47 protein-coding genes (2 of these 47 running past the window's edge) are annotated in these 57,219 nt (G+C 74.4%); 25 read left to right on the forward strand and 22 right to left on the reverse strand.

Annotated elements, in window-relative coordinates; all coding sequences use genetic code 11:
- From ACBR40_RS00660 to ACBR40_RS00675, 4 genes are all read right to left on the reverse strand, one after another.
- Nucleotides 1–87: the 5' end (the start) of a protein kinase gene (locus ACBR40_RS00660; RefSeq protein ID WP_371246989.1), read on the reverse strand. The gene continues 2,577 nt to the left of window position 1, outside the view; only the first 87 of its 2,664 coding nucleotides appear in the window; the start codon lies at nucleotides 85–87; the stop codon falls past the left edge of the window.
- A gap of 82 nt (nucleotides 88–169) precedes the next feature.
- Entirely contained in the window at nucleotides 170–340 is a 171-nt protein-coding gene (locus ACBR40_RS00665) for an MbtH family NRPS accessory protein (protein ID WP_329575292.1), read from the reverse strand.
- Nucleotides 319–5,952, reverse strand: coding sequence for an amino acid adenylation domain-containing protein (locus ACBR40_RS00670; protein ID WP_371246990.1), 5,634 nt, complete (start codon nucleotides 5,950–5,952; stop codon nucleotides 319–321). The genes ACBR40_RS00665 and ACBR40_RS00670 overlap by 22 nt, the downstream gene beginning before the upstream one ends.
- A complete protein-coding gene (locus ACBR40_RS00675; RefSeq protein WP_371246991.1) occupies nucleotides 5,949–12,257 on the reverse strand; it encodes an amino acid adenylation domain-containing protein in 6,309 nt (2,102 codons plus the stop codon). Before ACBR40_RS00675 ends, ACBR40_RS00670 begins: the two co-directional genes overlap by 4 nt.
- A 336-nt stretch (nucleotides 12,258–12,593) precedes the next feature.
- Here ACBR40_RS00675 and ACBR40_RS00680 point away from each other — a divergent pair, with 336 nt between their 5' ends.
- From ACBR40_RS00680 to ACBR40_RS00730, 11 genes are all read left to right on the forward strand, one after another.
- Nucleotides 12,594–12,914, forward strand: coding sequence for a phosphopantetheine-binding protein (locus ACBR40_RS00680; protein WP_177240931.1), 321 nt, complete (start codon nucleotides 12,594–12,596; stop codon nucleotides 12,912–12,914).
- A complete protein-coding gene (locus ACBR40_RS00685; RefSeq protein WP_371246992.1) occupies nucleotides 12,911–14,260 on the forward strand; it encodes a glycosyltransferase in 1,350 nt (449 codons plus the stop codon). The genes ACBR40_RS00680 and ACBR40_RS00685 overlap by 4 nt, the downstream gene beginning before the upstream one ends.
- Nucleotides 14,257–15,723 (forward strand): glycosyltransferase, encoded by a 1,467-nt coding sequence (locus tag ACBR40_RS00690; RefSeq protein WP_371246993.1) that lies wholly within the window; start codon nucleotides 14,257–14,259, stop codon nucleotides 15,721–15,723. Before ACBR40_RS00685 ends, ACBR40_RS00690 begins: the two co-directional genes overlap by 4 nt.
- The gene (locus ACBR40_RS00695) at nucleotides 15,720–16,655 is read left to right on the forward strand and encodes a thiamine pyrophosphate-dependent dehydrogenase E1 component subunit alpha (protein ID WP_344215625.1); all 936 of its coding nucleotides are present in this window, start codon (nucleotides 15,720–15,722) and stop codon (nucleotides 16,653–16,655) included. Before ACBR40_RS00690 ends, ACBR40_RS00695 begins: the two co-directional genes overlap by 4 nt.
- Entirely contained in the window at nucleotides 16,652–17,656 is a 1,005-nt protein-coding gene (locus tag ACBR40_RS00700; protein WP_371246994.1) for an alpha-ketoacid dehydrogenase subunit beta, read from the forward strand. Before ACBR40_RS00695 ends, ACBR40_RS00700 begins: the two co-directional genes overlap by 4 nt.
- Entirely contained in the window at nucleotides 17,653–18,801 is a 1,149-nt protein-coding gene (locus ACBR40_RS00705) for a 2-oxo acid dehydrogenase subunit E2 (protein ID WP_371246995.1), read from the forward strand. Before ACBR40_RS00700 ends, ACBR40_RS00705 begins: the two co-directional genes overlap by 4 nt.
- On the forward strand, nucleotides 18,798–20,177 hold the full coding sequence (locus ACBR40_RS00710) for a condensation domain-containing protein (protein ID WP_371246996.1): 1,380 nt from the start codon (nucleotides 18,798–18,800) through the stop codon (nucleotides 20,175–20,177). Before ACBR40_RS00705 ends, ACBR40_RS00710 begins: the two co-directional genes overlap by 4 nt.
- Nucleotides 20,178–20,304: 127 nt before the next feature.
- A complete protein-coding gene (locus tag ACBR40_RS00715) occupies nucleotides 20,305–21,927 on the forward strand; it encodes a SpoIIE family protein phosphatase (protein WP_371246997.1) in 1,623 nt (540 codons plus the stop codon).
- Nucleotides 21,924–23,021: a B12-binding domain-containing protein gene (locus ACBR40_RS00720; protein WP_371246999.1), complete on the forward strand. Its 1,098-nt coding sequence runs from the start codon at nucleotides 21,924–21,926 to the stop codon at nucleotides 23,019–23,021. The genes ACBR40_RS00715 and ACBR40_RS00720 overlap by 4 nt, the downstream gene beginning before the upstream one ends.
- Nucleotides 23,018–23,395, forward strand: coding sequence for an STAS domain-containing protein (locus ACBR40_RS00725; RefSeq protein WP_344215613.1), 378 nt, complete (start codon nucleotides 23,018–23,020; stop codon nucleotides 23,393–23,395). The genes ACBR40_RS00720 and ACBR40_RS00725 overlap by 4 nt, the downstream gene beginning before the upstream one ends.
- A gap of 48 nt (nucleotides 23,396–23,443) precedes the next feature.
- Nucleotides 23,444–24,445 (forward strand): lytic murein transglycosylase, encoded by a 1,002-nt coding sequence (locus ACBR40_RS00730; protein WP_344215611.1) that lies wholly within the window; start codon nucleotides 23,444–23,446, stop codon nucleotides 24,443–24,445.
- Nucleotides 24,446–24,450: 5 nt separating this feature from the next.
- Here the strand turns inward: ACBR40_RS00730 and ACBR40_RS00735 are convergent, their stop codons facing one another.
- Nucleotides 24,451–26,238 (reverse strand): glycoside hydrolase family 15 protein, encoded by a 1,788-nt coding sequence (locus tag ACBR40_RS00735; protein WP_344215609.1) that lies wholly within the window; start codon nucleotides 26,236–26,238, stop codon nucleotides 24,451–24,453.
- A 9-nt stretch (nucleotides 26,239–26,247) separates the two neighbouring features.
- Entirely contained in the window at nucleotides 26,248–26,880 is a 633-nt protein-coding gene (locus ACBR40_RS00740) for a YitT family protein (protein WP_371247000.1), read from the reverse strand.
- A gap of 62 nt (nucleotides 26,881–26,942) precedes the next feature.
- Between ACBR40_RS00740 and ACBR40_RS00745 the strand changes: the two genes are divergently transcribed.
- Nucleotides 26,943–28,373: a PLP-dependent aminotransferase family protein gene (locus ACBR40_RS00745; protein WP_371247001.1), complete on the forward strand. Its 1,431-nt coding sequence runs from the start codon at nucleotides 26,943–26,945 to the stop codon at nucleotides 28,371–28,373.
- A gap of 9 nt (nucleotides 28,374–28,382) precedes the next feature.
- On the opposite strand, the gene ACBR40_RS00750 is transcribed toward ACBR40_RS00745, so the two are convergent.
- Nucleotides 28,383–28,991, reverse strand: a complete 609-nt coding sequence (locus tag ACBR40_RS00750) for a trimeric intracellular cation channel family protein (RefSeq protein WP_344215603.1) — start codon at nucleotides 28,989–28,991, stop codon at nucleotides 28,383–28,385.
- A gap of 9 nt (nucleotides 28,992–29,000) precedes the next feature.
- Entirely contained in the window at nucleotides 29,001–30,494 is a 1,494-nt protein-coding gene (locus ACBR40_RS00755; RefSeq protein ID WP_344215601.1) for an oligopeptide:H+ symporter, read from the reverse strand.
- Nucleotides 30,495–30,667: 173 nt separating this feature from the next.
- Between ACBR40_RS00755 and ACBR40_RS00760 the strand changes: the two genes are divergently transcribed.
- The 5 genes from ACBR40_RS00760 (at nucleotide 30,668) to ACBR40_RS00780 (ending at nucleotide 36,807) form a co-directional block, all read left to right on the forward strand.
- Nucleotides 30,668–32,518 (forward strand): long-chain fatty acid--CoA ligase, encoded by a 1,851-nt coding sequence (locus ACBR40_RS00760; RefSeq protein ID WP_371247002.1) that lies wholly within the window; start codon nucleotides 30,668–30,670, stop codon nucleotides 32,516–32,518.
- Between the two features lie 80 nt (nucleotides 32,519–32,598).
- Entirely contained in the window at nucleotides 32,599–34,104 is a 1,506-nt protein-coding gene (locus tag ACBR40_RS00765) for a hypothetical protein (protein WP_371247003.1), read from the forward strand.
- 114 nt (nucleotides 34,105–34,218) lie between these two features.
- Nucleotides 34,219–34,707, forward strand: coding sequence for a hypothetical protein (locus tag ACBR40_RS00770; protein ID WP_344215595.1), 489 nt, complete (start codon nucleotides 34,219–34,221; stop codon nucleotides 34,705–34,707).
- A gap of 134 nt (nucleotides 34,708–34,841) precedes the next feature.
- Complete coding sequence (moaA, locus tag ACBR40_RS00775) at nucleotides 34,842–35,831, forward strand: GTP 3',8-cyclase MoaA (RefSeq protein ID WP_371247004.1); 990 nt, start codon at nucleotides 34,842–34,844, stop codon at nucleotides 35,829–35,831.
- A 4-nt stretch (nucleotides 35,832–35,835) separates the two neighbouring features.
- Nucleotides 35,836–36,807, forward strand: a complete 972-nt coding sequence (locus ACBR40_RS00780) for an NTP transferase domain-containing protein (protein ID WP_371247005.1) — start codon at nucleotides 35,836–35,838, stop codon at nucleotides 36,805–36,807.
- Between the two features lie 316 nt (nucleotides 36,808–37,123).
- Here the strand turns inward: ACBR40_RS00780 and ACBR40_RS00785 are convergent, their stop codons facing one another.
- Complete coding sequence (locus tag ACBR40_RS00785; RefSeq protein ID WP_364452833.1) at nucleotides 37,124–37,438, reverse strand: DUF3099 domain-containing protein; 315 nt, start codon at nucleotides 37,436–37,438, stop codon at nucleotides 37,124–37,126.
- Between the two features lie 99 nt (nucleotides 37,439–37,537).
- Here ACBR40_RS00785 and ACBR40_RS00790 point away from each other — a divergent pair, with 99 nt between their 5' ends.
- Nucleotides 37,538–37,750, forward strand: a complete 213-nt coding sequence (locus ACBR40_RS00790) for a dodecin (RefSeq protein ID WP_020547544.1) — start codon at nucleotides 37,538–37,540, stop codon at nucleotides 37,748–37,750.
- Nucleotides 37,751–38,274: 524 nt separating this feature from the next.
- On the opposite strand, the gene ACBR40_RS00795 is transcribed toward ACBR40_RS00790, so the two are convergent.
- Nucleotides 38,275–39,657, reverse strand: a complete 1,383-nt coding sequence (locus ACBR40_RS00795; RefSeq protein ID WP_344215586.1) for a metallopeptidase TldD-related protein — start codon at nucleotides 39,655–39,657, stop codon at nucleotides 38,275–38,277.
- The gene (locus tag ACBR40_RS00800; protein ID WP_371247006.1) at nucleotides 39,654–41,147 is read right to left on the reverse strand and encodes a TldD/PmbA family protein; all 1,494 of its coding nucleotides are present in this window, start codon (nucleotides 41,145–41,147) and stop codon (nucleotides 39,654–39,656) included. The genes ACBR40_RS00795 and ACBR40_RS00800 overlap by 4 nt, the downstream gene beginning before the upstream one ends.
- Nucleotides 41,148–41,224: 77 nt before the next feature.
- On the opposite strand from ACBR40_RS00800, the gene ACBR40_RS00805 reads away from it, so the two are divergent.
- Together ACBR40_RS00805 and fabI are read left to right on the forward strand one after the other, a co-directional pair.
- Entirely contained in the window at nucleotides 41,225–41,920 is a 696-nt protein-coding gene (locus ACBR40_RS00805) for a beta-ketoacyl-ACP reductase (RefSeq protein ID WP_344215582.1), read from the forward strand.
- A 1-nt stretch (nucleotide 41,921) separates the two neighbouring features.
- Nucleotides 41,922–42,686: an enoyl-ACP reductase FabI gene (gene fabI / locus ACBR40_RS00810; protein ID WP_329575373.1), complete on the forward strand. Its 765-nt coding sequence runs from the start codon at nucleotides 41,922–41,924 to the stop codon at nucleotides 42,684–42,686.
- Nucleotides 42,687–42,835: 149 nt separating this feature from the next.
- On the opposite strand, the gene ACBR40_RS00815 is transcribed toward fabI, so the two are convergent.
- Nucleotides 42,836–43,702, reverse strand: a complete 867-nt coding sequence (locus tag ACBR40_RS00815; protein ID WP_371247007.1) for a hypothetical protein — start codon at nucleotides 43,700–43,702, stop codon at nucleotides 42,836–42,838.
- 125 nt (nucleotides 43,703–43,827) lie between these two features.
- Complete coding sequence (locus ACBR40_RS00820) at nucleotides 43,828–44,775, reverse strand: aldo/keto reductase (RefSeq protein WP_329575378.1); 948 nt, start codon at nucleotides 44,773–44,775, stop codon at nucleotides 43,828–43,830.
- Nucleotides 44,776–44,920: 145 nt separating this feature from the next.
- Between ACBR40_RS00820 and ACBR40_RS00825 the strand changes: the two genes are divergently transcribed.
- From ACBR40_RS00825 to mshC, 5 genes are read left to right on the forward strand one after another with little or no spacing between them, the layout of a single operon-like run.
- A complete protein-coding gene (locus ACBR40_RS00825; protein ID WP_344215576.1) occupies nucleotides 44,921–45,607 on the forward strand; it encodes a histidine phosphatase family protein in 687 nt (228 codons plus the stop codon).
- Nucleotides 45,608–45,616: 9 nt separating this feature from the next.
- The gene (locus tag ACBR40_RS00830; protein WP_344215574.1) at nucleotides 45,617–46,165 is read left to right on the forward strand and encodes a DUF3090 domain-containing protein; all 549 of its coding nucleotides are present in this window, start codon (nucleotides 45,617–45,619) and stop codon (nucleotides 46,163–46,165) included.
- Nucleotides 46,162–46,926, forward strand: coding sequence for an SCO1664 family protein (locus ACBR40_RS00835; protein ID WP_091087519.1), 765 nt, complete (start codon nucleotides 46,162–46,164; stop codon nucleotides 46,924–46,926). Before ACBR40_RS00830 ends, ACBR40_RS00835 begins: the two co-directional genes overlap by 4 nt.
- 31 nt (nucleotides 46,927–46,957) lie before the next feature.
- Entirely contained in the window at nucleotides 46,958–47,608 is a 651-nt protein-coding gene (locus tag ACBR40_RS00840; protein WP_371247008.1) for an NRDE family protein, read from the forward strand.
- Nucleotides 47,609–47,618: 10 nt separating this feature from the next.
- Complete coding sequence (gene mshC, locus ACBR40_RS00845; protein WP_344215569.1) at nucleotides 47,619–48,854, forward strand: cysteine--1-D-myo-inosityl 2-amino-2-deoxy-alpha-D-glucopyranoside ligase; 1,236 nt, start codon at nucleotides 47,619–47,621, stop codon at nucleotides 48,852–48,854.
- 113 nt (nucleotides 48,855–48,967) lie between these two features.
- Here the strand turns inward: mshC and ACBR40_RS00850 are convergent, their stop codons facing one another.
- The 9 genes in view from ACBR40_RS00850 to ACBR40_RS00890 are tightly spaced (at most 3 nt apart) and all read right to left on the reverse strand, a layout consistent with a single transcriptional unit that may run on beyond the window.
- On the reverse strand, nucleotides 48,968–49,927 hold the full coding sequence (locus ACBR40_RS00850) for a UDP-glucuronic acid decarboxylase family protein (protein WP_371247009.1): 960 nt from the start codon (nucleotides 49,925–49,927) through the stop codon (nucleotides 48,968–48,970).
- Entirely contained in the window at nucleotides 49,924–50,811 is an 888-nt protein-coding gene (locus ACBR40_RS00855) for a glycosyltransferase family 9 protein (RefSeq protein WP_371247010.1), read from the reverse strand. Before ACBR40_RS00855 ends, ACBR40_RS00850 begins: the two co-directional genes overlap by 4 nt.
- On the reverse strand, nucleotides 50,802–51,476 hold the full coding sequence (locus ACBR40_RS00860) for an SDR family oxidoreductase (RefSeq protein WP_344215563.1): 675 nt from the start codon (nucleotides 51,474–51,476) through the stop codon (nucleotides 50,802–50,804). The genes ACBR40_RS00855 and ACBR40_RS00860 overlap by 10 nt, the downstream gene beginning before the upstream one ends.
- On the reverse strand, nucleotides 51,473–52,804 hold the full coding sequence (locus ACBR40_RS00865; RefSeq protein ID WP_344215560.1) for a PfkB family carbohydrate kinase: 1,332 nt from the start codon (nucleotides 52,802–52,804) through the stop codon (nucleotides 51,473–51,475). Before ACBR40_RS00865 ends, ACBR40_RS00860 begins: the two co-directional genes overlap by 4 nt.
- Complete coding sequence (locus ACBR40_RS00870) at nucleotides 52,805–53,353, reverse strand: SIS domain-containing protein (protein ID WP_344215557.1); 549 nt, start codon at nucleotides 53,351–53,353, stop codon at nucleotides 52,805–52,807. It abuts the gene before it with no gap.
- A 3-nt stretch (nucleotides 53,354–53,356) separates the two neighbouring features.
- Nucleotides 53,357–54,544 (reverse strand): glycosyltransferase, encoded by a 1,188-nt coding sequence (locus ACBR40_RS00875; protein WP_344215555.1) that lies wholly within the window; start codon nucleotides 54,542–54,544, stop codon nucleotides 53,357–53,359.
- Complete coding sequence (locus tag ACBR40_RS00880) at nucleotides 54,541–55,611, reverse strand: glycosyltransferase family 9 protein (protein ID WP_344215552.1); 1,071 nt, start codon at nucleotides 55,609–55,611, stop codon at nucleotides 54,541–54,543. Before ACBR40_RS00880 ends, ACBR40_RS00875 begins: the two co-directional genes overlap by 4 nt.
- Entirely contained in the window at nucleotides 55,608–56,657 is a 1,050-nt protein-coding gene (locus ACBR40_RS00885; protein WP_371247011.1) for a glycosyltransferase family 2 protein, read from the reverse strand. Before ACBR40_RS00885 ends, ACBR40_RS00880 begins: the two co-directional genes overlap by 4 nt.
- On the reverse strand, nucleotides 56,654–57,219 hold the final stretch of the coding sequence (locus ACBR40_RS00890) for a carbamoyltransferase (RefSeq protein WP_371247012.1). Its footprint extends 1,066 nt past the window's final position; 566 of the gene's 1,632 nt are visible here — the last part of the coding sequence; its start codon lies beyond the right edge, outside the window — the gene reads right to left on this strand; the stop codon is at nucleotides 56,654–56,656. The genes ACBR40_RS00885 and ACBR40_RS00890 overlap by 4 nt, the downstream gene beginning before the upstream one ends.

Here is a 57,219-nt window from a genome sequence, read left to right on the forward strand (position 1 = left end):
CTGGCCGCCGGAGCCGAGCACGCCGACGAGCCGCCAGCCGGCCACCCGTTCGGGGTCGCCCGGCCGGAGCGGGCGGATCTGCGGCATCCCGCTCCTTCCGCGGACATCTGTGTGAGCGATCCACACGATAGCCAATATCCGCTCGGATGGGCCGATCGGGACGGATGGGTCAGCGGGCGCTGAGGGGGCGCATGTCGGTCCAGACCTCCTCGATGTACGCCAGGCAGTCGTCCTTGCCGCCGCGGAACCCGGCCGCCCGCCAGCCGGCCGGCACGTCCCGGTCCGCGGGCCACACCGAGTACTGCTCCTCGTGGTTGATCACGACCTGGTAGTCGTCCATGCGTCCTCCTTGACCGGCGCCCCGCGTTCGCGCAGGGCCTGGAAACCGATGAGGTCGTCGGGCAGCGCGTCGGGCACCAGCGCGTCGAAGTCCCACAGGACCCGCCGCCGCCTGGCGACCAGCACGCAGGCGGCGATGGCGGCGCCGAGCAGCACGTACAGCAGGCCGATGCCGCGGCCCTCGCCGGTGCCGATGACCCGGCCGACCGTGTCCGCGAGCGCGCCGCCGTCGGCGAGCAGCGGTTCGAGGAGGGACGTGCCGAGCGGCGCGACGACGGCGTACCCGATGGGCAGCGTCGAGAACGCCACGAGCTGGTTGAGCGCGAACACCCGCCCGTGGTAGCGCTGCGGGATCTTCACCTGCACGATCGTCGTGTAGACGCCGTTGAGCAGCGTCAGCGACAGGAACAGCCCGAACACCCCCGCCGTGACCACCACGAGGTCCGGCCGCGCGCCGATCACCACGGCCGAGAGCGCCAGCGTCAGGGTGAACATGAGCTGCCCGCGGAAACGCCGCACCCGCGGCCCGCCCCACACCGCCATGACGAGCCCGCCGACGAACACCCCGAGCCCGCCGGCGAACGACACCCGCCCCACGTCGGCGATCGTCCCCGACGACAGCACCAGCGGCGAGATCATCAGGAACAGCGCGGCCATGAACAGGTTGACCACGGCGAAGAACGTCACCATCCGCCGGAAGCCCTTGTTCCCCCACGAGTAGCGCAGCCCGTTAACCAGCTCGGCGGCCACCGTCTCGCGGCGGCGCAGCGCCATCGTGGCGGGGAAGCGGATGAGCAGCAGGCTGCCGATGGCGATCGCGTAGCTGATCACGTCGAGGGCCAGGATGCCCTCCAGGCCGATGAGCGACATCAGCCCGGCCGCGGCGAGCGGCACGACGAGCTGCGCGACGCCGTTGATCATGCCGACCACGCCGTTGGCGTGGCCGAGGAAACGTTTCGGCACGAGCTGCGGCACGGCCGACTGGTACGCCACCCGCTGGAACGCCAGCGCCACCGACAGGCCGACCAGCAGCGGGTAGATGTGCCACACCTGGAGGTTCCCGGTCCACAGCAGCAGGCCGAGCAGCAGCTGCGTGCCGAACGCGCCCGCGTCGCCGAGCAGCATCACGCGGCGGCGGTCGCTGCGGTCCACGATGGTCCCGGCGAGCGGCGCGACGATCATGCCGGGCACCAGCGCCAGCACCGAGAACAGGGCGAAGTCGACGAGGGAGTCCGTGGTCAGGTAGATCCAGAGGGGGACGGCGAACTCGGTCAGCGCCGAGCCGATGATCGACACCGCCTGCCCGGCCGCCACCGCGAAGAAGCGCCGCATGCTGGGCCGCGGCCCGGCCGCCTCGCGCCGGTCCGGCGTCCCGGGCGCTCCGCGCCGGGGCGGGATCCCGGCGGCCGCCCTCGCCTCGACCGCCGGGACGCCCGCGGTCCGCGACCCGGCACCGGAAAACGCCTCGGAGGGCGCGTCGGAAAACGTTTCGGAGGGCGCGTCGGAGAGCGTCTCGGAGGACACTCCGGTGGACTCCCCGGGAAGTGCCTCCGAGGTCTCGCGGGAGACCCCTTCCAGCCACCACGTCCGCCCGCCGTCGCCGCGCTCCAGCCCGGCCGTCTCCCCGGAGGCGAGCGCGGTGTGCGTCCGGGTCAGGATCTCGGCCAGCTCCCCGGCCCGGTACTTGACGAAGAAGTGCGCGGCCTCGTCCAGCACCGCGCACGCGGTCACCGGCGACAGCACGTGCCACTCGCGGAAGCGCTCCTGGTAGAACTCCATGATCGGGTCCCGCTCCCCGGCCACGGCGATGACGGGCGCGCCCAGCCGGCCGCCGTCCTCCTCGAACAGCCGCGTGAAGTAGCGTTCGGCGGCCCGCGTGCCCTCCCGCCGGTTGCGGACGATCAGCCGCAGCTCCTCGGGGCTCAGGTCCGACACGTCGAGGCCGGCCGCCGTGAGCGCGTTGATCCGCCCCTGGTCGCCGCGCAGGTCGTCCAGGCGATCCCGGAGCCGGGCCGTCCGCCCGCCCGGCCGGGCGAACGGGAAGATCCCGCCCAGGTAGACCGCCTCCACCTCGCGTCCCGAGTCCTGCAGCCGCCGCGCGATCTCGGCGGTGATCATCGCGCCGAGCCCGCAGTGCCCGTACAGCACGACCGGGCCCTCGATCCCGGTCAGGATCTCCTCGGCGCAGCGCCGCGCGACCTCCTCCGGCGGCATCGACTCCTCGCCGAGCTCGTGCCCGGGAACGGCGATCGAGTACAGCGCCCAGTCGCCGGGCAGCGCGTCGGCCAGCGGCTTGTAGATCACCGCGCTGCCGCCCCCGTACGGCGCGCACACCAGCGTGGCCGCCGTCGCGGCGCGCGCGGGCGTGAGCCGCCGCAGCAGCCCGTCGTCCCCTTCGCGGGCCCGCTCGTCCCCGGCGAGCAGCGCCGCCGTCTCCCTGACGGTGGTACGCGTGAACAGGTCCATGAGCGTGACCCGCCGCTCCGGCGCGATCCTGCGCAGCCGCGCCAGCACCCGCATGGCCAGCAGCGAGTGCCCGCCCAGCTCGAAGAAGTCGTCCAGCGCGCCCACCCGGGCGAGCCCGAGCACGTCGGCCCACACCGCCGCGACGGCCTCCTCGACCGGCCCGTCCGGCGGGACGAAGGCGGCGCCGTCGTCCGGGCGGTCGTCCTCGGGGTCGGGCAGCGCGGCGCGGTCGACCTTGCCGTGCGACTTCAGCGGCAGGTGGTCGAGCCAGACGTACCGGGCCGGGATCATGTAGTCGGGCAGCCGCTCGCGCAGCCAGGCGCGCACCTCGGCGGCCGGCGCCCGCGCGCCGCCCTCCACCGGCAGCAGGTAGCCGACCAGGCGGTCCCCGCGCAGCTCGGCCACCGCCTGCGCCACCCCGGGGAACTCGGCGAGCACGGTCTCGACCTCGCCCAGCTCGACCCGGTACCCGCGGATCTTGACCTGCAGGTCGCGGCGGCCCAGGAACTGGAGCGTGCCGTCCGGCAGCCACCGCCCGAGGTCGCCGGTCCGGTACAGGCGGGCGCCCGGCGGGCCGTCAGGGTCGGGCACGAACCGCTCGGCGGTGAGCGCGGGCCGGCCCAGGTAGCCGCGGGCCAGCCGGTCCCCGCCGAGGCAGAGCTCGCCGATCACTCCCACGGGCACCGGCCGCAGCCGCTCGTCGAGCACCCGTACCCGCGCGCCCGGCAGCGGCCGGCCGATCGGCAGCGTCGTCTCCCGCGCCGGGAGCTCCGGGTCCACGGCGAACGTGGTGATGCCGACCGTCGCCTCCGTCGGCCCGTAGTGGTTGACGACGGCGCAACGGCCGCGTCCTGGAGCCTCGTACGCCGCCAGCTCCCGCGCCCACGCCCACGAGGACGCCTCGCCGCCGAGGATCAGTAGCCGGCGCGGCAGCAGCTCGGCGGGCCCGGCCTCGGCGAGCAGCGCGGCCAGGTGCGACGGGGTGATCTTCAGGTAGTCGGCGGGGCTCGTCCGGAAGTGCTCGGCCAGCTCGCGCGCCGACGTACGGGACGGCAGCAGGTCGAGCCGGCCGCCGGTCATCAGCGCCAGGTAGAAGATCGTCACCCCGAAGTCGAAGGCCAGCGACTGCGGCAGCGCGAACGACGCCCCGGGCTCGACCCCGAATCGCTCGCGCACGCCCGCCAGGTATGTCACCACTTCCCGGTGCTGCACGGCGACCCCCTTGGGCCGCCCGGTGGTGCCGGAGGTGTAGATCACGTACGCGAGGTCCGGCGGCCCGATCCCGGCCCCGGCGGGCGGGTCCCCGTCCGGCACCCGGCCGGGGTCGATCTCGATCAGGCCGTCAGGCAGCGCCCCGCGCGCCCCCTCCGAGGTGATCGCCGTGCGCACCCCGGCGTCCTCGACCAGGTACGCGAGCCGCGCGGCCGGCTGCTCGGGATCGAGCGGCACGTACGCCGCCCCGGCCGCCAGCACGCCGAGCAGCGCCACCGCCGTCCCGGCCGACTGCTCCAGGCACACCGCCACCCGATCGCCCGGCCGCACCCCGCGGGCGCGCAGGTGGGCGGCCAGCCGTCGGGCCCGTCCGGCCAGCTCGCGGTAGGTCAGCCGGTCACCGCCGAAGGTCACGGCGGTCGCGTCCGGGGTCCGCCCGGCCTGCGCGAACACCAGCTCGTGCAGCAGCTCCGCCTCCGGAGGCGCGGGCGGCGCGGCGCTCTCCAGCGCGGCCAGCCGGGCCCGCGCGGCCTCCGGCAGGATCTCCAGGCCGGACACCGGCGTGCCCGGCGCGGCCACGGCCGAGCGCAGCAGCGACTCCAGCGACTCCGCCATCCGCTCGGCCGTCCCCGCCTCGAACAGCGCCGTGTTGTAGACGAACGTGCCGTCCAGCCCGCCCCCGGCCGCCTGGTGCAGATACAGGCTCAGGTCGAACCGGCTGGCCACGGTGTCGGCGTGGAACCACTCCAGCTCCAGCGGCCCCGCGTCCACCGGCCGGGCGGTGTAGTTCTGCAGCGCGAACATCACCTGGAACACCGCCGGCCGGCTGACGTCCCGCGTCACGTTCAGCTCGCCCACGAGCTGGTCGAACGGCAGCTCCTGGTGGGCGAACGCGTCCAGCGCCGTCTCCCGCACCCGCGACACCAGCCCGTCGAACGCCGGGTCGCCCGACAGGTCGGCCCGCAGCGCGAGGGTGTTGACGAACATGCCGACCAGGCCGTCCAGCTCCGGCAGCCCGCGCCCGCTCACCGGGCTGCCCACCGCGAACGAGCTCTGCCCCGACCACCGGCCGAGCAGCGCCTGGAACGCGGCGAGCAGCACCATGTACGGGGTCGCCCCGAGCGACTCGGCCAGCGCCCGCACCGCCCCGGCCAGCTCCGCGTCCAGCTTGAACCCGTGGGCCGCCCCCGCGAACGTCTGCTCGGCCGGGCGCGGCAGGTCCGTCGGCAGCTCCAGCGCCGGCACCCCGGCGAGCTGCGCCCGCCAGTAGTCCACGTCCGCCCGGTACGCGGCCGAGCCGGTCCGCTCGCGCTGCCAGAGCGCGTAGTCGCCGTACTGGACGGGCAGCGGCTCCGGCTCGCGGCCGGCCAGCAGCGTGAACAGCTCGCCGAGCACCACGTCCCAGCTCCACCCGTCGGCCACCGCGTGATGGGCCGCGAGCATGAGCACGTGGTCGTCACCGGCGTCCGAAGGGAGCCGGATCAGCAGGACCCGCAGCAGCGGGCCCGTCGCCAGGTCGAACGGCCGGGCCAGCTCCGCCGACACCAGCGTCCGCGCCTCCTCCGGCGTCCCGGCCGCCGCGACCAGGAACTCGGGCGTGGGCTCGGCGTCGATCACCAACTGCGGCGTGCCGTCCTCGGCGGTCGTGAACCGGCTGCGCAGGCTCTCGTGCCGGGCCGCCACCTCGCGCACCGCGCGGCGCAGCGCCTCTTCGTCCAGCTCGCCGGTCACCCGCGCCGTGCAGGAGACGGTGTAGGCGGCGGTGCCGGGCGCGTACTGCTCCAGGAACCACAGCCGCTCCTGCGCGTGCGACAGCGGCGGCGCCGTGCCGGGCGGGCGCGGCGGGACCGTGGTCGCGGCGGCCCGCCGCCGCAGGCGCTGGGCCAGCAGCGCCTGCTTGGCGGGCGACAGGCCGCCGGGGGAGAGCGTGGTCACAGTGCCTCCGTGGGGTCGAGCAGGCGCAGCGCCTCCTCCTCGGACAGGCCCTCCAGCTCGGCCAGCAGGATCTCCTCCGTCGCCGCCGCGAACCCGGCCAGCGTGCGATGCGTGAAGAACGTCCTGATCGGCACGTCCACCTCGACGGTGGCGCGCAGCCGGGCGGCGGCCCGTACGGCCAGCAGGGAGTGGCCGCCGAGCCGGAAGAAGTCGTCGTCCACGCCGACCCGCGCGACGCCGAGCAGCTCGCCCCAGACCTCGGCGACCAGCGCCTCGGCGTCGGTGCGCGGCGCGACGTAGGCGGGCCGCGCGCCGGCCCCGGCGGTGCCGACGGTCGGCGTGGCGGGCAGGCGTTCCAGCCGCCCGTCCGGGTGCCGCCTGACCCGCTCACCGGTACGGACCCCGCCCCGCCACAGCTCCCCGATCGCGTCCGCCGGCACGGGACGACCCCACGGATCCAGCACCCGCTCGCCCGCTTCCGCCGGCCCGCGTGGTCCGTCAGGGGCGGGCAGTTCGGACAAGCGCAGGGAGGGGTCCTTCGCCACGGCTTCGAGCAGCGCCAGGAACCGGCCGGCCAGCCGTGCCGCGGTGGCCGCCGTCAGCACCGCCGCGTCGTGGTGGAAGGCCAGGACCAGGCCGTCGCCGTCCGGCCGGGCCTCCAGCGCCAGGTCGTAGGCGAGGTCGGCGCGGCGCGGCGCGAACGGCTCGCCGAAGGCGGCCTCCGGCGGGGCCTGCTCGCGCACCGTGAGCGTGGTCTGGAACAGCGGCTCGCGGCCGGGGTCCCGCTCCACGCCGAGCGCGGTGACGAGCCGTTCGGGGGAGAGGTCGGCGTGCTCGTCCGCCTCCCGCTCGGCCTCCCGCGTACGCCGCAGCAGCTCGGTGAAGCCGGGGTCGCCGGACAGGTCGCCGCGCAGCACCAGGTGCCGGGTGAGGTGCCCGGCGACCCGGGAGAGCTCGGGCCGCTCCCGTCCCGGCACCGGACGGCCGATCATGAACCCGGTCTGCCCGGCCTGCCGGGCCAGCAGCACCTGGTACGCGGCCAGCAGCACCGTGGAGAGCCCGCCCCCGGCGTCCGCGCCGAGCCGGCGCAGCTCCCCGGTCAGGCCGCCGCCCAGCCGCACCTCGTGGCATGCGGCGGTCCGGGAGGTGACGGCGGGCCGGGGCCGGTCCAGTGGCAGGTCGAGGACCGGGGCCCCGGCCAGCCGGGCGCACCACTGCTCCAGCGCCGGCTCGGCCAGCCGCTCGCGGCGCGCCCGCCAGAGCGTGACGTCGCCCGTCTGCACGGGCGGCGGGGGGAGCTCCCGGCCCTCGTACAGCGCGGCCAGGTCGGCCAGCAGCATCGGCAGTGTCCATTCGTCGGCCGCGATCGGGTGCGCGGCCAGGCACAGCACGTGGTCGTCGGCGGCCAGCCGGATCAGCGCCGCCCGCACCGGCGGGGCCGCCCCCAGGTCGAACGGCTCATCGGCGATCCCCGCCACCAGCTCCTCGGCGGTTCCTGGCCGCGCGGTCAGGTCGTGGCGGGTGAGCGGCAGGGCGTGCCCGTCCTGGACGACGGCGCGCGGCCGGCCCTCGGCGTCGGCCTCGTAGCGGGTGCGCAGGGCCTCGTGCCGGGCGGGCAGCGCCGCGACGGCGGCGGCCAGCGCGTCCTCGTCCAGCGGGCCGCGCAGCCGGCGCGCCTGGCTCAGGTGGCCGGAGGTGTCCCCCTCGAAATACGAGTGCAGGAACCAGAGCCGTTCCTGCGCGGGCGACAGCGGCGGTGCCGTCCCGGCCTCGCGGGGCCGCGGCGGGACGTCCTCGCCCGCCCGCGTCCCCGGCACGGGCAGCGCCGCGCGGTCGATCTTGCCGTTGGGGGTGAGGGGCAGCGCCTCCATGGGGACGACGAGCGAGGGGATCGTGGCGGCGGGGAGCCGTTCGGCGAGGCGTTCCCGCACGTCGGCGGGGGCGTCGCCGGCGACGTAGGCGATGAGGGTGTCCTGGTGGACGGCGGCGACGGCCTGCCGGACGCCGGGCAGGTCCTCCAGCGCCGACTCGATCTCGCCCAGCTCGATGCGGTGCCCGCGGAGCTTGACCTGATTGTCGGTGCGGCCCACGTACTGGAGGGCGCCGTCGGTGCGCAGCCGTACGACGTCGCCGGTCCGGTAGAGCCGCCCGCCCGCCGCTCCGAACGGGTCGGGGACGAACCGTTCGGCGGTGAGGCCGGGCCGGCGGTGGTAGCCGAGCGCCAGGCCGTGCCCGCCGAGGTGCAGCTCGCCGGTGTGCGCCGGCTCGCCGTGCTCGTCCAGCACGTAGACCTGGGTGTTGCCGATCGGCCGGCCGATGAGGACGTGCATGGCGTCCGGCGGCACCTCCCACGCGGTGGACCAGATCGTGGTCTCGGTGGGGCCGTACACGTTGAACAGCCGTCCCGTACGCGCCCGCAGCTCGCGGGCCAGCGGCTCGCTCAGCGCCTCCCCGCCCGCCAGCGCGGTGACCTCCGGGGCGGTGAAGCCCCCGGCGAGCAGCACCCGCCATCCGGAGGGCGTGGCCTGCACGTGCGTGACGCCCTCGGCGCGGACCAGCCCGGCCAGCAGCGCCCCGTCCAGGGCCGCCTCCGGTCCGGCGATCACCGTACGGCCGCCGGTGACCAGCGGCAGATACAGCTCCAGCCCCGAGATGTCGAACGACAGCGACGTGAGCGCCAGCCAGGCGTCGTCCTCGCCGGAGCCCAGGAGGTCGCGCATGGCGACGAGGAGGTTCAGCAGCGCCCGGTGCGGGACCACGACGCCCTTCGGGCGGCCGGTGGAACCGGAGGTGTAGAGCAGGTAGGCGGGATCGTCCGGCTTGATGGTCACATCCGGCTTTGCCGCGCTGTATGCGGATAAATCAGCATCAAGGGAGAGTGCGACGGCGGCGTCGACGGCGGGAAGGCGTTCCCGCAGCTCGTCAGGGACGAGGACCGCCCGCGCGCCGGAGTCCTCCAGCACGAACCGCACCCGCGCGTCGGGATAGTCCGGGTCGAGAGGGAGATAGGCGGCTCCGGCCTTGAGCACGGCGAGCATGGCGGCCAGGGTGCGGGCCGAGCGGCCGGCGTACAGGGCGACCACGTCCCCGCGTCCGACGCCGGCCTCGCCCAGGCGGCGGGCCAGGCGGTTGGCGGTGGCGTCCAGCTCGCCGTAGGTCCAGCGGGCCGCGCCGTCCACCACGGCCACCCGATCCCGGTCCCGCGCCTCGATCAGCGGCAGGAGGCCGGGCACGGCGGGCAGCGGCATCGCGGTGTCGTTCGGGCCGCGTACCAGCCGCTCCCGCTCCTCGCCCGTCACCCTGGTCAACCGCGACAGGCGCGCCTCCGGGTCGGCCACGGCGGCGGCCAGCAGCGCGGCGAAGCGGCGGGCCAGGCCCTCGACGGTCGCCGCGTCGAACAGCGCGGCCTCGTACCCGAAGACCAGGTCCAGCGCGCCCCCGGCGGGCCAGGCGTCGAGCGTCAGGTCGAAGCGCGCCGGCGCGTACGCGGCGTGGAACACCTCGGCCGTGGCCTCGCCCAGTTGCACCGGCGCGCCGTCGTCCTGCGTGTGCAGGATCATCAAGGTCCCGAACAGCTTCCGGCCGTCGCCCACGCCCAGCCGCTCCATCGGCACGTCCCTGTGCGTGAGCGCGCCGAGCACCGACTCCCTGGTCCGCGCCAGCAACTCGGTGAACGCCGGGTCGCCCGACAGGTCGGCGCGCAGCGCCAGCGTGTCGGCCAGGAAGCCGACCAGCGGCTCCAGCTCCACCCGGTCCCGCCCGGCGACCGCCGTGCCGACCGTCAGGTCGTCCTGCCCGGCGTGCCGGCCCAGCAGCGCCTGGTACGCCGCGAGCAGCACCATGAACAGCGTCGTCCCCGTACGCCGGCCGAGCTCCTCCAGCGCCGCGACCGTCTCGCGCGGCAGCCGCGCCCGGTGGAAGGCGCCCCGCCGGACCAGGCCGGGGGAGCGGGGCCGGTCGGCGGGCAGCTCCAGCGGCGGCGCGCCCGCCAGCCGCTCGCGCCAGTACGCCAGCGCGGCCTCGCCCGCGCCGGCCGCCTCCCGCTCGCGCCGCCAGTGGACGACGTCCCCGTAGCCGACCGCCAGGGCGGGCAGCTCGCGGCCGGCGTAGCAGGCGGCCAGGTCGGACAGCAGCACGTTCTGCGACCAGCCGTCGCCGATCATGTGGCTGATCACGACGCACAGCACGTGCTCCGCCGCCGAGAGCCGGATCAGCGTGGCCCGGATCGGGGGCGCGGCGGCCAGGTCCAGGGGCGTGTTCACCCGCTCGGTCACCAGCCGCCGGGCCTCGGCCTCCCGCTCGTCCTCCGGCAGCGCCGACAGGTCCAGCCGCTCGACCGGCACCGGCCCCGGCGGCTCGACCACCGCGACCGGCATGCCGTCCACCTCGGGGAAGCGGGTGCGCAGCGGCTCGTGCCTGGCCGCGACGAGGGTCAGCGCGTCCGTCAGGCGGCCGGCGTCGAGCGGGCCGCGCAGCCGCCGCGCCAGATAGATGTTGTAGGAGGCGTCGCCGGGGTCGAGCCGGTACATGAACCACTGCCGCTCCTGGCTCGGCGACAGCGGCGGCGCGGTGCCCTCGGGGCGCGGCCGGAGCGGCACCGACGGGGCCGCCCGCTCCTCCAGCGCCCGCGCGAACCCCGCCACCGTCGGATGCTCGAACAGCGCCGCCACCGGCGCCTCGACGCCGAGCCGCCGGGTGATCCGCGCCGCCGCCCTGGCGGCCAGCAAGGAGTGCCCGCCCAGCAGGAAGAAGTCGTCCTCCACCCCCAGCTCCGGGGGCAGGCCGAGGACCTCGGCGAAGACCTCCGCCACCGCCCGCTCGGCCGCCGTCCCCGGCGCGGCCCCCGCGCCCGCCTCCGGCGCGGCGGGCTCCGGCAGGGCCTTGCGGTCCACCTTCCCGTTGGGGGTGAGGGGCAGCGCCTCCATCGGTACGACGAGCGACGGGATCATGGCGGCGGGGAGCCGTTCGGCGAGGCGTTCGCGCACGCCGGCGGGGGCGTCGCCGACGAGGTAGGCGACGAGGGTGTCCCGGTGGACGGCGGCGACGGCCTGCTTGACGCCGGGCAGGTCCTCCAGCGCCGACTCCACCTCGCCCAGCTCGATGCGGTGCCCGCGCAGCTTGACCTGGGTGTCGGTACGCCCGAGGTAACGCAGCCCGCCGGGCTCCACGCGCACGAGGTCGCCGGTCCGGTAGAGCCGGCTCCCCGGAGGCCCGAACGGGTCGGGGACGAACCGCTCGGCGGTCAGGGCCGGGCGGCGGTGGTAGCCGAGCGCGAGGCCGTGGCCGCCGAGGTACAGCTCGCCGGTCTCCGCCGGATCGCCGTGCTCGTCCAGGACGTGGACCTGGGTGTTCGCGATCGGGCCGCCGATGGAGACGTCCGTGGGATCCTCGGGGACCTCCCACGCGGTGGACCAGATCGTCGTCTCGGTGGGGCCGTACACGTTGAACAGCCGCCCCGTACGCGCCCGCAGCTCGCGGGCCAGCGGCACGGTCAGCGCCTCGCCGCCGACCAGGGCCGTGACGTGCGGGTCGGCGTACCCGGCGGCCAGCAGCACCCGCCAGCCCGAGGGGGTGGCCTGCACGTGCGTGACGCCCTCGGCGCGGATCAGCCCGGCCAGCCGGTGTCCGTCGCGGGCGGCGGCGGGCTCGGCGATCACGGTCCGGCCGCCCGTGACGAGCGGCAGGTACAGCTCCAGCCCCGAGATGTCGAACGACAGCGACGTGAGCGCCAGCCAGGTGTCGTCCTCGCCGGAACGGAGCAGATCGCGCATGGCGACGAGGAAGTTCAGCAGCGCCCGGTGCGGAATGGCGACGCCCTTGGGGCGGCCGGTGGATCCGGAGGTGTAGAGCAGGTAGGCAGGATCCATCGGATCAACCGCCACCTTTACACTTACCGCGCTATATGCGGATAAATCGTCGTCAAGGGATAAAGCGGACGCCGTGCTGCCGGTGGGCAGGCGTTCCCGCAGTTCGTCCGGCACCAGGACGGTCCGCGCGCCGGAGTCCTCCAGCACGAACCGCACGCGCGCGTCGGGATAGTCCGGGTCGAGAGGGAGATAGGCGGCTCCGGCCTTGAGCACGGCGAGCATGGCGGCCAGGGTGCGGGCCGAGCGGCCGGCGTACAGGGCGACCACGTCCCCGCGTCCGACGCCGGCCTCGGCCAGGCGGCGGGCCAGGCGGTTGGCGGCGGCGTCCAGCTCGCCGTAGGTCCAGCGGGCCGCGCCGTCCACCACGGCCGGCCGGCCCGGGTCCTGCGCCTCGATCAGCGCCGTCATGGTGTCGTTCGGTTCGCGGAGTTCGCGCATGCGCCATCCTTCGTCGGACAGGCGGGGGACAGGCGGAATTCATGGGAACGCTCCCACGGCCTCGTCAGCGTAAGGAGGCTTTCCGGTCGTGGTCAACGACAGTTGAAAATTTGATGGAAATAACTCACGAAACCGGACGATAACCCTTCTAGCTGCGGTTCCTTACAAAGCAGTTTCGGAAACATTACAGAGACTGTTCCCTTGACAATGATGTGTCGTGATTCCAGGCTCGTCCTGGGGGCGTTCCCGGGGTCTGGATTGGGAGCGCTCCCAACAGGACAGCCCTGCCCTCTGAACCTCCGGAGTACGGCAATGACACCGACCGAGGAAGCCGTCATGGGGATCTGGACCGGTCTCCTGAGCACTCCTCCGCGCTCCCTCGCCGACGACTTCTTCGCGCTCGGCGCGCAGTCGCTCACGGTCGTGCGCTTCCTCGCGGAAGTGCAGGACAGGTACGGCGTGGAACTGCCCGTGGACGAGCTGTTCGCCGGTGACTTCACCGTCGCGGCGGCCGCCCGGCTCATCGACGAGACGCTGCTCGGCGAGATCTCCGAGGACCAGCTCGCCGAACTGCTCGACGAGCTGGAAGGCATGTCCGAGGACGAGGTGCGGGCCCTGCTGGACGAGGGCACCCCGCTCGGCGAGTCCTCGCCGTGACGCCCGGCGGCCCGCTCACCCGCGTCCTGCTGGTGGCGCACGGCAGCGACGGCGACGTGCTGCCGTTCGTCCGGCTGGGCGGCGTGCTGCGCGAGCGCGGGCACGACGTGACCCTGCTGACCCACGCCCCCTACCGGAGCCGGGTGGAGGCGGCGGGCCTCGACTTCGTCCCCGTCGACACCCACGACGCCTACGCCCGCTACGCCGCCGACACCGCCCTCCTCCCCGACGGCCTCGGCACCCTCGACTGGCTGTCGTTCTACCGGCGCAACCGGCTGTTCGAGCAGTTCGCGGCCGAATGCCGGGCGCTCGCGGCCCGGGTGGTCCCGGGGCGGACCGTCCTCGCCGGGCGGCACACCTCCGCGCTGTCGGTCCTCGCCGTACGCGAGCTGACCGGCGCGCCGGCGGCGTGGATCGCCGTCGCGCCGATCCAGCCGCTGGCCGCCGAGGTCGCCCGCCACCTGCACCAGCACGTACTCGCGCCCGGCATCGACGCGGTGCGCGGCGACCTCGGGCTGCCCCGCGTTCGCGACTGGCGGGCCTGGTTCTCCTCCGCCGACCTGCGGCTCGGGCTCTGGCCGCGCTGGTTCGACGAGGCCGGCCCGGCCACCGGTCCCGCGACCCGGCTGACCGGCTTCCCGCTGCCCGACGACGGCGCGGCGGACCCCGTGCCCGCCGAGGCGGCCGCGCTGCTGAGCGGGACGGTACGGCCCGTGTTGATCACCGGGGGCACCGGGCGCATGCTGCGGCCCGGGTTCCACGACGCCGCGCTGGCCGGCTGCCGGCGGGCCGGGCTGCCCGCGCTGCTCGTCGCCCCGCACGACGAGACGGTCCCTCGGCCGCTGCCGCCCCACGCGCGGCGCTTCGCGCGGCTGCCGTTCCGCGAGGTCGTCCCCCAGGTCGCGGCGGTGCTCCACCACGGCGGGATCGGCACGCTGACCCGGGCGCTCGCGGCCGGGACCCCGCAGGTGATCCTCGCCCACGGGGCCGACCGGCCCGACAACGCGGCCCGGCTGGAGCAGCAGGGCCTCGCCCGGTGGCTGCCCGAGGAACGCTGGGACGCCGGCGAGGTGGCCGGGGCGCTCAACGCGGCCCTCCGCGACGGCCGCCACCCGCCCAGAACGGGGCCCCGCGACGCCGCCGACGGCCTCGCCCTGGCCGCCGCCCACCTCGAACGTCTCCTCCACGCCCCGGCCCGTCTCGGCGACCCCCTTCCCGATCAGGAGCCGCGGGGTGAGGCCGGGCGCGGGGACGCGGCGAGGCGGCTGGCCGCGCTGCCCGCTGAGCGGCGCAGGCTGGTGGCCGCGCGCCTGCGGCGGCGGGCGGCCGAGCAGGAGGCGTCGTGAGGATCCTGCTGGCGCAGAACCTGATCCACCTGCCGTCCCACGGCGGGGCCAACAAGTCGAACCGCCTCCTCATGGAGCGCCTCGCCGCCCGCGGCCACGAGGTGCACGTGGTGTCCCCGCTCTCCGGCGCCCTCGCCACCGGCCCGTCGCCGGTTCCCGGCACCGGCCCGACGCCGGTTACCGCCAGCGGCCCGTCGCCGGTTACCGCCAGCGGCCCGTCGCCGGTCTCCGGGGCCGGCGCGTCGTCCGGCACTGGCCCGTCGTCCGGCACTGGCCCGTCGTCCGGCACCGGCGCGTCGTCCGGCACCGGCGCGTCGTCCGGCATCGGCGCGTCGTCCGGTGCCGGTGCTTCGTCCGCCCTTGACGAGCTGACCCGCCGGGGTGCCACGCTGGTCACGTCCGACGACCCTGACGAGGTCACCTACCTGCACCGCGGGGTCGTCGTCCACGCCGTGACCGATCCGGCCGCGCTGCCCCGGCGGATCGCGGAGGTGGCGGCGCGCCTCGTGCCCGACTGGACGCTGGTCCCGTCCGACGACCCCGGCCTGGTGGTCCTGGGCGCGGCGCTGCGGGCCACCCCCGGCCGGGTCGTCTACCTGGTCCACACCCTCCAGCAGCTCCCTTTCGGCCCCGGCGCGTTCTACCCGAGCGCGGCCGGCACCCGGATGGTCCGCCGCGCCGCCGGGGTCGTGGCGGTCAGCCGCGCGGCGCGGGACTACTGCCTGCGGCACGCCGGCCTGCACTCCACCGTGATTTATCCGCATATATACGGTGACACCGCCCCACCAGCGGCGGCCCCCACCGCCCCGTACGTCACCATGATCAACCCCTGCGCCTACAAGGGCCTGCCGATCCTCCTCGGCCTCGCCGACGCCTGCCCCGCCGTCACCTTCCAGGCCGTCCCCACCTGGGGCGCCACCGCCGACGAGCGAGCGGCCCTGGCCCGCCGCCCCAACATCCGCCTCACCCCGCCCGCCGACGACCTCGGCCCGATCCTGGACGACGCCCGCGCCCTGCTCATGCCCTCCCTCTGGGACGAGACCTTCGGCTACACCTGCGTCGAGGCCATGCTGCGCGGCGTCCCCGTCCTCGCCGCCGACGTGGGCGGCCTGGCGGAGGCCAAGCGCGGCGTGCCGTACCTGCTGCCGGTCGCCCCCATCGAGCGGTACGAGGCCGCTCCCGGCCACGCCCGCCCCGTCCCCGTCGTGCCCGCCCAGGACCTGACCCCGTGGCTGGCCGCCCTGCGCCGGCTCATGGACGACCCCGCCCACCACGCCACGCTGGCCGGACGCTCCGCGGACGCCGCCCGCGCGTTCGTCCGCGGCCTGGACCCGGACGCGCTGGAGACGTACCTGACCGCGCTGAGCCCGGCGACCGGGAAAGAGCGGCAGGACCCGCACCGGCGGGCCGCGCTGGCGAGGCTCGCCGCCGCCCGCGCCGCCGCGAAGGGAGCAGCCCGATGACCGGCACGATCGTCGAAGGCGTCGAGCACGGCCGCCCGAGCCCGCCCGCCCCCGGCGACCTCGACCGCCTGCTGCTCATCAGGCACTTCGAGAACGCCCTGCTCCGGCTGTTCGGCGAGGGCCTGCTCAGCGGCACCACGCACACCTGCCTCGGCCAGGAGCACGTCCCGGTCGCGCTCAACCCCCTCCTGCGCGAGGACGACTTCACCTTCAGCCATCACCGCGGCCACGGCCACTTCCTGGCCCGCTACGGCGAGGAGGCCGGCGCGCTGCTCGCCGAGATCATGGGCCGCAGGGGCGCGCTGTGCGACGGGGTGGGCGGCAGCCAGCACATCTACCACCGCACGTTCATGTCCACCGGGGTGCAGGGCGAGAGCCTGCCGGTCGCGGTCGGCATGGCGCTGCGGCTGCGCAGGGCCGGGCACGGCGCGCTGGCCTGCGCTTACCTCGGCGACGGCACGTGGGGCGAGGGCTCGGTCTACGAGGCGCTCAACCTGGCCGCGCTGTGGGGCGCGCCGCTGCTGGTCGTCGTGGAGAACAACGGCATCGCCCAGTCCACGCCCACCGAGCGCGGCATGGCCGGCACGATCGAGGGCCGGGTGGCCGGGTTCGGCATCCCGTACCTGCGGATCGACTCGATCGACCTGGCCGCCGTGCGGGCCGCGCTGGCCGGGCCGGTCGCCGCCGTCAGGAAGGACGCGTTCCCGCTGGTGGTCGAGTTCGTGACGCGGCGGCTCGGGCCGCACAGCAAGGGCGACGACACGCGCACCGCCGACGAGCTGCGGCGGGCCAGGGCCGGCGACTGGTACGAACGCTACGCCGCCGCCTTCCCGCGCCGTTTCGCCGAGGCCGACGCGACCTGGCGGCGGCACGTGGACGACCTGGTCGCCGAGGTGTCGGCGCGGCCCCCGGCGCAGTGGACGGTGCGATGAGGGAGCCCGTCCGCGCGGAGCGGGTGTCGGAGCACCTGAACCGCGCGCTGCACGACGTCCTGGCCGCCGACCCCGCCGTCCACGTGCTGGGCGAGGACATCGCCGACCCGTACGGGGGCGCGTTCAAGATCACGAAGGGGCTGTCGTCGCGGTTCGGCGAGCGGGTGCGCTCCACCCCGATCAGCGAGGCCGCCATCGTCGGCGCGGGCGCCGGGCTGGCGCTGGGCGGCGACAAGGCCATCGTCGAGATCATGTTCGCCGACTTCGCCGGGCTCGCCTTCGACCAGCTCGTGAACTTCGCCAGCAAGTCGACCGCCATGTACGGCCGCCCGGTCCCGATGCCGCTGGTCGTCCGCTGCCCGTCGGGCGGCCGGCGCGGCTACGGGCCGACGCACAGCCAGAGCCCGCAGAAGCACTTCCTCGGCGTCCCCGGGCTGTCGGTGCTGGAGCTGACCCCGTTCCACGACGCCCGCGCCCTGCTGGAGGACGCCTTCGCCGCCGGCCGGCCCGCCCTGCTGTTCGAGGACAAGGTGCTCTACACGCGGCGCATGTTCCGCGACGGCGTCGTGGACGAGCTGTTCCGCTACGAGCTCGTGGACGGCCTCGCCCGCGTGGCCGTCGAGGGCGTGGACGGCCACGACTGCACGATCATCGCCCCCGGCGGCATGGCGCACCGGGCGCTGGAGGCGATGCGGGAGCTGCTGCTGGAGCACGACGTGCTGTGCGAGCTGCTGGTGCCCGCCCGGCTCTACCCGTTCGACCTCGGGGGCGTGCTGCCGCGCGGCCGGCACGTGTGCGTCGCCGAGGACGGCGCGGCCGGGGCCACGTGGGGCGCGGAGGTGGCGACCCGGCTGTACCCCGTCCTCTGGGAGCGGCTGGAGCGGCCGATCACGCTCGTCAGCGCGGCCGACAGTGTCATCCCCGCGGCGCCCCATCTGGAGCACGAGGTGCTCGTGCACGCCGACACCATCCGCCTGGCCGTCCTGGAGGTGCTGGCATGAACGCGGTCGTCGTCCCCAAGATCAACAGCAATGACGCCCGCTACCTGCTGGTGGAGTGGGTGGCCGGCGACGGGGCCACGGTGCGGCCCGGCGACGTCCTGGCCCTCATCGAGACCTCCAAGACCGTGGAGGAGCTGGCCGCCGAGCGCGGGGGCGTGCTGCGGCACCGGGTGGCGGCGGGCGCCGAATGCCTGCCCGGCCAGACCATCGCCGACCTCGCGGACCCCGCCGACCCGGCCGACCCGGCCGTGTCCGCCTCCGGGGGCGCGCCGGCGGGCGAGGACCCGCCGGAGGACGGGGTGGTGATCACCGCGCCGGCCCGCCGGCTCATGGCCGAGCTCGGGATCGGCGAGGACGCCGTACGCGCCCTCGGCAGGAAGATCATCCGTCGTGACGACGTGACCACCCTCGCCCAGCCCGCCCCCGTCGAATCCGCCCCCTCCGACCCCGATGCCGAGGAGATCATCTTGCCTGTGTCGCAGCGCCGGGTCGCCGACGTGGTGGCCCGCGCCCACCGGGAGGTCCCGGCCGCCTACACCGTCGTCAAGGTCGACGTGGAGGACGCCCTGCGGCTCGCCCGCGAGCTCACCCCCGCCCTGCGCACCCTGATCGGCCTGCCGGAGCTGCTGGTCAAGGCCGTGGCGGGCCTGGCGGGCCGGTTCGAGCTGCTGTTCGCCACGCCGGTCGGCCCCGGCCGGGTCCGCCGCGCCGCCACCGCGCACGTCGGCGTGACCATGGACGTCGGCAAGGGCCTGTCCGTGCCCGTCGTCCACGACGCCTCCGGCCGCACGCTGCGCGAGATCTCGAAGACGCTGATGGCGTACCGGATGGCGGCGCTGCGCGGCGGCCTGCGCGAGGAGGACCTGTCCGGCGGCAACATCACGCTCACCCTGCACAACGAGAGCACGGTCACGCTGGCCGTCCCCATCGTCTTCCCCGGCCAGCTCTGCGCCCTGTCCCTCGCCGCCCCGCAGCAGGAGCTCGTCCCCGCGGAGGGACCGGCCGGGTTCGCCGTGCGGCACACCGTGCACCTCGGCCTCGCCTACGACCACCGCTACGTCAACGGCCACGACGCGATCGTCTTCCTCGACGCGCTCCGCGCCGCGCTCGAAGCGCCGGCCGGCCTGGCCGCGGACCCCACGTGACGGGCCCGAGCGAGGTGCCCGCCGACCGGCGGGAGCTGATGGCCCGGCTGCTCGCCCGCAAGGCCGCCGCCGCGGCCGTCCCCGTCCTGCCGCGCACCGGCGAGCCGATGGAGTGCTCGCACGAGCAGCGCCGCGGCTGGCTGGCCGCCCGCGCCGCCCCGGAGACCGCGCCGCCGAACGTCACCCTGGGCCTCGCCCTGACCGGCGAGCTGGACCTGCCACGCCTCGCCGCCGCGCTCGCCGCGCTGGTGGCAAGGCACGAGGCGCTGCGCACCCGGTACGTCGCCGCCGACGGCCTCCCGCGCCAGGTGATCCGCCCGGCCCAGCCGGTGCCGCTGGAGCTCGTGGACCTCACCTGCCTGCCGGAGCCCGAACGCGAGCCCGAGGCGCTGGCCCTCGCCCTGGCGGCGGCGGGGGAGCGGTTCGACCTGGAGCGCGGGCCGCTGCTGCGGCTCACCGTGTACCGCGTCGGGCCGCTCGAACACCGCCTCCTCCTGGTCTGCCAGCACATCGCCTGCGACGGGGCCGGCGTGGCGCTGGTCGCGGCCGACCTCGCCGCCGCGTACGCGGGCGAGGAGCTGCCGCCGCCGCCCGCCCCCCAGTACGCCGACTACGCCGCCTGGTCCGTGCGCCGGGCGGCCGAGCGGACGCCGAAGCGGCTGCCGTACTGGAGGGAACGCCTGGCCGGCATCGAGCCCCTGTTCCCGCGCCTGCCCGCGCTCCCGCCCACCGCCGGCCCGATGTCGGCCACGGCGCGGGTGCGGGTCGGGCGGGGCGTCGTGGAGCGGCTGCGCGGCGGAGGGGGCGACGGCCCGGCGGGGGGCGGGCCCGTCACGACCTTCGCCGCGCTGCTGGCCGCGTACCTGGTGCTGCTGCACGAGATCAGCGGCCGGCGCGACCTCGTGACAGGCGCCGTCACCTCCGGCCGTGGCCGCCGCGAGCTGGAGCCGGTCGTCGGCTCGTTCGTCAACCTGGTGCCGCTGCGCGTCGGGCTGGACGGCCTGACCGGCTTCCCCGCCCTGCTCGCCCGCGTCCGCGAGAGCGTGGCGGGGGCGCTCGCCAACGAGATCCCGTTCGACGCGCTCGTCGCCGGGCTCGGGGCGCACCGGCTGCCCGGCGTGCACCCCTCCTTCCAGGCGGCCTTCGTGCACCGGGGCGATCCCGCGCCGCCGGCCGGCTGGGCCGGTCTCGACGTACGCGTGTGGGAGCACGAGGTGGACGACGGCGGCTTCGACCTCGCGCTCACGGCGACGCCGCGCGGCGGGACGCACGAGCTGGCGCTGACCGGCCGCCTGGCCCGCTTCACCGCCGCCGACCTGGCCGTACTCGCCAAACGCCTGGCCGCCGTCGTGGAGCGCCCGTCCCTGCCGTACTGACCGTGCGCCCCGCGGACGACTGTCGCAACGGCGAGGCTCGGCTACAGTGGATGAAATCGGTCAAAAGGCATCTATGGCATAGGGAGGCAGAGCCCGTCCCTGCGGGCTCGCTGTTGTGACAGGTCTCATGAGCGGCCTTGGGCAGGACGGAGCCGACGCCCTGTGGCGTGGCTCCCCGCACCCGGTTCTGGTGGTCGACGCCGCGGGCCTGATCACCCGGGTCAACGACGCCGCCCTGCGGCTGCTGCCCGCGGCGGTGCCCGGCGCGCCCCTGGAGGACGCCGCGCCCGCCTGGCTGTCCCACGCACACGCCCATCTCGGCCCCCGCATCGACGACCTGCGGGAGCGCGGCCCCATCGGGCCGGCCACGTTCGAGGCGCAACCGGTGCGCGAGGGCGGCGCCGTCGCCTGGTGGCTCGCCGACGTCACCGACCTCGAACGCGCCACCCGTGCCCTGCGCCTCGAACGCGAGCGGACCGCCTTCCTCGACACCGCCTCCGGCGAGCTGCTGTCCTCGCTCAACCTCGACCGCTGCATGGAGGTGACCGCCCGCCTGGCCGCCCGCCACCTGGCCGACGCCGCGATGGTCATCCTGCCCCCTTACCGTCGCCGGCACCCGATCGCCTACTGCGGCCCTGACGGCACCGTCGTCCGAGAGGAGCTGGCCGTCGATCCCGAGGCCGTGCCGGGCCTCGCCGAGGCGCTGCAGGGCTACCCGCCCCTGCCCTCCCGCTGGATCGATCCCGCCGCCGCGCCCGGCTGGCTGGCCCGCGACGGGATCGGCGAGGTCGGCTCGATGGTGGTGAGCGCGCTCCCCGGGCACGGCGTCCCCGCGGGCGCGCTCGTCCTGTTGCGCCGCGGCGGCCAGGCCGGCTTCTCGGAGGGCGAGGAGGTGTTCGCCCGGCTGTTCGCGGCCCGCGCGGGGGCCGCCATGTCCGCCGCCCGGCTGTACGCCGAGCAGGCCGCCATCACCGAGACCCTCATGCGCGAGCTCCTGCCGCCCCGCGTCCGCAGCCTGCACGGGGTCGAGGTGGCCGCCCGCTACCGTCCCTCCGAGCAGGCCGCCCGCGTCGGCGGCGACTTCTACGACCTGCACGCCCCCGCCGAGCCCGACGGGGAGTCGCTGGTGGTGCTCGGCGACGTGGCCGGCAAGGGCCTGGAGGCCGCCGTGCTCACCGGCAAGATCCGGCACACGCTGCACGCGCTGCTGCCGCAGGCCGGCGACCACCAGCGGGTGCTCGAATCGCTCAACGGCGTGCTGCTGACCGGCGGCGACCGCACCCGCTTCGTCACGCTCGTCCTGGCCTCGCTGCTGCGGGTCGGCAACCGCGTACGGCTGCGCCTCACCAGCGCCGGGCACGCGCCGCCGCTCATCGTGCGCGCCGACGGCCGCGTCGAGGAGGCCCGCACCAGAGGCACCCTCATCGGCATGCTGGAGCGCGTCACCAGCGTCACCGACACCGTGCTGCTCGAACCCGGCGAGACGTGCCTGTTCTACACCGACGGCATCAGCGAGGCCATGGGCGGCCCGCTGGGCGACGAGATGTTCGGCGACGAGCGGCTGAAGGAGGAGCTGCGGCAGTGCGGCGGCATGCCGCCCGAGGCGATCGCCGAACGGGTGGAGATGCTGGCCTCCCAGTGGGTAAGAGGTGGCGATCACGACGACATGGCCGTCATCGCCATCACGGCGCCGCGCGGCGCGCATCTCAGCGCGGTGGGAGGCAACGGCCGGGGAAGGTTCACCGCATGACGCACACAGACGAGCTCGCCTACGGGCTGCCGGCCTGGCGGGAGAAACTCTGGAACGCCGCCGTCGAGGGCGACGAGTACGCCGCCGCCGACGCCGCGCTCGCCGCGCTCGACTCCGGCATCCCGTTGGAGACCCTGCTGCTGGAGGTCGTCGCGCCCGTACAGGGCCGGGTCGGCAGCGAATGGGAGGCCAACCGGCTCACCGTGGCGCAGGAGCACGCCGCGACCGCCGTCAACGAGCGGGTGCTGGCCGCCGTCGCCCACCACCCCGTGGCCCGCGCCGCCGCCTCCGGCCCGCCCGCCGGGCGGATCGCGGTCGCCTGCATCGACGGCGAGTGGCACGCCATGCCCGCCAGGATCCTGGCGGAGGTGCTGCGGCTGCGCGGCTGGCGGGTCGACTACCTCGGCGCCCAGGTGCCGACGCCGCACCTCATCGCCCACCTGCACCGTACGGCCTGCGACCTGGTCGCGCTGTCCAGCTCCATCCCCGTCCGGCTGCCCGCCGCGCACGCGGCCATCACCGCCTGCCAGGCGACCGGCACCCCCGTGATGGCCGGAGGCGCGGCCTTCGGGCCGGACGGCCGCTACGCCCGCCTGCTCGGCGCCGACGCCTGGGCCCCGGACGGCGGGGCCGCCGCCGACCGCCTGGCGTCGGGCCCGCTGCCCCGCCCGCCCGCGCCCCGCCAGGCCGTGGACGACCTGCCGCACCTGGACGACCAGGAGTACACCATGGTCAGCCGGTCGGCCCGGCGGCTGGTCAGGGACGTCATGAGCGGCCTTGAGGAGCGCGTCCCCGCGATGGCGGCGTACACGCCGCAGCAGCGCCGGCACACCGCCGAGGACATCGCGCACATCGTCGACTTCCTGGCCGCCGCGCTCTACGTGGACGACCCCGAGCTGTTCGGCCGTTTCCTCGGCTGGACGGCGGGGGTGCTGGTCGCGCGCGGCGTCCCGGCCGGTACGCTGCTACCCGCGCTCGACCTGCTCGGCGGGCGGCTGGAGGACTTCCCTCGGGCCGTGGCCGTGATCGCGCACGGGCGGGAGGCCGTCCGCGCCGCGTCCCCGTCCCCCGAACACCCCGGAAAGCTCGCATGACCCCCTTCGCACCCCTCCCGCTGACCCTCGTCCTGGACACGCCCCGCCCGGGGGCGCTGCGCGTCGCGGTCGGCGGCGACCTCGACTACACCACCGCCGAGGAGCTGCTGACCACCGTCGCCGCCGCGTTGGAGGGCGGGAGCCTCACCGACGTGCACCTCGACTGCGGGGAGCTGCGCATCTGCGACTCCAGCGGCCTGTCGGCCCTGCTGACCGTCCACCGGCGGGCGGCGGCGGCCGGGGCGCGGCTGCACCTCGACGACCGGCCGCCCGCGCTGAACCGGCTGCTGGACGTCAGCGGCACCTACGAGCACCTCACGGGCGAGCCCGCCACGTCGGACCGGTGGCACTCCACCACCACCTCCTCCGACTGAGGCCCGGCACGCCGCTGCCGCGGCATGATCCGGGTAGGTTGGCCCACCATGAAGGACCTCCGACCCCCGAACAGCGCCCCGCACGCCGACAGGGGCGCCGGCCCCGCCCGTGGCCGCCGCCCGGTCCGCCTCGCGCTGGTGGCCGCGACGGCTCTCGTCACCGGGCTCAGCGGCTGCGGCGCGACCTCGTCGGCCGATCCGGCGGACACGTCCTCAGCGGCCGGGACGCGGTCCGGGGAGCCGTCGGGCGGGCCGGCCGAGACGCGGCCGACGGAGGGCGCAGGAGCCGCCCGCGCGCTCCCCGCCCCCGGCGAGCCGCTCCCCATGACCCCCGCCAAGCTGGCCACCGCCCTGAGCGAGACGACGGCCGCGCTGAACGCCGCCATCGACCGCTGGAAGCCCGCCAAGGGCGCCCCGCCGCGTGACGTCGAGCTGCTGGCCCTCTACCACCAGCGCCTCTACCGCCACGCCGCCCGCCACCGCTCCCTCGCCGACCGCGCCTTCGCCCGCCTCCCCGCGGCCCTGGCGGCCCAGGCCAGGGACAACGTCGGCGCCATCCGCGAGCTGCTCGCCCTGGCCCGCCCCATCAAGCCGGCCGCGGTGTTCAAGGTCCAGCCGGCCCGCCCGGCCGCCGAGCTGCTCGCCCACTTCAAGCGCGGCGAGCGCCGCTTCGGGGTGGAGTGGGAGGTGCTGGCCGCGGTGATGCTCGCCGAGACGAAGTTCGGCCGGGTCCGCTCCGACAGCCACGCGGGCGCGCAGGGCCCGATGCAGTTCATGCCGGCGACCTGGCGGGCGTACGGGATGGGCGGCGACGTCCAGGACCCCGGCGACGCGATCATGGGCGCGGCCAACTACCTCAAGGCCAGCGGCGCGCCCCGCGACTACCGGCGGGCCCTGCACGCCTACAACCCGTCCCAGGCGTACGTGAACGCCATCCTCCTGCACGCCCGCCAGATGAAGCGCGACCCGCGCGCCTACTACGCCTACTACAACTGGCAGGTCTTCGTCCTCACGACCGAGGGCGAGCGCCGCCTCACCGGCCCGAAGTAGGCGGCTCAGCCTGTCGTGACCCCCGCCGGGCCGTCCAGAGAGGACAGGGCGCGGGCGGCGTGCACCAGCGGCACGTGGCTGAAGGCCTGCGGGAAGTTGCCGACCAGCCGCCCGTAGCGGGGGTCGTACTCCTCGGCCAGCAGCCCGACGTCGTTGCGCAGCTTCAGCAGCCGCTCGAACAGCTCCGTCGCCTCCTCCTTGCGCCCCTGCATCGCCATCACCTCGACCAGCCAGAAGCTGCACGCGAGGAAGGCGCCCTCGCCGCCGGGCAGGCCGTCCACGTCGTTGTCCTCGGCGATCGGGTAGCGCAGGACGAAGCCGTCCGACATGAGCTCCTTCTCGATGGCGGCGACCGTGCCCACCACGCGGGGGTCGTCGGCGGGCAGGAAGCCCACCATGGGGATCATCAGCAGCGCCGCGTCCAGCTCGGACGACCCGTACGACTGGGTGAAGGTGTTGCGCGCGCAGTCGTAGCCCTTCTCACAGATCTCCTTGTGGATGACGTCCCGCAGGGTGCGCCACTTCTCGACGGGGCCGGTGCGGCCGAAGCGCTCGACGTACTTGACGGCCCGGTCGAGCGCCGCCCAGCACATCACCTTGGAGTGGACGAAGTGCCGGCGTGGCCCGCGCACCTCCCACAGGCCCTCGTCGGGCTCGTCCCAGTGCTCCTCCACGTAGCCGAGGAGCTGGCGCTGGATCGTCCAGGCCCGGTCGTCGGGGGGCAGGCCGCGGGTGCGCGAGACGAACAGGCAGTTCATCACCTCGCCGTACACGTCGAGCTGAAGCTGGCGGACCGCCTCGTTGCCGATCCTGACCGGGCGGGAGTCCTCGTAGCCGTCGAGCCAGTCGAGGCGCAGCTCGGGCAGGCGGCGCTCGCCGGCGACGCCGTACATGATCTGCAGGTCCTGGGGCCGGCCTGCGATGGCCCGCAGCAGCCAGGACCGCCAGTCGGCCGCCTCCTCCAGGTAGCCGTTGGAGATGAGCGCGTCGAGGGTCAGCGTGGCGTCGCGCAGCCAGCAGAAGCGGTAGTCCCAGTTGCGCACGCCGCCGAGGTCCTCGGGCAGCGAGGTGGTGGGGGCGGCGACGATGCCGCCGGTCGGCGCGTACGTGAGCGCCTTCAGCGTGATGAGCGAGCGGTTGACCGCCTCGCGGTAGGGGCCGCGGTAGCTGCACCGCGTCATCCAGTCCCGCCAGTACGCCTCGGTCTCGGCGAGCTGCTCCTCGCAGTCGATCGCGGGCGGCATCTCCTCGTGCGAGGGGTGCCAGGTGAACACGAACGGCAGCCGCTCGCCCTCCTTGACGGTGAACGTGGCCCGGTGCGCGTAGTCGCCGCCCTTCAGCGGCACCGGCGCGTGCAGCCACACCGAGTCGGGCCCGCCGATGGCCTGGAGGTGCCCGTTCGTGCGGCGCACCCACGGCACGATCCGGCCGTAGTCGAAGCGCACCCGCAGCACGGTGGAGATCTCCACGGTGCCGCTGACGCCCTCGACGATGCGTACCACGTCGGGGTTGCGGTCACGGGGCGGCATGAAGTCGATGATCCGTACGGTGCCCGTGGGGGTGTCCCACTCGCTCTCCAGGATGAGCGTGTCCGGGCGGTAGCGTCGCCGGTCGGCGTGCTTGCGGCCGGTGGGGCCGAGCCACCAGTGCCCGTTGCGCTCGTTGCCGAGCAGGGACGCGAAGCACGCGGGGGAGTCGAACCTGGGCAGGCACAGCCAGTCGATGGAGCCGTCCCTGCCCACGAGCGCGGCCGACTGCATGTCTCCGATCAGGGCGTAATCCTCGAGGCGCATGCTAAGACGCTACTCGCCGCGCGGGTGGTCCCGCGTCGGAGAGAGCGGGAACCAGCGGGTGAACAGCTGCGTGAGCGGGCCGATGGCCAGCGCGAACACGAGGGTGCCGAGGCCGGCCGTGCCGCCGAGCAGCCAGCCCGCGCCCAGGGCGATGATCTCGATGAGGAAGCGGGCGAGCCGCACCGACAGGCCGAGCCGGGTCAGCCCGGTCATGATGCCGTCGCGCGGTCCCGGCCCCATGCCGGCGCCGATGTAGAGGACGGTGGCGAGGGCGACCGCGCAGACGCCTGCGGCCAGGTACAGGGCCTGGAGGGGGAGCGCGTGCGGGGTCGGCAGCAGCGCGATCGCGGCGTCGGCGAACAGGCCGAGGAACACCACGTTCGCGATCGTCCCGAATCCGGGACGCTGGCGCAGCGGGATCCACAGCAGCATCACCAGCGCGCCGACGGCGATGATGACCGCGCCGATGGACACGCCGGTGCGCATGGCCACCCCCTGGTGGAAGACGTCCCACGGGCTGTTGCCGAGCCCGGACTCCACCTGGAGGGCGATGCCGGCGCCGTACAGGGCGAGGCCGCCGTGCAGCTGGGCCAGCCTGGCCGGGAGGGAACGCGGCAGGGGAAGGGTGATGCTCTCGCTCATAATGGCCCCAGAGTGGCAGGCTTCGGCTTGCAAAAACAGGGCCAATCGCGAAAAGTGGCCCTATGCGGCATCTCTCGGCGGCCCAGGTGGCCCGGCTGGCCGGCGTCGACCCCGGCGCCCGCCCCTACTACCGCGCGCTCGCCGACGGCGTGCGCGCCCGCATCATGGACGGCCAGATCCCGGTACGCGTCCGCATGCCCGCCGAACGCCACCTCGCCGAGGCGCTGCGGGTCAGCCGCACCACGGTCACCGCCGCCTACGACCTGCTGCGCGAGCGCGGCTACCTGGAGAGCCGCCAGGGCTCGGGAAGCTGGACCGCGCTGCCCGACCCGGCCTCCACCGCCGAGAACCCCTGGCTCAGCACCGGCGGCGACGGCCTCATCCAGCTCCACAGCGCCGCCCCGCCCGCGCCTGCGGCGCTGCGCGAGGCGATGCTGGAGGCGGTCGAGGACCTGCCGCGTCACGGCATGGGCAACGGCTACGAGCCCCTGGGCCTGCCGCTGCTGCGGGAGCGCATCGCGGCCCGCTACACCGCCCGCGGCGTGGCCACCCGCCCCGAGCAGATCCTCGTCACCGCCGGCTCCCAGCACGCACTCCACCTCGTGCTCGGCCTGCTCGCCGGGCCGGGTGACGCGGTGCTGGTGGAGTCGCCGACCTACCCGCACGCGATCGAGGCGGCCCGGCAGCGCGGCGCCCGCATCGTCCCGGTCGGGATCTCCCACGAGGGCTGGCGGCCCGACCTGCTCACGGGCGCGATGCGGCAGTCCGGGGCCCGCCTCGCCTACCTCATGCCCGACTTCCAGAACCCGACCGGCGCGCTCATGGACGACGCCACCCGCGCCGCCGTGACCGCCATGGCCCGGCGCCACGACGCGCTGCTGCTCGTCGACGAGACCTGGCAGGAGCTGGCCGTCGACGAGGTGCCGCACACCTCGCCGATGGCCGCCTTCGACACCGACAGCCGGGTGATCAGCGTCGGGTCGGCGTCCAAGCTGTGGTGGGGCGGGCTGCGCGTCGGCTGGGTCCGCGCCACCGCGGCGCTGGCCCACCGCCTCGCCCTGCACCGCGCGGTCGTCGACATCGCCGGCCCCGTGCTGGAGCAGCTCGCCGTCGCGCGGCTGTTCGACCGGCTGGAGGAGACCCGCGCCGAACGCCGCCGCGCCCTGCGAGCCTCGCGCGCCGCCCTGGTGGACGGGCTGCGCGAGCACCTGCCCGGGTGGACGTTCACCGTGCCGCGCGGCGGCGGCTCGCTCTGGGTCCGGCTGAACGGCGACGCCGCGACCCCGCTCGCCGAGGCCGCCGCCGGGCACGGCGTCCGGCTCGCCCCCGGCCCCTGGTTCGGCCTGGAGGGCACGCTGGAGGGCTACCTGCGGCTGCCGTTCACCCTGCCGCCCCAGGTGCTGACCGAGGCCGTGGTCCGCCTGCGCGCCGCCCGCGAGCACGGCCCCGCCGGCCCCGCCCCCGTCCCCGACTCGCTCAGTGCGATGGTGTGAGCCGCGCGCTCACTGGGCGACGCCCTTGGCCATCGGGAAGCGCCAGTTGAACCGCATGGACGTGATGCGCAGCCCGAAGGCCAGCAGCGCCGCGGCGAGGGTGGCGGGCCAGCCGTGCAGCCCGTACGACGACAGCGCCGCCATCACCCCCGATCCGAGCATCGCCGGCACGGCGTAGAGCTGGCGGTCGTAGAGCAGCGTCGGGATCTCCCCGGCCAGCACGTCCCGCAGCATGCCGCCGCCGACCGCCGTGACCACGCCCAGCAGGGCGGCGTGCAGCGGGTTGAGCCCGTACTCCAGGGCCTTCTCGGTGCCGACCGCGCAGAACAGCCCGAGCCCGGCCGCGTCCAGCACCAGGATGGCGGGCATCACCCGGGCCACGTGCGGGTGCCAGAAGAAGACGATCACCGTGGCGGCCACCGGCACCAGGACGTAGCCGAGGCTCTGGAACGCGATCGGCCGCACGTTGAGTATGAGGTCGCGGACCACTCCGCCGCCGAGCGCGGTCATCGAGGCCAGCACCAGCATGCCCACCCCGTCCAGCTTCTTGCGCACGCCCATCAGCGCGCCGGACAGGGCAAAGACGAAAATTCCGACAAGATCCAGGATTTCTGACACGGTGGATTTCTACCGGATCGAGGAGGGAAGGGCCTCCGCGTGGTAGTGCTCGGCCATCAGCACCCGCAACCGCCGCGTGAACATGAACAGCGCCACCCCCGCCACGATCGCCATGACCGCCAGCACCAGGTAGTACGCCGGCTCCGACAGCACCGCGCCGAGCCGCCCCGTCTGCCCGCCGACCGCGTCGCCCACCGACACCGCGATGAACCACACGCCGAGCATCTGGGCCTTGAACGCCTCCGGCGCCAGCTTCGTCGTCACCGACAGCCCGACCGGGCTGAGCGACAGCTCGCCGAACACCTGGATCGCGTACACCAGCACCAGCCACCACACCGACACCCGCCCGGCCTCGGCCAGCGCCGCCGCCACCGCCATGACCACGAAGCTCAGCCCCACCATGACCAGCGCGAAGCCGAACTTCTGCGGCGTGCTCACCCGCGTGCCCAGCCTGACCCAGAGCGCCGCGAACACCGGCACGAAGATCATGATGAGCAGTGGGTTGAACGACTGCGTCGTGGCCGGCTGGATGTGGACCCCGAACAGCGTCAGGTCGGTGTGGTCGGCGGCGAAGGCCAGCAGCTTGCTCGGCGCCAGGTCGTAGATCATCCAGAAGATGGCCGCGGCCACGAAGAGCCAGATGTAGGCCTTCATCCGGTCCCGCTCCTCCTGGGACAGCTCGTGGCTGCCCAGCATGATGTACGAGAAGTAGACGATCGGCACGATGAGGATGACCACGGTGATCGCGATCGTCAGCCGGTCGATCGTGAGCGTGCCGCTCGCCGCCCACGCCGCCAGCGCGGCCACGACCACAGCCGCGCCGAGACCCGCCAGCCGGCCGAAGCGGCGCCGCTCGGCGGGCGTCAGCCGCAGGCCCGGCCGCTCGCCGACGCCGCGCAGCGCGCGCCTGCCCCACACGTACTGGACCAGGCCGAGCGCCATGCCGACGGCCGCCGCGCTGAAGCCGAGGTGCCAGCGGTCGCCGGCGGCCAGCCAGCCGACCACGATCGGCGCGAAGAACGCCCCCAGGTTGATGCCGAGGTAGAACAGCGAGAACCCGGCGTCGCGGCGGCCGTCCTCGTCCTCGGAGTAGAGCCGGCCCACCATGACCGAGATGTTCGGCTTGAGCAGCCCCGTGCCGGCGATGATCAGCAGCAGCCCGAGCCAGACGAAGAACGGCGTCGTCACCGGGATCGCCATGCTGATGTGCCCCAGCATGATGACGAACCCGCCCCAGAACACCGACCTGCGCGCCCCCAGGATGCGGTCGGCCACCCAGCCGCCCGGCAGCGCCACCAGGTAGATGAGCGCGCCGTAGACGCCGACGACCGCCTGCGCCGTCGCGGGCGGCAGGCCCAGCCCCTGGTGGGCCGGCGAGGCGGCCATGAAGGTGTAGAGGATCGCGCGCAGGCCGTACCAGCTGAAGCGTTCCCACATCTCGGTGCCGAAGAGCGTCGCCAGGCCCCACGGATGGCCGAAGAACGTCCTGCCGCTGCCCCGCATCGCCCTGCCCCCACTATGACGGCCCAATGTGACGGCCCCATGTGACGCGTCGCATCCGATCCATCACTCTACGTCAGAGATGCCGCTCTTTCCGGGCAAGGTCTTGCCGCTGTCCGGCCCCTGTGGTGCGATGCAAGCCATTCATGCAAGTGAATACTGACTGGAGGCGCGCCATGGCCGAAGTCCTCGAGGTCCGGGCCGAGATCGAGCAGCAGATCGCCGGCCGTACCGTCTGCGGGCAGCTCGCCGAGCTGGCCGAGCGGCACCCCGACGCCCCCGCCTACTCCGACCCCGGCGAACCCGACTCCGGCGAGGACTGGCGCACGCTCACCTACGCCGAGGCCAGGCGGCGCGTCCTGGAGATCGCGGCCGGCTTCGCCGCCCTGGGCCTCGGGCGCGGCGAGTCCGTCGCGATCATGATGGTCAACCGCAGCGAGCACGTCCTCGCCGACCTCGGCGCCGTGCACGCCGGGGGAGTGGGCTGCACGATCTACAGCACGTTCGCGCCCGAGCAGATCGAGTTCGTCGCCGGCGACGTCGGCGCCCGCTTCGCCGTCCTCGGCGGCCCCGCCGAGCTGGCCCGCTGGCAGCCGGTGCTCGACCGCCTCGGCGGCCTGCGCAAGATCATCATGCTGGAGGGGGCGCCCGCCGGCGACGAGCGGTTCATGGCCTGGACGGACTTCCTGGAGCTCGGCCGCGCCCGGCTCGCCGCCGACCCCGGCGCCGTCGAGGAGCGCCTGCGCGCCGTCACCGCCGGCGACGTGGTCACCGTCCTCTACACCTCCGGCACCACCGGGATGCCCAAGGGCGTCCCGCTCACCCACACCAACGTCTTCTACGAGGTCGCCGCCACCGACCGGCTCACCGCGTTGCCGACCCTCGGCACCCAGATCTCCTACCTCACCTACGCCCACATCGCCGAGCGCATCCTCAGCCTCTACCTGCCGCTGGTGAAGGCGTCCCACGTCTACTTCTGCACCGACCTCGCCAACCTCGGCGCCACGCTGGGGCAGGTCCGGCCGATGATGTTCTTCGGGGTGCCGCGCGTGTGGGAGAAGATGATGGCCCGCCTCCTCGCCGTGCTCGCCGGCCAGCCCGAGGAGCAGCAGGCCGCGGTCCGCGAGGCCATGGCGGCCGGCCGCGCGTACGTCGAGGCCGGTCAGTACGGCCACACGATCACGCCCGAGATCCAGGCCGCGTACGACAAGGCCGACGCCGCCCTGCTCGGGCTCATCCGCGGCATGATCGGCTTCGACCGCGCCCAGTGGACCGCCACCGGCGCCGCCCCCCTCCCGTCCGAGGTGCAGAGCTTCTACGCCGGCCTCGGGCTCAAGGTCATCGACGTGTACGGCATGACGGAGACCACCGGCGCCTTCACCGGCAACAGCCCCGCCTGCTATCGCCTCGGCACCGTCGGCAGGGCCGAGCCCGGCGTCGAGGTGCGCATCGCCGAGGACGGCGAGCTGCTCACCCGCAGCCCGCTCAACACCCTCGGCTACCTCAACCGCCCCGAGGCCACCGCCGAGCTCATCGACGCCGACGGCTGGCTGCACACCGGCGACATCGGCAGCGTGGACGACGACGGCTTCTACCGCGTCGTGGACCGCAAGAAGGAGCTCATCATCACCGCGGGCGGCGAGAACATCTCCCCGGCCGAGATCGAGAACCACCTCAAGCAGCACCCGCTCATCGGCCAGGCGCTCGCCTACGGCGACCTGCGGCCCTACCCGGTCGCCGTCCTCACCATCGACCCCGAGGTGGCGCCCGGCTGGGCGCAGGCGCGCGGCATCACGTACGGCTCGCTCGCCGAGCTCGCCGCGCACCCCGACGTGCTGAAGGAGGTGGAGAGCGCCGTCGAGGCCGCCAACACCAGGCTCGCCCGGGTGCAGCAGGTGAAGAAGTGGGCGCTGCTCGGCACCGAATGGACCGCCGAGACCGAGGAGCTCACCCCGAGCCTCAAGCTCAAGAGGCGGATCATCCACGCGAAGTACGCCGACGTCATCGAAGGTCTCTACTCCGGCTGATCCCGTTTTTCCGGGGCTTTGCCACCAGAGGCGTGTGTCGAGGGTTTGGCCATGACCGGGCGGTTCCTACCGTCTCGATCATGACCAGAGGACTGCTACTCGCCTCGCTCGCGGCGGGGACGCTCGTGGCTCCCGCGTCCGCGTCCACCGCCGCCGTGTCCGCCGCGACCGGGGTGCCCGCCAAGGTGCCCGTCTCCGCGCCCGTGCCCTCCTCGGAGGAGGGGCCCATGATCCGCGCCATCACCGTGCGCCCCGCCGAGCCCGTCGTCGGGCCGCGCGGCTCCGTCCGCCTGGTGATCGACGTGATCGCCAAGGGGACGTCGGGCAAGAACGGCGTCACCGTCAAGGTCGAGCCGGGCGCTCCGCCCGGCCCGGTACTGGCGTCCAAGCCACTGCCCGACGAGCCGGCGGAGACCCCCACCCCCGCCGAGTCGCCGGCCGGATCGCCTGACCTGGAGCCCCCGGCCGAACCCGCGGAAGCGCAGTCCCCGTCGCTGTCTCCCGAACTCGGATACCCCACCCGGCCTTCCGGGGCGAACACTCCCGACGACCTGGCCGGGCTGAGCACTCCCGACGACCTGCCCGAGCTCGACGCCCCGGCGGCTCAGACGGGCCGGGCGGCGCGAAGGGACCGGACGGCGCGAAGGGACCGGACGGCGCAGACGGACCGGGCGGCTCAGACCGACCGGGCGGCTCAGACCGACCGGGCAGTGCCGGCCGCCCCGGCGGCACCGGCTGACTCGGCACCGGCGGGCCTTCTGGCCCCAGGCCGCCCGGCGGCACAGACGGACCGGGTGGCTCAGACCGACCGGGCAGCGCTGGCCGCCCCGGCGGCACCGGCTGGCCCGGCACCGGCTGGCCCGGTGGCCCCCGCCCGTCCGGCGGTGCAGGGCCATCCGGGGACGGCGCATGCGGCGGCGCCGGTCGACCCGCTGGCGCAGGCCATCCCGCTGGCGCAGGCCGAGCCGACCGCTGCCGCGGTGCCGCCGCACCCGGCCCCCTTGGCCCCTCTGGCCCCCCTGGCGGCCGCGACCGGGCACGCCGACACGACCCCCAAGGCAGGAGGCCTGCACCTGCTCCCGCTCACCCGCGCCGTCGCGCCGAGGCCCGCCGCGCAGCGCTCGACCGACGGCTGGGAGACCTGGCGCTTCCTCCCCGACAAGAGGCTCAGCCGCTACTACCCGACCGGCACCTGGACGGTGGCCGCCACCGCCCACGGCAAGGACGACCGGACCGTGACCGAGTACGCCACCTTCCGCTTCCGCCGCGCCACCCGCCTGTCGCCCGTCCGCGTCGAGAAGGCCGGAGCCGGGGCCGGCGGCGCGGTCCGCGTACGCGGTTCGCTGACGCGCGTCGACCCGCGCGGCCTGACCGACTACGGCCCGTTCGGCAGGCAGCGCCTGGAGATCCTGTGGCGCCAGGACTGGCACTCCGACTGGCAGCAGGTCGCCGAGACCGTCACGGACGCCGCGGGCGGCTTCGAGACCAGGATCTACGGCCGGCCGAACGGCTACTGGCGCGTCCGCTTCCCCGGAACCGCTCACTACGCCGCTTACACCTCCAGATCCCGACGAACCATGAGGTAAGGGACTTGTAGCCGAATCGTGACACCCTTTGCCGCAACTTTCCTTGACCTTTACGAGTCAATGGTTGACGTGCCCTATTTGGGGCGCGTAAGTGACGGGGAAGGAATCATGAAGATGCGACGAATCGCAGCCGGTCTGGCGGCCGCCGCCCTGGGCGCCTCGGTGCTCGCCACCGCGGCCACGCCCGCGTTCGCGGACGAGCCGGACACGGACTTCGTCGGCGGCAACACGAGCCTGGCGCTCGACGCCAACCCCGAGCCCGCCTGGCGCGGCAAGCCGATCCGCCTCGACGGCAAGCTGTCCGTGCAGTGCGAGGAGGACTACATCAGCGGGTTCGTGCAGGTGATCCACTCCGACGCCTGCAAGAAGCAGGAGCGCTGGCACCGGCTGGCCTGGAAGCGGATCGTGATCCTCTTCCGCCCGAACGGCACCGGCAAGTGGGAGTACGTCGACTCGGTCAGGACCGGCCGCGACGGCTACTTCCACACCCGCGTCCCGGCCCGTACGTCGGGCACCTGGCGCGCCGTCTTCGAGGGCGCCAGGCACCTGGAGCCGTCGGAGGCCACCGACTACGTCAAGGTGATCGGCCGCCGCCACCACTGAGGCGCCCACTGAGGCATCACTGGGGCCCTACTGGGGCTCGGCCCGCCGGACATGCGGCGACAAGGTGGTTTTGAGTACGGCCGGAACCACGTCGTAGGCTGGCTCTCTGGCGAACGGACTGGAGGTGACGCCCGGTGTTGCGAGACTCGTTCGGACGGGTGGCGACGGATCTGCGGGTGTCCCTCACGGACAAGTGCAACCTGCGCTGTACCTACTGCATGCCTCCCGAGGGCCTCGACTGGCTGCCGAGCGCCCAGCTCCTCACCGCCGACGAGATCGTCCGCCTGGTGGGCGTCGGCGTCCAGCGCCTCGGCATCACCGAGGTCCGCTACACCGGCGGCGAGCCGCTGCTGCGGCGCGAGCTGGCCGACATCGTGGCCCGCACCGCCGCGCTGGAGCCGCGCCCGCAGATCTCGCTGACCACCAACGGCATCGGCCTCGCCCGCCTGGCCGGGACGCTGGCCGACGCCGGGCTCGACCGCGTCAACGTCTCACTCGACACCCTCGACGCGGCCACGTTCAAGCGCCTCGCCCACCGCGACCGGCACGCCGACGTCATCGCCGGCCTCGCCGCCGCCGACCGCGCGGGGCTGCGCCCCGTCAAGATCAACTCCGTGCTCATGCGCGGCGTCAACGAGCACGAGGCCGTCCCGCTGCTGCGCTGGTCGCTGGAGCAGGGCTACGAACTGCGCTTCATCGAGCAGATGCCGCTCGACGCGCAGCACGGCTGGAGCCGCGAGGCCATGGTCACCGCCGACGAGATCCTCGGCCTGCTGTCGGAGGCGTTCGACCTGACGCCGGACGACCAGGAGGAGCGGGGCAGCGCTCCCGCCGAGCGTTTCCTGGTCGACGGCGGGCCTGCGCGCGTCGGAGTCATCGGCTCGGTCACCCGGCCGTTCTGCGGCGCCTGCGACCGCGTCCGGCTCACCGCCGACGGTCAGATCCGCAACTGCCTGTTCGCGACCGAGGAGTCCGACCTCAAGACCGCGCTGCGGGCCGGCGCCACGGACGAAGAGCTCGCGGCGCGCTGGCAGGCGGCGGTCGCCCGCAAACGGGCCGGCCACGGCATCGACGACCCGTCCTTCCTCCAGCCCTCCCGCCCGATGTCCGCCATCGGCGGCTGACCCCGTGCCCACCGACCCGTACGACGGCGCGGAGACGGGCGCCCCGCCCGGCGGTCCCGAACGTGAGGGGTCGGCCGACGGACCTGAAGGTGAGGGGCTGGCCGGCGGACCTGAGCGTAAGGGGCCGGCTGGCGGTCCCGGACGTGAGGGGTCGGGCGGCGTTCCCGGACTTCGGGGGCCGGCCGCGGGCTTTGACGCCGTGGTGCTGGCCGGGGGCGAGGCCAGGCGGCTCGGTGGGCGCGACAAGCCGGGCATCACCGTCGGCGGCCGATCCCTCGTCGAGAACGTCGTCGCCGCCGCGTCCGGCGCCCGCCGCACGATCGTGGTCGGCCCCGAGCGCGCCCTTCCCGGCGTCCGGTTCGCGCGCGAGGACCCGCCGGGCGGCGGGCCCGTCCCCGCCCTGGCCGCGGGCCTGGCACACGTCACAGCCCCCTGGGTGGCGCTGCTCGCCGGCGATCTGCCGTTCCTCACGCGGACGCACGTCGCGGCGCTGCTGGAGGCCGCGCCGCCGGGCGCGGGCGCGGTGATGGTGGACGACGGCGGGCGGGAACAATGGCTGGCGGGCGTCTGGCCGGCCGCCGAGCTGCGGAGCGCGCTCGCCGCCTACGCGGGCCGCTCGCTCCGCGGCCTGCTGGCCCCGCTGGTCGGCGCGCGCCTGACGCCGCCCGGACGTCCCTGGTTCGACTGCGACACGATCAACGACCTGGAGGAGGCACACATGCACGTGCTCAACGAATGGACCGCCCTGGCCTGCAAGGAGCTGGGCATCGACCCGGCCGCCGTGGACCGCGACCAGATCCTCGACCTCACCAAGGAGGTCGCCCACGGCGTGGCGCGCCCGGCCGCGCCGCTGACGGCGTACCTGCTGGGCCTGGCTCAGGGCGCGGGCACCGCGCCCGAGGACGCCGTCGCCAAACTGACCACTTTGGCGAAGAACTGGCCGTCGGCGGCCTCCGGGACGCTGACAGACGGCTGACACTCGAACGAACTCTTGAAGTCAAGCTGACTCCCGCCTGAAGATTTCCTGTGAATAACAGGAGGGGCGGGAGTGAAAACGATTTCGGGAAAGCAGCCCTATCCGACCGGGCCGACGCCGCCGTTCTAGATCATCTGCTGAAGCAGGTTTGACCAGGAAAAGGGCGACGCCGGGTGGTTACGGGGGCAAACCACCCGGCGTCGCTTCATCGGCGTTCCGACGGGGGCCCGGAACGCCGGCACCAGCACTCCGACGGGGGACCGGAGCGCTTGGCTAAAGCGTACACCTACAACCCATGGGATGCGTCAAGACTTAGTCACGACCCGATCTCGCGTCGATGCAGCGGTATCTCGCTTTGGTTAGCCTCAGGGTCCTGAAAGGTAGGAGGCGGGGCGGGCTCGCCCCTCTCATTGGCCCCGATTACCGCTATGTATGGCAAAAACACGGCGCCGGCGATGAACAGCAGCCTGAACGGCCACGGCACGGGCACCACCACCGCGAGGATCAGGCACACCGTGCGGATGCCCATCTGGACGAGGTATCTGATCTCCCGCCGGTGGATGTCCGACGTCAGCGACGGTTTGGCGTCGGTGACCTGGTGGACGTCCACGTTCTTGCGCCACCGCTTCATACCTTCCACGGTAGTCCTCGGAGTACGAGCTCGGGACGGCGCACCCGGGCGGCGGAAGGGGTCATGCGATCATGGCCTTAGGGTAAGGAGGAGAGGGATATGTCGGACCGAACGTATCGGGTCACCGAGATCGTCGGGACCTCGGGAGAGAGCGTCGACCAGGCCATCCGCAACGGGATCAGGCGGGCCTCGGAGACGCTGCGGCACCTGGACTGGTTCGAGGTGACGGAGATCCGCGGCCACATCGACGCGGGGGAGGTCGCCCACTTCCAGGTGGGCATGAAGGTCGGCTTCCGCCTGGAAGACGCCTGAGCGCCCTCTGAGCCCCGCCCACGCACCACCCTGGGGAGTGCGACGGCTGCCCTTGCCGACGCTCAGGCCGCGCCGCCAACCCACCGCCGCTCGGCCCCGGCACCTGGGCGAGGCCCCTTACCGCCGCCCGCCGCAGGACCGGGCCCGGCCGTGCAGGAGTCCAACGGGACCAAGCAGGCCCGGATTCCCGGCGGCTCGCCGCAGGCCCTGCCGTCAGGGAGTTCAGCAGGCAGGCGCTGACCCGGTCGCCTGGCGCAGGCGCGGGCAGGAGGCGCGCCGGAGGCCCGGACCCGGCTGACCGGCCGTTCGGCGTTGGCCTGGGGCAGCTTCGCCGCACCCACCTGGACACCTCGGGCGGGCGCCCGGCCGGGCCCGCCTCCCCGGCCCTCAGGCTGGTTGCCACCCGGGTCCGTGGTTCGGCACGACCCGGGCCCGCCTTCGCGACCCTTCACCCGGGTCGCCTTCCGGCTCTCGGGCCGGTGCCCGACCGGGCCCGAGGGCCGGCTCGGCCCGGGGGGCGGGGGTCAGCTTGCCTGGCTCACGGTGGACATGTTGAAGTCCGGCACTCGGACCGCCGGCATGATCGTGCGCTGGAAGTAGTCGTTCCACTCGCGCGGGAGCGTCCGTCCCTCCGCCCCCACCTCGGAGACGCGTCCGAGCAGGTCGACCGGGCTCTCGTTGAAGCGGAAGTTGTTGACCTCGCCCACGACCTCCCCATGTTCGACGAGGTAGACGCCGTCGCGGGTCAGTCCGGTGACGAGCAGCGTCTGGGGGTCGACCTCCCGGATGTACCACAGGCAGGTGAGCAGCAGCCCGTGCCGGGTGCCGGCGATCATCTCCTCCAGCGACGGCGACGGCGACGGCCCGCCGGCCGGTCCGCGCATGATCAGGTTGTCGACGGCCGGCGTCACCGGCAGCCCGCTCAGCTCCGCCGAGTAGCGGGTCTGGTGCAGCGCCTCCAGCCGCCCGTCCCTGATCCAGTCGGTCGGCCCCAGCGGCAGCCCGTTGTCGAAGACCGAGCTCTCCCTGCTGGAGGCGTGCGCCATCACGAACGGCGCGCACGCGATGCCCGCCGCACCCGGGTCGCTCGACAGCGTCACCGGCAGCGCGCCGAGCTGCTCGCCCACGCGGGTCCCGCCGCCGGGCTTCGAGAACACCGACCGCCCGTCCAGCGCGTCGCGCGCCCCCGCCGACCAGAACAGGTAGATCATCAGGTCGGCCACGGCGCTCGGCGGCAGCAGCGTCTCGTAGCGCCCCGCAGGCAGGTCCACCCGGTTCTTCGCCCACTCCAGCCGCTGGGCCAGCGACGCGCCGAGCGCGTCGACGTCGACGTCGGTGAAGTCCTCCGTGGACACGCCGGTCCAGGCCGACCGCTTGAGGTCGCCCGACTTGGCGTTGAGCTCCAGGCGGCCGGTCGGCTGGTCGTGCCGCAGCCGCACGCCCGTGGACGTGCCGAGGAACGTCGAGGTCAGCCGGTGCTCGGCGAAGCCGTAGAGCCTCCTGCCGCCCGCCTCGGCCGTCGCGAACGCCTCGCCGAGCGCGGGCGCGAACGCCTCGAACACGCCGATGTCGGTGGGCCGTACGTCCTCGTCCCAGTGGGCGGAGGCGGGACCGGCCTCGACGAGCGGGCGCGCGTCCTCGGCCGGCTGGGCGTCCCTGGCCGCCGCGTCGGCCGCCGCCACGACGTCGGCGAGCTGCTCCTCGCGCACCGCCGCCCGCGACACCACGCCGGCCCGGTCGCCCGCGATCGAGATCACCGTCAGCCGGGACGAGCGCGCCACGCCGTTGGTGGTCAGCGTGTTGCCGGCGAAGCGCAGGTTGGCCGTGGACTCCTCGTCCACCAGCACCACGCAGCCGTCGTTCGTGGAGAGCGCCAGGGCCCTTTCCACCATCTCCTGGGGAGTCACTTCCCGCCCTCCTGCACGGTGTTGAGTATCCGTACGCCCCTGAACAGCGCGGACGGACATCCGTGGCTGACCGGGGCGACCTGTCCCGGCTGGCCCTTGCCGCAGTTGAACGCGCCGCCCAGCACGTACGTGCCCGGCCCGCCGACCGCCTCCATCGACTGCCAGAAGTCCGTCGTCGTCGCCTGGTAGGCGAAGTCCCTGACCTGCCCCGCCAGCTTCCCGTGCGAGATGCGGTAGGCCCGCTGGCCGGTGAACTGGAAGTTGTAGCGCTGCATGTCGATCGACCAGCTCTTGTCGCCGACGATGTAGATGCCCCGCTCGACCCCGGCGATCAGCTCGTCGGTGCCCGGCCCGTCCGGCGCGGCCTGGAGCGAGACGTTGGCCATGCGCTGGATCGGCATGTGCCCCGGCGAGTCGGCGAAGGCGCACCCGTTGGAGCGCCCGAACCCCTTCATCAGCGCCATCCGCCGGTCGAGCTGGTAGCCGACCAGGATGCCGTCCTTGACGATGTCGAAGCTCTGCCCCCGCACGCCCTCGTCGTCGTAGCCGACGGTGGCCAGGCCGTGGGTGACGGTGCGGTCGCCGGTGACGTTCATCAGCGGCGAGCCGTAGACCAGCTCGCCGAGCTGGTCGAAGGTGGCGAAGCTGGTGCCCGCGTAGGCGGCCTCGTAGCCGAGCGCCCGGTCGAGCTCGGTGGCGTGGCCGATCGACTCGTGGATGGTCAGCCACAGGTTGGACGGGTCGATCACGAGGTCGTAGTCGCCGGCCTCGACCGACGGCGCGGCGAGCTTCTCGGCCAGCAGCTCGGGCAGGCGGGCCAGCTCGCCCTGCCAGTCCCAGCCGGTGCCCGTCAGGTATTCGAAGCCGCGCCCGACGGGCGGCGCGATCGTCGACATGTCGTCGAAGCCGCTCTCGCCCGCCTTCATGGCGTTGAGCTTGGGGTGCACCCGCACCCGCTGCTGCGTGGTCACCGTGCCGGCCGTGTCGGCGTAGAACTTCTGCTCCTTGACCTGCAGCAGCCGCGCCGAGACGTGGTCGGCGCCCTTGAGCAGGCCCGCCGACCAGTCGGCCAGCAGGGCCACCTTGTCGGCGGACGGCACCTCGAACGGGTCCACGTCGTACGCCGACACCCACACCGCCTCGGCGTGCACCGGCTCGGGCGCCAGCTCGATCGGCTCCCTGTTGATCGGCGCCGACACCTCGGCCACCCGCACCGCCTGCTCCGCGACCCGCGCGGCGGCCTCGGGGGTGAGGTGGATCCCGGCGGCGAACCCCCACGTGCCGCCCTTGACGACGCGCACCGCGTAGCCGAGGTCGTCGGCGTCCGTGGCGCCCTCCAGGCGGGCGTCGTACAGGCTCAGCGTCTCGGCGCGGACGCGTTCGAGCCGGAAGTCGGCGTGCTCGGCGCCGAGGTCCCGAGCGCGTTGCAGGGCGGCGTCCGCGAGCTGCCTGAGCGGCAGTTCCAGGAAGTCGGCATCGATCTGGCGCATGTCCACGATCCTAACCCTGTGATCTTGTCTCACCCGGACAACCGGATACCCGCCGGTAGGGGATAGCGTCTGGTGTCATGGCACGCTCTGTACTCGTCACCGGGGGCAACCGAGGCATCGGCCTCGCGATCGCCCGTGAACTCGCCGCGGAAGGCGACGCCGTCGCGGTCACCTATCGATCGGGGGAGCCTCCCGAGGGCCTGTTCGGCGTGCGCTGCGACGTCACCAGCACCGGCGACGTCGAGGCCGCCTTCGACAAGGTCGAGGCCGAGCAGGGCCCGGTCGAGGTCCTCGTCTCCAACGCCGGCATCACCAAGGACACGCTGCTGGCGATGATGAAGGAGGACACCTTCACCGACGTCATCGACGCCAACCTCACCGGCGCCTACCGCGTCGCCAAGCGCGCCATCCGGCCCATGATGAAGCTCAAGCGCGGCCGCATCGTGCTCATCTCCTCGGTCGTGGGCCTGTCGGGCCAGGCGGGGCAGGCCAACTACGCCGCCTCCAAGGCCGGCCTCGTCGGCTTCGCCCGCTCCCTGGCCCGCGAGTACGGCTCCCGCAACATCACGGTCAACGTCGTCTCGCCCGGCTTCGTCGCGACCGACATGACCTCGGGGCTCGACCAGGACAAGATCGTGGCCAACATCCCCCTCGGCAGGCAGGCCGCCCCCGAGGAGGTCGCGCGCGTCGTCCGCTTCCTGGCCAGCGACGACGCCTCCTACATCACCGGAGCCGTGATCCCGGTCGACGGCGGACTTGGAATGGGGCACTGACGTGGGCATTCTCGACGGCAAGCGGATTCTCGTGACGGGCGTGCTCACCGACGCCTCGATCGCCTTCTCGGTCGCCAAGCTGGCCCAGGAGGAGGGCGCGACGGTCGTGCTGACCGGGTTCGGGCGGCTCAGCCTGGTGGAGCGCATCGCCAAGCGGCTGCCGACCACGCCGCCGGTGCTGGAGCTCGACGTCCAGAACACCGAGCACCTCGACACGCTGGCCGACCGGGTCGGCGAGCATGTCGACGGGCTCGACGGCGTGGTGCACTCCATCGCCTTCGCCCCGCAGACGGCGCTCGGCGGCAACTTCCTCAACACGCCGTGGGAGGACGTCTCCACGGCGGTGCAGATCTCGACGTACTCCTACAAGTCGCTGGCCGTGGCCTGCCTGCCGCTCATGAAGGAGGGCGGCGCGGTGGTCGGCCTCGACTTCGACGCCTCCAAGGCGTGGCCGGTCTACGACTGGATGGGCGTGGCCAAGGCCGGCCTGGAGTCGTGCAACCGCTACCTCGCCCGCGACCTCGGCAAGCACGGCATCCGGGTCAACCTCGTGGCGGCCGGTCCGCTGCGCACGATGGCGGCCAAGTCCATCCCGGGCTTCAAGGAGTTCGAGGACAGCTGGCCGGACCGGGCCCCGCTCGGCTGGGACCTCGCCGACACCCTGCCGGCCGCCCGCGCCTGCGTGGCGCTGATGTCCGACTGGTTCCCGGCGACCACGGGCGAGATCGTGCACGTCGACGGCGGCGTCCACGCCATCGGCGGCTGACACCCGCCACTTTCGAGGCGGCCGCCACCTCTTCAGGCGGCCGCCGCCTCCCCGGCACCCACCTTTTCAGGCGGCCGCCGCCTCCCCGGCGCCGCCGGCTCTCAGGCACCCGCCGCCTCTCCCTTCCGGACGGTCGCCGGGGCCTCGCGTCAGGCGAGGCGCTGGCGGCCGCCGCCCGCGCGGGCCGGCTCGAACGGGATCGACTCGACCGGCTCGGTGCGCTGCCGCCGCTGCTGCACGATGCGCGTGGCGAGCACCGCCGAGCCGAGCAGCGCGATCGTCAGCACGGTGCCGAGCACGTCGGAGGCCGGGGGAGTGGGCCTGACCACCCGCTGGTCCCGCAGCGGCACGGTCAGCTCACGGGCGAACGGGTTGGGCCACAGCAGCTCCACCCGTGGCTCCTCCGGATCGGCGGCGCGGGCGCTCTCCTCGCGCTCCTCACGGCCGTCGTCACCGGCGGGCCGGGGGCGGGCGCTCCCCGAAGGCGGCGCGGTCACGCCCGGCACGGCCGACGCGGTGGCCGAGGCCGTCGGCGTGGTGGCCGGCTTCTTCACCGAGGGCGAGGCGGAACGGTCGCGCCGCGGCGGCGCCGAGGAGGTCGTGCCGGCCCTCGGGACCGGGTCGCCGGCGCACGCGTCCGGCGTGTCGCACCCGTCGTCCTCCTCCTGGCCGTGGGACTTCGTCGTGCGCGTGGCGTCCGGCGAGGGCGCGGCGGTCTCGCCGGAGGTGTCCGCCCGTCCGGTGGGGACGGCCTCGCCCACCCGGCCGAGCACTTCGTCGGTGGTCTTCTCCACGGGCTTGGTCACCGGGTCGGTGAGGCCGCCCGTGAGCGTGTCCACGGTGCCCGTGAGGGTGCCCACCACGTCGCACAGGGTGTTGGTGACCCCCGACAGCAGCCCTCCGTCCCGCGTGCAGTCCTGGGCGCCTGCCGTCGCCGCCACGGCGGGCCCCGCCCCGGGGACGGCCACCAGTGCCACCGCGAGAACTCCGGCCGAGATCGCGGTCCTGCTCCCCATCCGTCCCCTCCTGCGTTGCTTACGGGGAAAATCTTGATGGACGCCGCCCGCGGGCGCACCCGTTCGGCAGGGGAAGTTGCGATTCGGTATCCACTAGTGATACGCGAGAGAGCTTCTTGTTCCCCTCAGTCGAGTGACGAGACGTCGTCCAGTGCCTCGCGGATCTCGATCGGCAGCACGACCTCCTCGGCCGGGAGCACACCCTTGAGCTGCGCGTGCGTACGCGCCCCCACGATGGCCGAGGCCACGCCGGGCTGGTCGCGCACCCACGACAGCGCCACGGCCAGCGGCGAGACGCCGAGCCCGTCGGCGGCGGTCATCACCGCCTCCACCACCGCGCGCGAGCGCTCGTCGAGATAGGGCCGGACGAAGTCGGCGAAGTGCGGCGTCGCCGCGCGCGAGTCGCCCGGGATGCCGGTGCGGTATTTGCCGGTCAGCACGCCCCTGCCGAGCGGCGACCAGGCCAGCACGCCGACCCCCAGATGCGCCGCGGCGGGCAGCAGCTCGCGCTCCGGCTCGCGGGCCAGCAGGCTGTACTCGGCCTGCGCCGAGGTGATCGGGATGCGGCCGGGGATCGACTTCTGGGTGACCGCGGCGGCGGCGAGCTGCCAGCCGGTGTAGTCGCACACGCCGGCGTAGACCGCGCGGCCGGAGGAGACGATCGCGTCGAGCGCGGCCAGCGTCTCCTCCAGCGGCACCTCGTCGTCGTAGGTGTGCAGCTGCCACAGGTCGACGTAGTCGAGCCCGAGGCGGTTGAGCGAGTCGTCGACCGCGGCGATGAGGTGGCGGCGGGAGGCGTCGCGCGTGCGGCGGCCGGCGGGGGTCACCACGGCCTTGGTGGAGATCACCAGCTCCGAGCGGGGCACCGACTCGCGCAGCAGCCTGCCGAGGAGCCGCTCGGCGTCGCCGCCGGTGTAGACGTCGGCGGTGTCCACGAGCGTGCCCCCGGCGTCCAGGAACGTGCGGAGCTGGGCGGCCGCCTCGTCCGCGTCGGTGTCACGACCCCAGGTCATCGTGCCGAGCCCCAGCCGGGACACCGACAGGCCGCTGCGGCCGACATAGCGCTGCTCCATGATCCCGCCAGGTTACCGCCCTGGTGGCCGCGACGTCGTGATAGACGCCGTACGGGGCACGGACGCGCTCTCCGGGCCCGCCCGTCCCGGTGCCGGGCCGGATGCCGGTTTCGACACTGTGATCGAGGGCTGCGACACTTGCCCGGTGACCACGCTGCTTCTGGCCCGCCACGGGCTGACGGACCTCACCGGCCCGGTGCTGGCCGGCCGGACCCCGGGCGTGCGGCTGAGCGAGGCGGGGCGGGCGCAGGCCGTGGCGCTGGCCGGGCGCATCGCCGGCGTCCGGCTCGACGCGATCGTCTCCAGCCCGCTCGAACGCTGCCAGGAGACGGCCGCGGCGGTGGCGGCGGGCCGCGACCTGCCGGTGCGGACGGACGAACGTTTCATCGAGTGCGGCTACGGCGAATGGACCGGCCGGCCGCTGAAGGAGCTCGCCAAGGAGCCGCTGTGGCAGGTCGTGCAGGCCCACCCGAGCGCGGCGGCGTTCCCCGGCGGGGAGTCGGTGGCGGACATGCAGCACCGGGCCGTCGCGGCCGTGCGGGAGTGGAACCGGCGCCTGGGGGAGAAGGGCGTCTACCTCGTCTGCAGCCACGGCGACGTGATCAAGTCGATCGTCGCCGACGCCCTGGGGCTCCATCTCGACCAGTTCCAGCGGATCACGGCCGACCCGGCGGCCCTCACCGTCATTCGCTACGCCCCCCTGCGTCCCTTTGTTCTCAGGCTCAACGATATGGGGGAATTGCGGCTCCCTGAGGATTCGGAGGAGAAAGACGGGGGAGAAAATCACACCGGGAGCGATGCCGCCGTCGGCGGCGGACCCGGAACCACGTAAGGTCAGGCTATGCCGGTCTTCGACTACGACCCACCAGAGAGGTTCGTCGCCGGCGCCCTGGGGCAGCCGGGCGCGCGGGTCTTCTATCTGCAGGCCAGGGCCGAGGGCAGACTGACCACGGTGGCGCTGGAGAAACTGCAGGTCGCCGCGCTCGCCGGCCGGCTCGACGAGCTCCTCGACGAGGTGCTGCGGCTCAGCGGGGGCACCGCCCACGTGCCCGCCGTGGCGCCGGCCGAGCTGACCGACGACGCCCCGCTCGACGTGCCCCTGGCCGAGGACTTCCGGGTCGGCACGATGGCGCTGGCGTGGGACGCCGAGCGGTCGCAGGTGGTGATCGAGGCGCAGGAGGTCGTCGACGAGGACGACGTCGACGGCTCCGATCCCGCGATGCTCCGGGTGCGGATCAGCGCGGGAGCCGCGCGCGCGTTCACCAAACGGGCCCTGCAGATCGTCGCGGCGGGCCGGCCGCCGTGCCCCCTGTGCGGGCAGCCGCTCGACGCCAAGGGACACATCTGCGTACGCCTCAACGGATATCGCGGGGGTGAGGCGGCTTCATGACCGCTCCGGAGAGCGAACCGGCCGTCAAGCCGTCCAGTCCACCGGGCATGAACGAGGAAGAGGCCCTCGCCCTGCTGCGCGACGGCCGGCTGGAGGTGGCGGGCCGCCTGGTCGAGGCCACCAACATGACGCTCTACTGCTCGGTCACGCTGGGCGAGCGCACGGCGGCGTGCGTGTACAAGCCCGTACGCGGCGAGCGCCCCCTGTGGGACTTCCCCGATGGCACGCTGGCCGCCCGCGAGGTGGCCGCCTACGAGGTCTCCCGTGCCACCGGCTGGCGCATCGTGCCGCCCACCGTCTACCGCGAGGGCCCGTTCGGTCCCGGCATGTGCCAGCTCTGGATCGACACCGAGCGCGAGATCGACCTCATGCGCCTGGTCAAGAGCCGCAACCCGGTCGTGCGCAGGATGGCGGTCTTCGACGCGATCGTCAACAACGCCGACCGCAAGGGCGGCCACCTGCTGCCGCTGCCCACGGGCCACGTCTACGGCGTCGACCACGGCGTGTGCTTCTCCGTCGAGGACAAACTGCGCACCGTGCTGTGGCAGTGGCGCGGCAAGCCGCTCTCCCGCGAGGCCGTCGCCGTGCTGGCCAAGCTGGAGCGCGACCTGGAGTCGGGCACCCTCGGCAGGCGGCTGCGCGAGCTGCTCACGCTGGCCGAGGTGGAGGCCACCTGGCAGCGGGTGCGGCGGCTGCTCGACACCGGGGTGCATCCCTACCCGTCGGAGGGCTGGCCCGCCGTCCCCTGGCCCCCGATCTGACGCACATTTCGGCATTTACTACCCTTTGCCCATGTGCACGCTGATCGTACGGACGGGACGCCCCCTGACCCTCATGGGCGTGCGGGACGAGTTCACCGACCGGCCCTGGGAGGGGCCGGGGGAGCACTGGCCGGACTACCCGGGCGTCGTCGGCGGGCGCGACCTCAAGGCCGGCGGCACCTGGCTGGCGGTCAACCCGGCCGCCCGGCGCGCCGCCGCCCTGCTCAACGGCCGTGGCCGGGCCGCCGCCGAACGGACCAAGGTCTCGCGGGGGGATCTGGCGCTGCGGGCGGCATACACAGGGGAGGGGCCGCGCGGCGACCTGTCCCGCTACGACCCCTTCCACCTGGTCCTGGCCACGCTCGACGGGGTCCGGCTGTTCAGCTGGGACGGCGAGCGCCTGACCACGGCCGACCTGCCGGACGGCACCAGCATGGTGGTCAACGAGGGCCTCGACCCGGCCAGCCCGCGCGTGCTGGCGCACCTGCCGCGCTTCGAGACGGCGGAGACCTGGCGCGACCTGGCCGCGGCCGAGCCGTCGGCCGATCCCGGCGCGCTCATCGTCCGGCACGAGCTGCCCGACGGGCGGATCTTCGCCTCGCTGTCGGTGATGGAGGTCGCGCTGTCGCCGGACGAGGTCACGTACGACTTCACCGACCTGACACAGGAAACGGACGGATAGGCTCAAAGGCATGAGATCGTGGTCTGCCCAGAACGTCCCCAAGCTCCCCGGTGAGAGCATTCCGCTGCGTCTCTACGACACGTCCGCCAAGCAGGTCAGGCAGACCGACCCCGGCCCGACCGCCAGGATGTACGTCTGCGGCATCACCCCCTACGACGCCACCCACCTCGGCCACGCCAACACCTACCACGCCTTCGACCTGGTGGCCCGGATGTGGCTGGACGCCGGCCACGAGGTCCACTACACCCAGAACGCCACCGACGTGGACGACCCGCTGCTGGAGCGGGCCGCCCAGACCGGCGTCGACTGGCGGGAGCTGGCCGAGCGGGAGATCGAGCTGTTCCGCGGCGACATGGAGGCCCTGCGCATCCTGCCGCCCCGCGAGTACGTCGGCGTGACCGAGGTCGTCGACCGGGTGGCCGAGTCGATCGCGCGGCTGTCGGACAAGGGCGTCACCTACGACCTCGACGGCGACGTGTACTTCAGCGTCGCCGACGCCCCCAAGTACGGCCAGGTCTCCGGCTACGACGAGGACGAGATGACGGCGCTGTTCGCCGAGCGCGGCGGCGACCCCGACCGGCCCGGCAAGCGCCACCCGCTCGACTGGCTGCTGTGGCGGGCCGAGCGGCCGGGCGAGCCGGCCTGGGACTCCCGGCTGGGCAGGGGACGTCCTGGGTGGCACATCGAGTGCACCGCGATCGCGCTGGACAACCTGGGCGCCGGCTACGACGTCGCGGGCGGCGGCTCCGACCTGATCTTCCCGCACCACGAGTGCGGCGCCTCCGAGGGCCACGCGCTGACGGGGGAGTGGCCGTTCGCCAAGTTCTACACCCACGCGGGCATGGTCGCGCTGGACGGCGAGAAGATGTCGAAGTCCCGGGGCAACCTGGTCTTCGTCCGGCGGCTGCGCACCGAGCACGACCCGATGGCGGTCCGCCTGGTGCTGCTGGCCCACCACTACCGCGCCGACTGGGAGTACGTGCCGGAGCTGACGGCCGAGGCCGAGCGCAGGCTGGCCACGTGGCGCGCGGCCGTCGCGCGGGAGTCGGGGCCGCCCGCCGAGGACCTGCTGACGCGGGTGCGCGAGCGCCTGGCCGACGACCTCGACACGCCGGGCGCGCTGGCGGCGATCGACGCCTGGGCGGCGGACGCGCTGGCCGGCGGCGGCTCGGACCCCACCGCCCCGGCCCTGGTCGCGGACCTGACCGACGCCCTGCTCGGCGTCACACTCCGAACCCCCGCCTGAGGGCCCTGTCCGGCGGCCCTGTCCGACGGTGATCCCCGCCCGGCGGCTCTGCCTGGCGGGTCCCGCCGACGATCCCGTCAGGCGGTTCCCGCCCGCGACCCCGTTCGCGACCGTCAGAAGGCCCGCTCCAGCCGGTCCTCCGCGCCGAGTTCGGCGCGGAACCACTCGATGGTGCGGCGCAGCCCCTCCTCGGCCGGCACCCGCGCCCGCCAGCCCAGCCGCTCGGCGGCGAGCGTGGTGTCGGGCCGGCGCACCTTCGGGTCGTCGGCGGGCCGGTCGATGAAGGTGATCTCCGAGGACGACCCGGCGAGGTCCCGGACCAGGGTGGCCAGCTCCAGCATGGTCACCTCGTCCGGGTTGCCGATGTTGACCGGGCCGGCGAAGTCGCTGCGCGCCATCGCCATGATCCCGGAGACGGTGTCCTCGACGTAGCAGATCGAACGGGTCTGCGAGCCGTCGCCGGTGACCGTGATCGGCTCGCCCATGAGCGACTGCCGGATGAACGTCGGGATCGCCCGGCCGTCGAACGGCCGCATGCGCGGGCCGTAGGTGTTGAAGATGCGTACGATCCCCGTGTCGGTGCCGCGCGCGTGCCGGTAGGCGGTGGTCAGCGACTCGGCGAAGCGCTTGGCCTCGTCGTACACGCTGCGCGGCCCCACCGGGTTCACGTTGCCCCAGTACGTCTCCTTCTGCGGGTGCTCCAGCGGGTCGCCGTACACCTCGCTCGTGGAGGCGAGGATGAACCGGGCGCCCTTCTCCCTGGCCAGGCCGAGCGCGTGCAGGGTGCCGACGCTGCCCACCCGCAGCGTCTCGATGGGATAGCGCAGGTAGTCGGCGGGCGAGGCGGCCGAGGCGAAGTGCAGCACCAGGTCCAGCCGGTCCGGCACGTGCACGAACCCGGTCAGGTCGCTCTCGACCAGCCGGAACCCGGGGCGCTCCATGAGGTGCTCGACGTTGCGCGGCCCGCCGGTGAGGAAGCTGTCCATGCAGACGACCTCCGCGCCCTCCTCCAGCAGCCGCTCGCACAGGTACGAGCCGAGGAACCCGGCGCCTCCCGTGACCAGAGCCCTCATGACGTCACCTCCAGGGCAGCTTCGACGACTTCGGAAACCTCGATCTTGAGCAGGCCGGGATGCGGCCGTTCGCCGTGCGGGTCGCCGTTCTCGCCGGCCCACAGCGCCACGTGCCGCCAGCCGGGCGGCGGCCCCCACAGCGCCGGCGAGACCGGCCCGAACAGCACCACCGATGGCACGCAGAACGCGGTCGCCAGGTGCGCCACGCCGGTGTCGCCGCACACGACGAGCCGCGCCCGGCCGATCAGGTCGATCAGGTCGGCCAGCCCGGTGCGCCCGGCCAGCATCCGCTCCTGCGGCAGCCCGGCCAGCTCGGCGACCCGGCGGGCGATCGGCACCTCCCGCTCGTCGCCGGTGACCACCACGTCCTCCAGCGCCGCCGCGACCTGCGCGAAGCGCTCGGGAGGCCACCGCCGCGCCGGGAACGACGCGCCCGGATGGACGATCGCCGGGCCGCTGCGGTCGGAGATCCCGAGCGTCAGGTCGGCCGGGTCGGCCGGGATGCCGTGCCACTCCAGCAGCTCGCACCAGCGGCGCACCTCGTGCACGCCCTCGCGCCACACCGGTCCCGTGCCGTAGCTGATCAGCCGGCCCGGCCGCGTGGCCCGCAGCGCCTCGATGCTCTGCGGCCCCTTGCCGTGCAGGTTGACGGCGATGTCGGGCCGCCCGTACGGCAGCTCGTCCACCGGCACCGGCCCCGGCCCGGCGACGTGCACCTGGCCGTCCACCGCGCCGATCAGCGGCAGCAGCGGCTCCAGCGCCCGCGGCGCGGCGAGCGTGACGCGGGCGCCGGGGAACGCCTGGCGCAGGGCCCGCAGCGCGGGCACGGCCGTGAGCAGGTCGCCCAGGCCGAGCCCGCGCAGAGCCAGGAGCTCTAGGGCCATGACGTCTCCGTCGAGGGGCAGACCACGAGCTCTCTCACCTCGCATCCGGCCGGCTGCCGCAGCGCGAACACGACGGTCTGCGCGACGTCGGCGGGGTCGTTGAGCCCGGCCTCCGGGCCCGGTTTGTACTGCTCGGGACGGCCGTCGAAGAAGCTCGTCCGCATGCCGCCGGGGACGAGCAGGGTGACCCCCACCTCGCCGCGCAGCTCGACGGCCAGCGCGCGGGTGAGGCCGACGACGCCGAACTTCGAGGCCGAGTACGCCGAGGCGTCGCTCAGCGGCCGCAGCCCCAGCGTCGAGGCGCAGGTGACGATCCTGCCGCGGGTGTGCTTCAGGTACGGCAGCGCCGCCCGGATGACCGACGCCGTGCCCAGCAGGTTGACCTTGACGACCCGCTCCCAGTCGTCGGCGGGCACGTCCTCCATCCGGCCGCAGACGTCGATGCCGGCCGCGGTGACGACGCCGTCCAGGCCGCCGGCCCGCTCGGCCAGCTCGCGGACCGCCCGCTCGGCCTCGCCCCGGTCGGCCAGGTCGGCCGTGACGTGCTCGAAGCGCTGGTCCGGCGGGCGTACGTCGACGACGAGCGCCCGCCAGCCCTCCTTCTCCACGGCCTCGGCGGTGGCCAGGCCGAGTCCGGAGGCTCCCCCGGTAATCAGAATCTTCACTGGATCTCCCTGATCAGGTTGGTCGTGGAACGCCCCGGCAGCGTGCTCAGCACGACGATCTCCGCGCCGAGCCTGCCGAGGACCTCGGACTCGGGCAGGAACTCCCCCTCGTAGTCCCCGCCCTTGACCCACACGTCGGGGCGCAGCAGCGCGATCGCGCGGTCCGGGGTGTTCTCCTCGAACACCAGCACCGCGTCCACGCAGCTGAGCGCCCGCAGCACCTCGACCCGGTCGCGCACGTCCACGACGGGCCGCTGCGGGCCCTTGAGGCGGCGTACCGAATCGTCGGAGTTGACGCAGACGACGAGCGCGTCGCCGAGCGCCCTGGCCCGCCGCAGCAGGCTCACGTGGCCCGCGTGCAGCAGGTCGAAGCAGCCGCCGGTGGCGATGAGCCGCCCCCCGTTGGCGCGGGTGAACTCGGCCACCTCCAGCGCCGTGCGCGGCCGGTCGCCGAGCTGCTGCTCGGCGACCTTGACGTTGGCGGCGCCGCCGCGCTCGACGAAGCGCGAGGCCTCGCCGACGCCGATGGTCACCGCGTCCCTGACGTCGAGGCCGTCGCGCAGCGCCAGCGCCGCGGCGCCGGCGAAGCGGTCGCCCGCGCCGCACGCGTCCCGACCGCCGGCCTGCACCGGCGGCGGCACGTGCGCGAACGGGCCGCCCTCCACGGCGAGCGCGGCCCCGTGCGCGCCCGTCGTCACGGCCACGGCCCGCGCCCGCAGCTTGCGGACGAGCTGCCGGGCCGCCTGCTCGGGCCCCGCCCACCCGGTCGGGCACAGCGCCCGCGCCTCCGCCTCGCTCGGCGTCAGCAGCGCGCAGCCGGGCATCGGCTGCTCGCCCCGGGGATGCGGGTCCCAGACCACCGGCACGTCGATGCCGTACAGCAGCTCGCGCGCCATCCTGGCCACGCCCCTGCCGTAGTCGGACACGAGGACCGCCCCGGCCCGCCGGACGGCCTCCATCGCCGCGTCGGTCGGCGCGCAGCCGGCCAGCCCGTCGCCGCTGTCCAGCCTGACCAGGGTCTGACCACGCGCGCGGACCCTGGTCTTGCGCACCGTGCCGCCGCTCAGCGGCAGCCGGAGCAGGTCCAGCTCCTCCGACAGCAGCCCGCACAGGCGGTGCCCGTCGGGGTCCTCGCCGATGGCCGTGATCAGCACGACCTCGGCCCCGTCACGGGCGGCCAGCAGCGCGGCCAGCCCGGCCCCGCCCGGCCGCGCCAGCTCCGCGGCGACGTCCACCACGGGAACCGGCGCGTCCGGGCAGAGCCGGCCGGAGTCCCCCTCCACGTCGACGTCCAGCAGCGTGTCGCCGATCACCACGAGCGGCCCCATCTACAGTGCCTCCTCTAGTGCCTCGCACAGCAGGTGGATCATGGCCAGGTGCACCTCCTGCACGGTGGCGGTCTCCTCGGAGGGGACGACCACCGCGCCGTCGCACAGCTCGGTCAGCGGATTGGGGCCGGGGCCGGTCATGGCCCAGGCCAGCACCTCGCCCTCGCGGGCGGCGCGCGCGGCGGCCAGCACGTTGGGGCTGGATCCGCTGGTGGACAGGCACAGGAGCACGTCGCCGGGCCGCCCGTGCGCGCGCACCTGGCGGGCGTAGACCTCCTCGGCCCCGAAGTCGTTGGCGATCGCCGTCATCGACGAGGTGTCGGCGTGCAGCGCGATCGCCGCGTACGGCCGCCGGTCGTCGCGGAAGCGGCCGACCAGCTCCGCCGACAGGTGCTGCGCCTCGGCGGCCGAGCCGCCGTTGCCGCACACCAGCAGCCGGCCGCCGCAGCCGAGCGAGCCGGCCAGCCACGCCCCCCAGGCGCGTACGACGGCGGCCTGCTCGTCGACCTTCTCCAGCGTGTTCCAGAGCTTTTCGAGATGGACGTCCATCCGCTAACCCCCCATCGCCTCTAGGCCGCACAGCCTGCCGCCGATGACCTGCGCGTAGACGGTCTCGGTGCGTTCGGCGACCCGCGGCCAGCCGTAGCGCTCGCGGGCGCGCCTGGCCCCCGCCGCGCCGACGCGGGCCCGTTCGTGCTCGTCGCCGAGCAGGTCGAGCAGCGCTCTGGCCAGCGCCCGCGGCCGGCGCGGCGGGACCAGCACGCCGCAGCCGGCCACGGTGTCGAGATGTCCGCCGACGGCCGAGGCCACGACGGGGACGCCGCAGGCCATGGCCTCGACCGTGACCATGCCGAACGGTTCGTACCAGGGGACGGTGACCAGTACGTCGGCCGCGCGCATGAGCGCCGGGACGTGGGCGCGCGGCACGCTGCCGATCACGTGCACGCGCTCCTCCAGGCCGTAGGCCGCGGCCAGCGCGCGCAGCCGGACGGCCTCCTCGTCGTCGGGGCCGCCGCCGGCGATCACCAGCTCGGCCCCGGGCACCTGGCGCAGCGCCGCGATGACGGTGTCCACGCCCTTGCGCGGCACCATCCTGCCGATGCTGAGGATCATCGGGCCCGCGGTGCGCGGCGCCTTGGGGCCGTCGGGCCGGAAGTGGTCCAGGTCCACGCCGCAGGGCACCACCGTGATGCGCTGCTCGGGGACGCCCATCGCGCACAGCTCGCCCACCTCGTCGCCGCAGGTGGCGAGGACGGCGTCGGCGTGCTTGCCGATCTCCCGCTCGGTGTCGATCCGGTGGGCGGGGCTGGTGTCGGCCTCGCCCTGCCAGCGCCGCTTGACCGTGCCGAGGGCGTGGAACGTCTGCACCACGGGGAAGCCGTCGGCGGCCTGGAGGGCGGCCTGCCCGCTCATCCAGAAGTGCGCGTGCGCGACGTCGGGCGGGTCGATCGCCCAGCGGTCGGCGAGGAAGTCGGTGAACTCGGGCATGTACGGCGGCAGCTCGTCCTTCGGGACGTGCGCCGCCGGCCCGGCGGGGACGTACTCGACGACGACGCCGGGCCCGAGGCGCACCGAGCGGGGCTGGGTCCGCGACGAGCGCCGCGTGTGGACGACGACCTGGTGGCCGCGATCGGCCAGCGCGAGGGCGAGGGCGGCCACGTACACGTTCTGGCCGCCCGAGTCCACGCCGCCGACGGCGGCCAGCGGGTCCGCGTGCTCGGAGATGAGATCGACCTTCACTGCGTCAGCTCCCTCACTGCCTTGACCACCTGCTCACTCGTGACCTGGGACAGGCATGGGTGTCCGGGGACCGGGCAGGTGCGCGCCCTGCTGTCCCTGCAGGGCGCCTGCTGATCGCCGAGCAGCACGGTCGCGACCCCGTACGGGGCCCACCGGGCGGCCGGGACGACGGGGGCGAACAGGCTCACGACCGGCGTGCCGACCGCCGCCGCGAGATGCGCGGGGCCGGTGTTGCCGGCCACGAGCACGCTCGCCCGTTCGATCACGGCGGCCAGTTCGGCCAGAGTGGTCGCGCCGCCGAGGTCGGCGGCGTCGTCGCCGGCGACGTAGGCGGTGAGGTCTCGTTCCGTGCCGGTGACGGCGACCCGATGCCCGTCCTCCGTCAGCTCCCGCACGGCCTGCCGGTGCCGTTCGGCGGGCCAGTTGCGCGCGGGCGCCGATGTCCCTGGATGCACCACGACATAAGAGCCTTTGTCGGCCTCGGCGCCGACACCGAAGAAGTGCCCGGTAATCGCGGTGATATCCGGCAGGGGGTGTTGAACAGCGAGTTTGCCGTCGTCGCCCGCCGGCGGCGGGAACCCCGCCGCCCGGGCCACGGCCAGCATGCGCTCGGCCTCGGGCACGTCCACGCTCTCGTCCCACCGGTGGCGGACGTCGAGCAGCGAGCCCGGGTAGTCGTTGCTGATCGCGGCGATCCGCGCCACCCCGGCCAGCCGCAGCAGCAGCGCGAGCGGCAGCGCCGACTGGTGGAAGGAGGTGAGGATCACCGCCTCGTCGATGCCGCGCAGGCGGGCGACCAGGTCGTCCACCTGCTCCCGGCCGACCGGCGGGGGAGTGTGGTCGATCCACGGCGCCCGCCAGGTGAGCACGCGGTCCACGCCGGGCAGCAGCTCGGCGGCGGCCCGGCCGTTGGGGCCGGCGAGGAAGACCACCTCGGCGGCGTGCGCGGCCACCGCCCGCACGGCCGGACCGGCCAGCAGCACGTCACCGGCGTCGTCCAGCCGGGCGACGAGCACGCGCCCCCTGCCGCCGGGCCCGCCGGCGGCTCGCAGCGTCCTGTCGCTCATCGGCGCACCTTCCATTCCCCCCGCATCCGGTGCACGCACGCGACCGGCGGGATCACCACGCTGGTGACGGCCATCCGCCACAGCTCATCGGGGGTACGGGGACCGGGCGCGATCCTGCGCCAGGCGAACTCGGCGGTCAGCCCGGCCCAGGCGGCCCCGGCCGCCACGGCCAGGGCCGGGACCAGCCGCGCGGGGGTGCCGGGGACGACCGGCCCCCGGACCCGCGTGGCCAGCGCGCCCAGCGCCAGCGCGGACAGCCCGGCCGCGCTGGTCGCGGCATGCGTTCGCAGCCGGCCGCGCCCGCCGCCGATCAGCGCGCGCCAGCCGGGCCCGTGCAGGCGCCGCATGAGCGCGTCGTCGGCGTTGCCGCGCTGGAAGCGCACGCTGGCCCAGAAGCCGTCCTGGCGGACCGGGTGCCGCGTGACGCGCGCGCCGCGCACCAGCCGGTGCCCGGCCCGCGTCACGCGCAGCGCCAGGTCGGCGTCCTCGCGGTAGGCGCGGGGGAAGCGCTCGTCGAAGCCGCCGGCCTCCTCCAGCGCGGCGCGCCGGTAGGCCATGTCGGCGGTCACCCACCACGCGCCGGTGAGCCCGGCGGTGTGCCGCTCGCCGTCGGTGGGCGGCCGGTGCTCCGGCAGCGGAACGACGATGCGGCCCTGACTGCCCGCGACGTCGCCGGGCAGGCCGGCCAGGTCGGCGCGGAGCGCGTCCGCCCAGCCCGGCTCGGGGATCACGTCGTCGTCGAGGAAGACGATCCAGGGGGTGTCCGCCGCACGCCATCCGGCGTTGCGGGCGGCCGCGGGGCCTCTTCCGCCACTGCGCACCAGGCGCACGTGGGCAGGCGGATGTTTCAGAACGGTGGGCATGCCGAACTCCCTTGAGTGGCTGCCACCGCCGTGACCGACTGTACACGAAGCGACGCGACGAGTGACAGTCGGACGGTCGTCCACCACGACGACCGGCACGCCGGGGCCGATCGCGGCGATCGTCTCGCGCAGCGACGGCCGCCCGACGGTGGGAATCACGACGGTGATCAGGGTGGTGATCACGAGCGGAACACCTCCCGCCGCCGCACCACGTACGGGCCGAGGACCAGCACCTCCACCGGCGCGGACCCGAAGCACTCCAGGGCGTCGCGCGGGTCGTCCACCATGGGCCGGCCGGCCGTGTTCAGGCTGGTGTTGACGAGCACCGGCAGCCCGGTGCGCCGCTCGAACTCGGTGAGCAGCCGCGCCACCAGCGGCTCGGCGTCCGGCGAGACCGTCTGGACGCGGGCGGTGCCGTCCACGTGCACGACCGCCGGAACGCGGGCCGCCCACTCGGGGCGCACGTCGTGCACGAACAGCATGTACGGCGAAGGCACCGGCCCCCGCCCGAAGACCTCACGCGCCCGCGACTCCAGCACCATCGGCGCCACCGGCCTGAACTGCTCGCGCCCCTTGACGTCGTTGAGCCGCTCGGTGTTGGCCGCGTGCCCCGGATGCGCGAGCAGCGACCGGTGGCCGAGCGCCCGCGGGCCGTACTCGGACCGGCCCTGGAACCAGGCCACGATCCGGTTCGCGGCCAGCTCGGCCGCGACCTCGGCGGCGAGGTCGGCGGGCCGCGTGCACG

It is taken from the genome of Nonomuraea sp. AD125B, assembly GCF_041402765.1.
GTDB classification, from domain to species: Bacteria; Actinomycetota; Actinomycetes; order Streptosporangiales; family Streptosporangiaceae; genus Nonomuraea; species Nonomuraea bangladeshensis.

Excerpts from the sequence above, each read along its gene's own strand:
- ACBR40_RS00665 (WP_329575292.1), bottom strand. The coding sequence starts at position 340 with ATGGACGACTACCAGGTCGTGATCAACCACGAGGAGCAGTACTCGGTG.
- ACBR40_RS00675 (WP_371246991.1), bottom strand. The coding sequence starts at position 12,257 with ATGCGCGAACTCCGCGAACCGAACGACACCATGACGGCGCTGATCGAG.
- ACBR40_RS00680 (WP_177240931.1), top strand. The coding sequence starts at position 12,594 with ATGGGGATCTGGACCGGTCTCCTGAGCACTCCTCCGCGCTCCCTCGCC.
- ACBR40_RS00695 (WP_344215625.1), top strand. The coding sequence starts at position 15,720 with ATGACCGGCACGATCGTCGAAGGCGTCGAGCACGGCCGCCCGAGCCCG.
- ACBR40_RS00700 (WP_371246994.1), top strand. The coding sequence starts at position 16,652 with ATGAGGGAGCCCGTCCGCGCGGAGCGGGTGTCGGAGCACCTGAACCGC.
- ACBR40_RS00705 (WP_371246995.1), top strand. The coding sequence starts at position 17,653 with ATGAACGCGGTCGTCGTCCCCAAGATCAACAGCAATGACGCCCGCTAC.
- ACBR40_RS00715 (WP_371246997.1), top strand. The coding sequence starts at position 20,305 with ATGAGCGGCCTTGGGCAGGACGGAGCCGACGCCCTGTGGCGTGGCTCC.
- ACBR40_RS00720 (WP_371246999.1), top strand. The coding sequence starts at position 21,924 with ATGACGCACACAGACGAGCTCGCCTACGGGCTGCCGGCCTGGCGGGAG.
- ACBR40_RS00725 (WP_344215613.1), top strand. The coding sequence starts at position 23,018 with ATGACCCCCTTCGCACCCCTCCCGCTGACCCTCGTCCTGGACACGCCC.
- ACBR40_RS00730 (WP_344215611.1), top strand. The coding sequence starts at position 23,444 with ATGAAGGACCTCCGACCCCCGAACAGCGCCCCGCACGCCGACAGGGGC.
- ACBR40_RS00735 (WP_344215609.1), bottom strand. The coding sequence starts at position 26,238 with ATGCGCCTCGAGGATTACGCCCTGATCGGAGACATGCAGTCGGCCGCG.
- ACBR40_RS00740 (WP_371247000.1), bottom strand. The coding sequence starts at position 26,880 with ATGAGCGAGAGCATCACCCTTCCCCTGCCGCGTTCCCTCCCGGCCAGG.
- ACBR40_RS00745 (WP_371247001.1), top strand. The coding sequence starts at position 26,943 with ATGCGGCATCTCTCGGCGGCCCAGGTGGCCCGGCTGGCCGGCGTCGAC.
- ACBR40_RS00755 (WP_344215601.1), bottom strand. The coding sequence starts at position 30,494 with ATGCGGGGCAGCGGCAGGACGTTCTTCGGCCATCCGTGGGGCCTGGCG.
- ACBR40_RS00760 (WP_371247002.1), top strand. The coding sequence starts at position 30,668 with ATGGCCGAAGTCCTCGAGGTCCGGGCCGAGATCGAGCAGCAGATCGCC.
- ACBR40_RS00765 (WP_371247003.1), top strand. The coding sequence starts at position 32,599 with ATGACCAGAGGACTGCTACTCGCCTCGCTCGCGGCGGGGACGCTCGTG.
- ACBR40_RS00770 (WP_344215595.1), top strand. The coding sequence starts at position 34,219 with ATGCGACGAATCGCAGCCGGTCTGGCGGCCGCCGCCCTGGGCGCCTCG.
- ACBR40_RS00785 (WP_364452833.1), bottom strand. The coding sequence starts at position 37,438 with ATGAAGCGGTGGCGCAAGAACGTGGACGTCCACCAGGTCACCGACGCC.
- ACBR40_RS00790 (WP_020547544.1), top strand. The coding sequence starts at position 37,538 with ATGTCGGACCGAACGTATCGGGTCACCGAGATCGTCGGGACCTCGGGA.
- ACBR40_RS00800 (WP_371247006.1), bottom strand. The coding sequence starts at position 41,147 with ATGCGCCAGATCGATGCCGACTTCCTGGAACTGCCGCTCAGGCAGCTC.
- ACBR40_RS00805 (WP_344215582.1), top strand. The coding sequence starts at position 41,225 with ATGGCACGCTCTGTACTCGTCACCGGGGGCAACCGAGGCATCGGCCTC.
- ACBR40_RS00815 (WP_371247007.1), bottom strand. The coding sequence starts at position 43,702 with ATGGGGAGCAGGACCGCGATCTCGGCCGGAGTTCTCGCGGTGGCACTG.
- ACBR40_RS00820 (WP_329575378.1), bottom strand. The coding sequence starts at position 44,775 with ATGGAGCAGCGCTATGTCGGCCGCAGCGGCCTGTCGGTGTCCCGGCTG.
- ACBR40_RS00830 (WP_344215574.1), top strand. The coding sequence starts at position 45,617 with ATGCCGGTCTTCGACTACGACCCACCAGAGAGGTTCGTCGCCGGCGCC.
- ACBR40_RS00835 (WP_091087519.1), top strand. The coding sequence starts at position 46,162 with ATGACCGCTCCGGAGAGCGAACCGGCCGTCAAGCCGTCCAGTCCACCG.
- ACBR40_RS00840 (WP_371247008.1), top strand. The coding sequence starts at position 46,958 with ATGTGCACGCTGATCGTACGGACGGGACGCCCCCTGACCCTCATGGGC.
- mshC (WP_344215569.1), top strand. The coding sequence starts at position 47,619 with ATGAGATCGTGGTCTGCCCAGAACGTCCCCAAGCTCCCCGGTGAGAGC.
- ACBR40_RS00850 (WP_371247009.1), bottom strand. The coding sequence starts at position 49,927 with ATGAGGGCTCTGGTCACGGGAGGCGCCGGGTTCCTCGGCTCGTACCTG.
- ACBR40_RS00855 (WP_371247010.1), bottom strand. The coding sequence starts at position 50,811 with ATGGCCCTAGAGCTCCTGGCTCTGCGCGGGCTCGGCCTGGGCGACCTG.
- ACBR40_RS00865 (WP_344215560.1), bottom strand. The coding sequence starts at position 52,804 with ATGGGGCCGCTCGTGGTGATCGGCGACACGCTGCTGGACGTCGACGTG.
- ACBR40_RS00870 (WP_344215557.1), bottom strand. The coding sequence starts at position 53,353 with ATGGACGTCCATCTCGAAAAGCTCTGGAACACGCTGGAGAAGGTCGAC.
- ACBR40_RS00880 (WP_344215552.1), bottom strand. The coding sequence starts at position 55,611 with ATGAGCGACAGGACGCTGCGAGCCGCCGGCGGGCCCGGCGGCAGGGGG.